We start from the raw sequence: 50,418 nt of genomic DNA, 5'->3' as shown, positions 1-50,418 counted from the left end.
AAGGAAAACGCCACCATCAGGCCGTCATCGCCCTCGCAAGACGCCGCGTGAACGTGCTCTGGGCCGTCGTGCAAAACCGCACGCCCTTCCAGACCAGATTCAAAATGGCCGCTTGACTGAGCCATTAGGCTGCCGCCGCCAGCATCGCTTCCAGCACGGCTTGAGGTGTGGCGCCCGGCGTCTGGCCCCCCGGCCGTTGCAATGGCGCGGCGACCCGCCCGCCCAGGCCCCAGGCCGCCGACCAGCTCGCGGCCTCCGCCGGCCAGGCCGGGACCAGCCCGGCCAGCCCGGCCAGCATCGCATGCCCCGGCGGCACCACGCCCTGCAATGCCGCCAACTGCCCCCAGCCATCCAGCACCCAATCCGCCCGCAAGGCAGTCTCGGTGACGCCCGCCACGCGGGCGGGCCAGGCGGCGAGCACAGCCACCGGCTGCTCCAGCACCGGCACCAGCGTGGCGCAGGCGGCGTGAGCCAGGGCCAGCGCCTCGGCCACCCGCTCGGCGATCGCGCCGGCCAGGGGATCGCCGGGCCTCTCCCGCAGCCGCGCCAGGAGGCCGCCGAGGGCCGCGATATCCCGCCCGACCGAGCCGCCTGGGCCATGCGCGGCGCCGAGCCCGGCCAGTTCGTTCAGGCGGCGGGCCATGGTCGCGGCCTCGATGCCCTGGGCGGTGCCGAGCGCCCAAAGCGCCCGCGCGGCCCGCCGCTCCCGCCCCGCCGGGGTATCGGCGGCCAAGGGCGGTTCGGTGCCGGCGGGTTCGGTGCTCAGGGTCAGACGCGCCAGCAGCAGCGACCGCGCGGCATCCTGGGCCGCGGCCTCGGCCGCGAGGGCGGCGGTGGCGGCGGCCTGGGCGAGCGGGCCGGCGGCGCCACCCCGCGCCAGGTGCCGCGCCACCGCCCGTATCAGCCGCGGGGTCGGCGGCCCGGCCGGGCGCAGCGCCCGCCACAGCAGCGTGTCATGCAGGCTCGGCTGGGCCAGCGGCGCCAGAGCCTCCCACGGCAGCACGTAGAGGCCGCGTGCGCCGGAAGGATTGGGCAGCAGGAAGTCCAACCCGCCCTGCCCCGCCATGCGGATGCGGACGCCGAGCAGCGCGGGCGCGGTGAAGGGAACCGCGACGCCGCGTTCGCAAAAACTCGCGGCGCGATCCGGCGCCGCGGCGAAGCCGGCCAGGGAAGAGAGGGACGCCTGTTGCATGGCCCCAGTCTGGACCAGCGACTCTGAACGGAGGGTTAGGCGCCCTTGAAGACGGGCCGGCGCTTCTCGGTGAAGGCCAGCGTCGCCTCGCGGTAATCGGCGGTCTGGGCAAACCCCTGGGAAGCCGCCTGCTCCTCCGCGCTGACCGGGATCGGCCCGCGCAGCGCCTGCAACGCGCGCTTGTGGTAGCGGTTGGACAGCGGCGCGCCCTCGCAGATGCGCCGCGCCAGGGCCTCGGCCTCGCCGAAGACCGCATCATCGGGGACGACGCGGGAGATCAGCCCCTTCTCATAGGCTTCGCGGCCGGAGAAGACGCGGCCCTCGATCATCAATTCGCAGGCGATGGCATAGCCCACGACCGAGAGGATCGGGTCCAGCTCCGCATGCGCGTACCAGATGCCGCGCTCGCGGGCCGGCACGCCGAGGCGCATCCCCTCACCGCCCACGCGGAAATCGCACATGCTGGCGATGCCGGCGCCGCCGCCCATGCACCAGCCCGAAATCGCGGCGACCACGGGATGGGTGCAGGCGCGGATGGCCTGCATCGCGTGGTGCAGATCCTCGTTGTAGCGGTTCTGCTGCTCGCCGGTGCCGCGATCGCGGGCGAAGGCGGCGATATCCGCGCCCGCGCTGAAGGCGAGCGTGCCGGCGCCGCGGATCACCAAGCAGCCGATCTCGTTCACCGCACCCAGCGCATCGAGGGCCGCGCCCAGCGCCCGCCACATCGGCAGGTCCAGCGCGTTGCGCTTTTCGGCGCGGTCGATCAGCACGGTTCCGACCGGGCCGTCCACCGAGACCTTGATGCGCGGGTCGGTGCTCATCGGGTCGGGCGCGGCGGCTCGACGCTGTAGTCGTAAAAGCCCTTGCCGGATTTGCGGCCGTACCAGCCGGCCTCGACATACTTCACCAGCAGCGGACAGGGGCGGTACTTGCTGTCGCCCATGCCCTCATACAGCACCTGCATGATCGAGGCGCAGGTATCCAGCCCGATGAAATCGGCCAGCTCCAGCGGCCCCATCGGATGGTTCGCGCCGAGCTTCAGCGCCGTGTCGATGGAGGTGATGCTGCCCACGCCCTCATACAGCGCGTAGCAGGCCTCGTTGATCATCGGCACCAGGATGCGGTTGACGATGAAGGCCGGGAAATCCTCGGCGGTCGCGGTGGTCTTGCCGAGGCGATGCGCCAGGGCCTCGACCGCGACATACGTCGCCTCGTCGGTCGCGATGCCGCGGATGATCTCGACCAGCTTCATGACCGGCACCGGGTTCATGAAATGCATGCCGATGAAGCGCTCGGGCCGGTCGGTGCAGGAGGCGAGGCGTGTGATGGAGATCGAGGAGGTGTTGGAGGCCAGCATCGCCGAGGGCTTCAGATGCGGGCAGAGGCTGCGGAAGATCGACTGCTTGATCGCTTCCTTCTCGGTCGCGGCCTCCACCACCAGATCGCAATCACCGAAGGCGGCGTAGTCGGTCCCGCCGGTCACCAGTGCCAGGGCCGCGTCGCGCTGCTCGGCCGTGATGGTCTTGCGGTTGACCTGGCGGTCCATGTTCTTGGCCATGACGCCGCGGGCGCGTTCGATCGCCGCGGGGTCCACATCGACCATGTGGACCTGAAGCCCGGCGAGCGCCGCGACATGGGCAATGCCATTGCCCATCTGTCCGGCGCCGATCACACCCAGGATCTGGATGGCAGGCGCAGGCGCGCTGATATCCGACAGCCCGAGGGCGGGCTTCACATCGACGGTCATGTCCGGGCCAACTCCGCTTCGAGTTCGGGAACCAGTTTGAACAGATCGCCGACAAGGCCGTAGTCGGCAACCTGGAAGATCGGCGCCTCCTCGTCCTTGTTGATGGCGACGATCACCTTGCTGTCCTTCATGCCGGCCAGATGCTGGATGGCACCGGAAATGCCGATGGCGATGTACAGCTCGGGCGCCACGATCTTGCCGGTCTGGCCGACCTGATGATCGTTGGGGGCATAGCCCGCATCGACCGCGGCGCGGCTGGCCCCGACCGCGGCACCGAGCATGTCGGCGACCTTGTCGAGCAGATGGAAGTTCTCGGCCGAGCCCATGGCGCGGCCGCCGGAGATGACGATGCGCGCGGCGGTGAGTTCCGGGCGCTCCGACTTGGCGATCTCGGCGCCGACGAAGGTGGAGAGGCCGGGATCGGCCACCACCGCCGCGGCCTCGATGGCGGCCGAACCGCCCTCGACCGCGACCGGGTCGAAGGAGGCGGCGCGGATGGTCATGACCTTGGTCGCATCGGCCGAGCGCACCGTCGCCAAAGCATTGCCGGCGTAGATCGGGCGCACGAAGGTATCGGCATCGACCACGGCCGAGACATCGGAGATCGGCTGCACATCCAGCAGGGCGGCCACGCGCGGCATCACATTCTTGCCGATCGCCGAGGAGGCGCCGAGCAGATGCGTGTAGCCGGGCGCCAGCGCGACCAGCAGCGCCGCGAGCGGCTCGGCCAGGGCATGGGCATAGGCGGGGGCGTCGGCGGTCAGCACCTTGGCGACCCCGGGCAGCCTGGCGACGGCGGCCGCGGCGGCCGCGACATCGCCGCCGGCGACCAGGACATGGACGTCACCAAGCCGCACCGCGGCGGCAATGGCGCTGCGGGTCGGCTGGCTGACGGCGCCATCGGCATGGTCGGCAAGAACGAGGACCGTCATCTCAGATCACCTTGGCTTCGTTGCGCAGCTTGTCGACGAGTTCGGCGACCGAGGCCACCTTGCGGCCAGCCTGCCGCTTCGGCGGCTCCTCCACCTTGAGCACGGTCAAACGCGGGGTCGGATCGACGCCCAGATCGGCGGGCTTCAGGGTCTCGATCGGCTTCTTGCGCGCCTTCATGATGTTGGGCAGCGAGGCGTAGCGCGGCTCGTTCAGCCGCAGATCGGCGGTGATGATGGCCGGCAGGGAAAGCGAGACCGTCTCCAGCCCGCCGTCGATCTCGCGGATCACGGTGGCGCGGTCGCCCTCGATCGTCAGCTTGCTGGCGAAGGTGCCCTGGGACCAGCCCATCAGCGCCGCCAGCATCTGGCCGGTCGCGTTCATGTCGTCGTCGATCGCCTGCTTGCCCATGATGACCAGGCCCGGGCTTTCCTTGGCGATGATCGCCTTCAGCAGCTTGGCGACGGTCAGCGGCTCCACCACCCCGTCCTGCTCGACCAGGATGCCGCGATCGGCGCCCATGGCCAGCGCGGTGCGGATCTGTTCGGCGCAGGCGGCCGGCCCGATGGAGACGGCGATGATCTCGGTCGCGATGCCCTTCTCCTTGAGGCGCACGGCTTCCTCGACCGCGATCTCGTCGAAGGGGTTCATCGACATCTTCACATTGGCGGTCTCAACGCCCGACCCGTCGGACTTCACCCGGACCTTGACGTTGTAGTCCACCACGCGCTTGACGGGGACGAGCAGCTTCATGAATGGCTTCCTGACCTGGCATCGGCGGGCGAACCCGCGGTTCTGCCTTGTTACACGTGCCCCGCCGACGGAAGACCCGCCATCTCGCAGCCGCACAATTGCTTGGGCTATACGTCGGCCCAGCGGCCCGCGGCAAGGGTGCGGCCGGGATTCAGCCGCGCATCAGCGTGATCAAAAGCATGAACAGCACCAGCGCCGCACCTTGCAGCACCACCCGCCACCGCATCAGCGCATTGGAGCGTGCTCCGGAATTGCCGCGGGCCATGCCGATCAGCCCGGCGGCGAGGACGCCCAGCGTGCCGAGCATGGCGGCGACGACGAGGAAGGTGAGGAAGGTCTTCATGCCGGACTATCTGCCCCTGCCCGCCGGATTCGCAACCCGCCCGATGAACAGGGCTCCCGTGCCCGCCAGGGCCAGCCCGGCGCAAAGCAGGAACCCCGGCGCATAGCTGCCCGTCACGATGACCAGCGCCGAGAAGGCCGAGGGCGAGAGGATCATCGCGGCCCCGAACACCACGCCCATCGCCGCCGTCGCGCCCCCCGCCCTGCCCGGCGGGGCGAGCCTGGCCAGTTCCCCGAGCAGCAGCCCGTTCCATCCCACCGCCGTCGCCCCCATCGCCATGCCGGCCAGCACGATCCCTGCCTGTGGCCAGGACGGCCCGGCCAGGGCCAGGAGCAGCGCCGAGGCGGCGGTGCCGAGCGCCAGGGCGATCAGCACCGGCCGGGCACCCAGCCGATCGCCCAGGATGCCCCAGGCGACGCGACCCAGCGCCCCGGAGGCCTGGCCCAGCGCCAGCGCCACCCCCGCCTGCGCCAGCGGCACGCCGAGCGACTCCACCTGCCAGACGACGAAGAAGGAGGCGAAGCAGAACTGGCTGGCCCCCAGCCCCGCCGCTGCCAGCGTCAGCCCCAGCAGGGCCGGGTCCTCCCGCAGCAGCCGCAGGCTGGCCGCGGCGTCGCGCAGGGCGCCGCCGTCGATGCGCGCCTGGGCGTCTCGATCGGAATCGAGCGCCGCGCGCAGCGGTTGCAGCGAGGCCGCGATGGCCACCGCCATGACCGCGACCACCACCACCCCCCAACGCCAGCCGAAGGCCACCCCCACCGCCGGGGCCAGGGCCGCGATCAGCATATTGCCGGCCGGCACGCCGGTCTGCTTGAGGCTGAAGATCAGCCCGCGCCGGTGCGGCGGCGCCCGGCTCGCCAGAAGGTGACTGCCCGCCGGCGTCACCGGCCCATGGCCGAACCCGCCCAGCAAGGCCGAGGCGGCCAGCGCCCAGGCCTCCCCCACCAGCGCCAGCAGGATCGCCGCGGCGATGACGCAAAGTGCCACCTGCAACAGCCGCACGCCGCCCCAGGCGCGCAGCAAGGCGGCGGTGAAGGGCCCTGAAATCAAGGCCCCGCCATAGACCATCGCGGTGTGAAAGCCGGTGAGGCTCGGGGACAGGCCGGTTTCCGCGGCGATGGCGGGGGCCAGGACCGGCACGGTCAGGAAGGCTCCCATCCCCGCCAGATGCACACCAAGCAGCGCGACCATCACCAGCCAGACCGAAGGAGCAGCACCCATCCGCGCATGGTGCGGGGGCGAGGCTGCCAGCGTAAAGGGCACCCGGCCACCAAATCCCGGGTTGACCGCCCCCCCACCAAGCGGGCAGGGCTGCCCCCATGCATTGGCTCCGCGTTCTCCTTCCTCTCCTGCTTGTTCTCGCGCCGATGGCGCAGGCCCAGGATTCGCCGCCCAGCCCGCCCCCCGTCGCCATCCCCGCTCCAGCGCCGGCCCCGGCGCGCGCCGGGGCACCGCCCCGCGCCGCGGCCAGCCAGGCCCCGATCGGCGCGTCCGAGGCCGCGCGGCTGCGCGACCTGCTGCGCGACGATGCCCGGCGGGGCGATCTGCTGCGGACGCTCGATGCCCTGGCCGCCACGGCGGGCAGCGCGCCCCCCGCCGCGACCACTCCGGCCACGGCGGGGGCCACCGCGCCGGCGGCCGCCCCGGCGGCAACGCCCGCGACCGCCCCTGCGGCCCCCACCGCCGCCACACCCGCGCCGGCCGCCGGGCTGACCGACCTGCTGGCCCCGAACACCCTCGGCGCGCAGTTGCTGCTGGGGGCGAGCCAACGCCTGCAGGCGCTGTCGGACCAACTCGTCAGCGGCGCCCAGGCGATCACCGATCTGCCCGCCATGGGCGCCTGGTTGTCGGATATCGCACGCGATCCGGTCACCCAGGCCCGGGTGTTCGATGCGTCCTGGAAGCTCGCGCTGCTGTTCGGCCTTGGGCTGCTGGCGGAAAACCTGGCCAAGCGCTCCACCCAGCGCTGGCGCGACCAGCTCGATGCCGCGGCACCGGAGGTGGGCACCGCCTGGCGCTGGCTGATCCGCATCCGCCTGCTGCTGGGGCGGCTGCTGCTGGATCTGGTGGCGCTCGCGGCCTTTGCCGTCGTGTCCTACGGGCTGATCGGGGCGGTGAACCCGCTGCCGACGACGCAGCTGATCCTGCTCGGCGCCAACAATGCCTATATCCTGGCGCGCGCCATCCTGATCGTCGCGCGGATGCTGTTCTCCCCCGCCTCGGCGCATCTGCGCCTGGTGCGCTGCGCCGATGAGACGGCGGCCTATGTCACCGTCTGGCTGCGCCGCATCATCACGGTCGGCGTGGTCGGCATCAGCATCGCCGAGACCGGGCTGCTCTTCGGCCTGCCCTGGTCGGCCTATGACGCCATCGTCCGGCTCGACCTGCTGATCGTCTCGCTCTTCCTGATCATCGTGGTGCTGCAGAACCGGCTCGCCGTCGCCGATGCGCTGCGCGCCGCCGACCTGCAGGAGGGTGAGACCCCGGACCGCAGCCGCCGCATGCTGCGCGCGCTGCGCAACCGGCTCGCCGAGATCTGGCACATCATCGCGATCCTGTACCTCATGGCGCTCTGGGGGGTCTGGGCGATGGAGGTGCGCGACGGGTTCGAGCGGCTGCTGCAGGTCTCGCTCGCCACCGTCGCCGTGCTCGGCGTGGCGCGGCTGGCGGATGAGGGGATGCGGCGGGCGATCGGCCGCGGCTTCCGCGTCAGCAAAGACCTCGCCAGCCGCTACCCGGGGCTGGAGGCCCGCGCCAACCGCTACGTGCCGGTGCTCAAGGGCATGGTGTCGGGTGCCATCACCTTCATCGCCTTCCTGGTGCTGCTGGAGGCCTGGGGCATCGGCGCCTTCCAATGGTTCCGCGCGGGGGCGCTGGGCAGCCGGCTGCTCGGCTCGCTGATCCAGATGAGCTTCGTGCTGGTGCTCGCCATCGCCGTGTGGGAATCCGCGAATGCGGGCATGGCGCGCTACCTCCAGCGCCTGTCGCGCGATGCCCAGGCGGCGCGCTCGGCACGGGTGCGGACGCTGCTGCCGATGCTGCGGACGACGCTGCTGATCGTGATCCTGGTCTTCGTCGTCCTGAACGTGCTGACCGAGATCGGGGTGAATGTGGCGCCCCTGCTGGCCGGCGCCGGCGTCGTCGGCCTGGCCATCGGCTTTGGCAGCCAGAAGCTGGTGCAGGATGTCATCACCGGCGTGTTCCTGCTGTTCGAGGACACGGTCGCGGTGGGCGATGTGGTGAAACTCAGCGACCTCAGCGGCGTCGTGGAGCAATTGTCGATCCGCTCCATCCGCCTGCGCGCGCTGGATGGCAGCCTGCATATCGTCCCCTTCAGCGCGGTGACGACGGTGACCAACATGTCGCGCGATTTCGCCTTCGCGGTCATGGACGTCGGCGTTGCCTACCGCGAGGACACCGATCACGTCATCGAGGTGATGCGCGCGGTCGCCGAGGAGATGAAGGACGATCCCAAGGTCGGCCCCACCCTGCGTGGCGGGCTGGATGTGCTGGGGGTCGAGAGCCTGACGAACAGCGCGGTGATCATCCGGGTGCGGCTCAAGACCGGCCCGATGGGGCGCTGGGACGCCTCGCGCGAGTTCAACCGGCGGATCAAGAAGCGCTTCGACGAGCTGGGGATCGAGATCCCCTTCCCCCACCAGAAGCTGGTGTTCGAGAAGGGCGCGGTGCTGCCGTTCCAGGCCATGACCCCCGAGGCGATGCCACCCGAGGCAGGCGCGCCCGCCCCCGGCGGCCCGGCGCCCGCATAGGGGCAGCCATGCGCGGACCGCGCGTGCGTTTCGGCGCGCGCGGTCCCTATCATTCCGCCATGCTCGCCAAACGGATCACGATTAGCGGCCCGGCCGCCTGAGCGCCCTCTGCGGGGGGCAGCGGCCGGGACCTCCCCGCACCCTCCCTTCCACCCCATGATCCGGGGCCTGCATTCCATGACCAATGATTCGACCGACGAACCGCTGACCGCGGCGGGGTTTTTCGTCACCTCCGAGTGTTCCCCGGGGCTGCTGTCGCGGCTGCTGGAACCCTTCGCCAAGCGCGACCTGATCCCCGACCGGGTGCGGGCACAGCGGCGCGGGACGGTGATGACGGTTGAGATGGCGCTGAACGCCATGCCGGTCGCCATGGTGCATCTGGTCGCGGGGAATCTCGGCCAGGTTGTCGGCGTGCATCGGGTGGAGGCGATGGAGGGGCGCAGGGTCGCCGCGGCCTGACGGCTGGCCGGCATTCGCCGCCAGCCTTTCCGCCTCTGTTCAGGCCAGATTCTGTTCAGGCCAGGCTCTGTTCCGGGCCAGATTCTGTTCCGGGCCAGAGTGCCGCCCCCGAAACAAAAACCGCGGGGCGCAACATTCCGTCAACAGCCTGATGCGCAACTGGCGCCTATGTAAATTCGGAGTTATTTTTAAGACTGAGGCTTTGACGCCCGGTTTCCGGATTTGCGCCATGTTCAAGATTACGATCGCCCGGGCCTTCTCCCTGATCTTTGGTGGGCTGATCGCCATACTGATCCTGATCGGCGGCCTCGCGTCGGAGCGGCTGCGGACAGAGCGCATGGCCCGGCATTGGCTCCAGCACAGCAATCGCGTGCTGGCCCTTATCCAGGACCTCAATGTCGGCATGCATGCGATCGAGGCCGGGCAGCGCGGCTACCTGCTGACCGGCGAGGATGCCTACCTCCAGCCCTACGATGCCGCCGTCGCGCGCATCTCCGACCTGCGGAGGCAGTTGATCGAGGAAACCTCCGACAATGCCGGGCATCGGGAGCGCCTGCTCGCATTCGGCCCGACGTTGCAAAGCAAGCTTGAGGAATTGGCCGCGGCAGTTCGGGTGCGCCGCGACGGGAACATCGAAGCCGCCCTGCAGATCCTGCGCGCCGATGTCGGGCGCGGCCAGGCGGCGCAGATCGCGGGCTTCGTCGCCGCGATGGCGCAGGCGGAGGAGGTTCTGCTCCAGCAGCGGCTCGATGCCACCGACAACCGTGGCTTCCTGACCCTGGCATGGGTGGCCACCGGCACCGGAATCGCGATCCTGACGCTGCTTTGGGCCGCCCGGATGCTCTACCTCGCGGCCGCCACCGATGCGCTGACCGGCCTGCAAAGCCGCAACCGGATGTGGGAGATCTTCACCGCCTGGCAGAACGAGGCGCCGCCGCGGATGGCGGCGATGCTCTACGTGGACATCGACCGTTTCCGCTCGGTGAACCAGGTGTTCGGCCCCGCCGCGGGCGACAAGCTGATCAAGGAAATGGGGCGCCGGCTGCTGACTATCGCGGGCCGGCACCATGTCGGAAGGCTCGGCGGCGATGATTTCGCGATCTGCTGCCTGGGCACCACGCCGGACGAGGCAGCGGAGCTTGGCATCGCCGCCGCCGCGATCCTGGCGATGCCGTTCACCGTGCGGCACGAACGCCTGCATCTGACGGCCAGCGTCGGCGTCGCGCACAGCGACACCGCGGGCGCCGTGGACCTCCGCCAGGGTGCGGATGACGCGCGCTACGTCGCCAAGCTGCGTGGCGGCAATCAGGCCGTCGCCTTCGTGCCCGCCATGCATGCCTCCCGCAAGGCCCAGGCCGAGCTGGAACAGGAGATGCATCTGGCGCTGGAGCAGGACGGCCAGCTCAGCATGGCCTACCAGCCCGTCGTGCGGATGTCGGATTGCAGCCTGGTCGCGGTCGAGGCGCTGGCCCGCTGGACCCATCCCCGCCTGGGGGCGATCCCGCCCGACCGCTTCATCGAACTCGCCGAATCCCGCGGCATGATGATCCCGCTCGGGCAGAAGCTGATGCGCATCGCGCTCGCCCAGGCCGCGGCCTGGCATGCGCGCTACCCCGGCGTCTGCCCGGTGATGAACATCAATATCTCCCCGGTTCAGCTTGCGGGCGGCCAGGTCATCGACGAGCTGGTCGAGCTGGTGCGCGACCATGACCTGTCGCCGGGCGCCTTCTGCATCGAGGTCACCGAAAGCGCCTTCACCGAAGCCCAGGCGGTCTGCGCCTTGGAGAAGGCCAGGCGCCTGGGGTTCCGGGTGTCGCTGGATGATTTCGGGATCGGCTTCTCGGCGCTGTCGCAACTGCCGCGGCTGCCGCTGGCCGCGATCAAGCTCGACCGCAGCTTCACCTCCCATGCGGCGGAGAGCCTGGGCGATGCGGCGATCCTGGCCGCGATCGTGCACCTCGCCCATGCGCTGAAGCTGACCGTGGTGGCCGAGGGCGTGGAGACCGCCGCCCAGCTCGCGCTGGTGGCGGACTGCGGCTGCGATGCGGTGCAGGGCTATTACTTCTCCCGCCCGCTCAGCCCCGAGGGGCTCGAAGCCTGGCTCGCGGCCGAGGCGACGCGCCGGACGCAGCACCCGCTGCTGCCGGCGGCGTGACGCGGCTACGCCGGCTCCAGCTTGCCCTGCACCTCAAGCCATTCTTCCTCCAGCCCCGCCGTTTCCTTGGCGATGCTGGCCTGCTTGCGCTTGGCCCAGGCGATGTCCTGCGCTGAGTGCTTGGCATAGGTCGTGGGGTCGGACAGCCGCTTCTCGATCAGCTTGCCTTCCAGTTCCAGCCGCTGGAGCCGGGCCTCGATCTCCTTGGCCCGGGCGCGCAGCGGGGCGGCGGCGGCACGCGCCACCGCCTTGCCGCGGCGTTCCTCGCCCGCCTTGCCCGGGGCTTCCTTGGCCGCCGGACGGGTGCGGTCACCAAGCTGCGCCCGGTAATCCTCCAGATCGCCCTCGAACTTCGAGACCGTCCCATTCCCGACCAGCCAGAGCTGGTCCGCGACCAGCCCGACCAGATGCGGATCATGGCTGATGAGGATCACCGCGCCGCCGTAATCGGCCAGCGCCTTCACCAGCGCGTCGCGCGCATCGATGTCCAGATGGTTGGTCGGCTCGTCCAGGATCAGCAGATGCGGCGCCTCGCGCGTCGTCAGCGCCAGCAGCAGCCGCGCCTTCTCCCCGCCCGAGCACTCCTTGATCTTCGTGTTCACCCGCTCGGCATCCAGGCCGAAGCGCGCGAGCTGGGACCGGCATTGCTGCACGGTCGCGGCCGGCAGCGCCTCCTGCATATGCGTCAGCGGCGTGCCCTCGGGGTAGAGTTCCTCGGCCTGATGCTGCGCGAAATAGCCGATGCGCAGCCGCGGCGCGCGGATCACCTCGCCCGAAAGCGGCTCCATGCGACCCGCTATCAGCTTCGCGAACGTCGATTTGCCGTTGCCGTTGGCACCCAGCAGCGCGATCCGGTCATCCTGGTCGAGCCGGAAATCCAGCCCGCTGAGGATGACATTGTTGCCATAGCCCGCGACCGCGCGGCGCAGGCTCAGGATCGGCGGCGGTGCCTTGTCCGGCTCGGGGAAGGAGAAGCGGGTGACATGATCCTCGATCAGGCTCTCGACCTGCGGCATCTTCTCCAACTGCTTCAACCGGCTCTGCGCCTGGCGCGCCTTGCTGGCCTTGGCCCGGAAGCGATCGACGAAATCCTGCATATGCGCGCGTTCGGCGAGGATGCGGGTATTCGCCGCCGCCAACTGCACCGCGCGTTCCGCCCGCAGCCGCACGAATTCCGAGAAATTGCCGGAATAGGTGGTGATCTTGCCGCGATCCAGATGCGCGATCTGGTCCACGCAGCGCTCCAGCAACCCGCGGTCATGGCTGACCACGACGCAGGCGCCGGAGAATTTCGCGAGCCAGGCCTCCAGCCAGATCGTGGCTTCGAGGTCGAGATGGTTGGTCGGCTCGTCCAGCAGCAGCAGGTCGGGTTCCTGGAACAAGGCGCCGGCCAGCGACAGCCGCATCCGCCAGCCACCGGAGAACTCGCGCACCGAACGCATCTGCGCCGCAGAGTCGAAGCCGAGGCCCGCGAGCACCATCGCCGCGCGCGAGGGCGCGGCATCCGCGCCGATCGCGATCAGCCGGTCGTGGATCTCGCCGATGCGGGTCGGCTCATGGCAGGTCTCGGCCTCCTTGAGCAGCGAGGCGCGCTCGGTGTCGGCGGCCAGCACCGTCTCCAGCAGATTGTCGTCCGAAGCGGGCGCCTCCTGCTTCACCCGGCCCATGCGGGCGCGGGCGGCGATGAAGATCTCACCGCCATCGACCTGCAATTCGCCGGCGATTGCCTTGAGCAGCGTGGATTTGCCGGCACCATTACGGCCAACAAGGCCGATCTTGCGACCGGGATCGAGCGTCATGGACGCGTTTTCGAGCAGCGGACGTCCGGCAATGCGGATCGTCACGTCACGTAGGGCTAGGACCGTCATGGGCGGGCTTCTAGCCCAGCCCCGCGGTTTCGTCATGGGCCATGAAGACTTGCGGCCAAGACTTGCCTAAGCCACCGCCGCCGCCTAACGGGCGCCCACACCCCACACACCGGAGACCGCCCCATGGCCATCGAACGCACCTTCAGCATCCTCAAGCCCGACGCGACCCGCCGCAACCTGACCGGCAAGATCAATGCGAAGTTCGAGGAAGCCGGCCTGCGCATCGTCGCGAGCCGTCGCCTCCAGCTCAGCCGCGCCCAGGCCGAAACCTTCTATGGCGCCCATTCGGCGCGCGGCTTCTTCCAGGATCTGGTGGCCTTCATGATTTCCGGCCCCGTGGTCGTCCAGGTGCTGGAAGGCGAGAACGCCATCGCCCGCAACCGCGAGATCATGGGCGCGACCAACCCGGCGAACGCCGATGCCGGCACGATCCGCAAGGAATTCGCCGAGAGCATCGAGGCGAACAGCGTCCACGGCAGCGACAGCCCGGAAGCCGCCGCCGCCGAGATCGCCTATTTCTTCGCCGGCACCGACATCGTCGGCTGATGCCGCGTGGCGCCCCGGGCGATCAGCCCGGGGTGCCGCGTCTCAGCCCCACCCGGCGCGCGTCGCGCGCCTTAGCCCCAGAGGACGTAGAGCAGCACCAGGGTGAGCGCGATCGCGCCGATGCCCCAGGTGGCCGAGCGGGTGAAGGTTTCCCAGCCGGCGCGGCGGTTTTCCAGGATGTCATCCGAGGTGACTTCGGAGAATTCGACGTGCTGCGACAGTTCGGCCATGAAACATCTCCGGAAAACAGGGTCGGCGCGGGTTAGACGGGCCGGACGCGCCCTGCAAGAGGCAGCGCCACGGCTGGATTGGCGAGGCTAGCTTCGGCCCAGTCGAGGCCGGTCGCAACCACCCGCCCCGCTTCCAGCCGCACCCGCCCCGATGCCAGCCAGGCGAGTGCGGCCGGGTAGAGCCTGTGCTCCTCGGCCAGCACCCGGGCGGCGAGCGCCGCCTCGTCATCCCCCGGCAGGATCGGCACCGCGCATTGCGCGATGATCGGGCCCTCATCCACCCCGGCGGTCACGAAATGCACCGTGCAGCCATGCAGCCGCAGCCCGCCGGCCAGCGCGCGGGCATGGGTGTCGAGCCCCGGGAAGGCGGGGAGCAGCGAGGGGTGGATGTTGATCATCCGGCCCTCCCATTGCCGGGTATAGGCCTCGGTCAACACCCGCATGAAGCCGGCGAGCGCGATGAGGCCGATGCCATGGGCCTCAAGCCGCGCATGCATCGCCGCCTCGAACTCCGCGCGGCCGCGCCCCCGGCTTTCGACCACCGCGACCGGCACCCCCGCCGCCGCGGCCAGGGCCAGCCCGGCCGCATCCGCGCGGTTGGACAGCACGAGGCCGATTTCGGTGGGGTAGGACGGGTCGGCGGCGGCGGCGAGCAGGGCCGCCATGTTGCTGCCCCGCCCCGAGATCAGGACGGCCGTGCGCGGACGGCTCAAGCGGGCCAGCCGGCGGGGGGTGCCACGCGGACCACGGCCTCGCCCTCGGTCGCCTCGATATGGCCGATGACATGCACGGCCTCGCCGGATTCGGCGAGCAGGGCGCAGGCGGCATCGGCATCCCCGGCCGCGACCACGACGACCATGCCGATCCCGCAGTTGAACACGCGCAGCAGCTCCGGCGCGGCGATCCCGCCCGCGCGCGCCAGCCAGCCGAAGACCGGCGGCACCGGCCAGGCGGTGGCGTCCAGCACCGCCGCGGTGCCGGCCGGCAGCACGCGCGGCAGGTTCCCCGGCAGCCCGCCGCCGGTGATATGGGCCAGCGCCTTCACCAGCCCCGCGCGATGCAGCGTCAGCAGAGATTTCACATAGATCCGCGTGGGCGCCAGCAGCGCGGCGCCGAGCGACATTTCGGGCGCGAAGGGCGCGGGCGCCTCAAGCGCCACGCCGGCGAGCGCCAGCACCCGCCGCACCAGCGAGAAGCCGTTGGAATGCACGCCCGAACTGCCCAGGCCGAGGATCACATCCCCCGCCCCCACGGTGTCGCGCGGCAGCAGCGCGCCGCGTTCGGCCGCACCGACCGAAAAGCCCGCGAGATCGTAATCGCCCTTGGCATACATGCCCGGCATCTCGGCGGTCTCGCCGCCGACCAAAGCGCAGCCGGCCTGGCGGCAGCCCTCGGCGATGCCGGAGACGACCTGGGCGGCGGCGGCCACATCCAGCGCCCCGGTGGCGAAATAATCCAGGAAGAACAGCGGCTCGGCGCCCTGCACCACCAGATCGTTCACGCACATCGCGACAAGGTCGATGCCGACGGTGTCATGGATGCCGGCCTCGATCGCCAGCCGCAGCTTGGTGCCGACGCCATCCGTGGCGCTGACCAGCACCGGATCGGTGAAGCCGGCGGCCTTGAGGTCGAACAGCGCGCCGAAGCCACCGAGCCCGCCCATGGTCCCAGGCCGGTTGGTCGAGCGGGCGAGTGGCTTGATCGCCTCCACCAGAGCATCGCCAGCCGCGATATCCACCCCCGCGTCGCGATAGGTCAGGCTGTTCATGGAAGGGTCCGATCGGCTAGGAGTCTGGGGCAGCAAGGGGTGGCAGATGGATCACATTGGGCGCGGGCTCGCAACCGCAGTCGTGCTGGCAGGGCTTGCGGCCCCGGTGGTGACGCTTGCCCAGGCGCTGCCTCCGCCGGTGGCGACGGCAGCGCCGGCACCGAGCGGCTATTCCCAGACCGGCATCGCCGCCGAGGCCACGGCCGAAAACGCGGTGCTGGCCCGGGAAAACGGCCGCGCGGCGGCCAGCCGGTCCGCCTGGGCCAGGCTTGCGGCCGAAATGGGCCTGCCCCCGGCCACGGATTCGCAGATCGAGCAGATGATCGACAGCGTCATCGTGGAGCAGGAGCGCACCACCCGCACCAGCTACACCGGGCGGCTGACGGTGAACTTCAACCCGAGGCGGGTGCAGGCCTTCGCCGGCCGAGGCCCGTCCTCCCCCCCCGATCCCACCCTGGCGGGCACGCCTGCCTATGTGCCGGCGGCAAGCTACCTTGAGGTCACGACACAGTATTCCGGGATGCAGGAATGGCTGGAGCTGCGCCGCCGCCTGCTCGCCTCGGCCTCGGTGTCGCAGGTGGATGTGCTGACGATCTCGGTCGACCGGGCGCGGCTGCGCCTCGGGCTGCGGGTGCCGGCCGCGCAGGTCGCGCAGGATCTCGTGCCCGCCGGCCTCAGCCTCGCCCCTGGCGGGCGTCCTGGCGACGGATGGCGCGTCGGTCTTGCCGGGCGCCGCTGATCCGGGCCGTCCGCGGGAGGCATCGGCGGAGGCTGGTCCCTTCACCCTGCCGAATCTTATCACGCTCGCGCGGCTCTGCGCCGTGCCGGCGACCATCTGGCTTGTGCTGAACGGAAGTGGCGGGGCCGCTTTCCTGCTGTTCGTCGCCGCCGGGATTTCCGATGGCATCGACGGCTGGCTGGCACGCCGGCACAATTCACGCTCGGCGCTGGGGGCGATCATGGACCCGCTGGCCGACAAGGCGCTGCTGGTCTCGATCTATGTGACCCTGGCCATCACCAATGCGTTACCGGACTGGATCGCGATCCTGGTGGTGTTCCGCGACATCCTGATCGTGGGCGGGGTGCTGGCGCTGACCTGGGCGGGATCGCGCCCCCCGATCGAACCCATCCTGCTCTCCAAGGCCAATACGGTGGCCCAGATCGCATTGGCCGCCATGGCCTTGCTGGCGATGTGGAAGGGCTGGCCCGGGCCACAGGTGATCATGGCCATGGTCTGGCTCGTGGCGGCCACCACCGCGGCCTCCGGCGTCGCCTATGTCGCGGGGCAGTTGCGGCGATGAGTGGGCGCGTGACGATCCCGCCCCCCCCCGCGCGCCTGCCGCCGCCCGAGGCCGCGCCGCCGCCGCCGAACAACGGCGCGCGCACCGCCACCCGTTCGCAGCGCACCGCCTTGGTGCTGGGGGGGGCCGCGGCGCTGCTGGCGGCGCTCTGGCTGTTTTCGGCGATCCTGACGCCCTTCGTGCTGGCGGGGGTCATCGCCTATTTCCTGGACCCGCCGACGACGCGGCTGACCCGGCTCGGCATGCCCCGCAGCATCGCCGCCTTCCTGCTGCTGCTGTTGCTGCTGACCTTCGTCGCGGTGGCGGGGCTGCTGCTCTATCCGCTGCTGCTGTCGCAGATCGGCGTGCTGCTCGCGCGGCTTCCCGCCTATATCTCCACCATCGGCACCAAGCTGCGGGATGCGATGACGGCGCTGGAGGAGCAGCTCGGCCCCGATCTCGTCGATTCGCAGCTGCGGGAGCTGGCGGTCGGCCAGGTCGGCGCGGTGCTGTCCTATCTGGGCACCTCGGCGGCGCGCTTCGTCGGCGGCTCGATCCAGATCCTCAGCGTGTTCACGCTGCTGGTGGTGACGCCGGTCTGCGCCTTCTATTTGCTGCGGGACTGGCCGTTCATGATCGCGCGGCTGGAATCCTGGCTGCCGCGCCGCTCGGCCTCGGTGCTGCGGCGGCTGTCGCTGGATACCGATCGCGTGCTTTCGGCCTGGCTGCGGGGGCAGCTGATCTGCTGCGCGATCCTGGCGGCCTTCTATGCCGTGGCGCTGTCGGCGATCGGGCTGGAACTCGGGCTGCTGGTGGGGCTGCTGGCGGGGGTACTGTCCTTCATCCCCTATCTCGGCAGCATCACGGGCTTCGCCACCGCGATCCTGCTGGCGATGGGCCAATGGGGCACGGCCAATGGCGTCGGCCTCGTGGTGATGGTCTTCGTCTTCGGTCAGGTGGTCGAGGGCTACATCATCTACCCGCGCCTGCTCGGCGACCGGGTCGAACTGCATGCCGTCTGGGTGATTTTCGCGCTCTTTGCCGGGGGCGTGGCCTTTGGCTCGCTCGGCGTGCTGCTCGCGGTGCCGATGGCGGCGGCGATCGGGGTGGTCGCACGCTACTGGCTGCGGCGCTACCTCGCCAGCCCGCTGTATCTGGACCCGCCCCGGACCGGCACGTGACCCCGAGGCAGAGGAAGCCCACCGGGACCTTGCGGCCCCGGCAGGCGTTCACATCAGCGGGTGTTGCCGATGGCGCGGCCGGCGGCGGTGCCGGGCGGGTTGCCGGGCATGCCATCGGACTGCATCGGATAGGCGCCCGAGGTATTGGTACCGGCGGCGCGGTCGAGCGCGCGCTCGCTGGCGGTCCCGGGCGGGTTCGCGGCGGTGCCGTCCGACTGCGCCGGATAGGCGCCCGAGGCATTGGTGCCGACGACGCGGTCGGCGGCGCGGGTGCTCGCGGTCCCCGGCGGATCGACGTTGCGTGGGGCGCAGGCGGCGACGCCCAGCAGAGCCACGGCGGCGAGCATCGAAGTGCGGATCATCATGGGCGATCTCCTGAGTTGGCCGCCAAGGACGGCGGGCGTGGGGAGAGAACGCCGCGTTCGCCGTATCGTTGCGTGAGGCCGGTTGCATGATGCGACAATTGGCGCTGCCGCTGCCGGTGACCGAAGTGTTCCGCGCCGGCGACTTCCTGCCCGATGACAGCAATGCCGCCGCCCGGGCCTGGCTGGCGGACCCGGGCCGCTGGCCCATGGGTCGGCTCGCGCTCTATGGGCCGGCCGGCACCGGCAAGACGCATCTGCTGACCACCCATGCCGCGGCCCGTGGCTGGCGCCTGCTGGAGGGCAGCACGCTGCGCGGCATCCCCTCGCCCGCCGCCACCGCGCTCGACAATGCCGATCTGGTGCCGGAGGAGGCGGCGTTGTTCCACCTCATCAATGCCTGCGCCGAGGCCAGGCTGCCGCTGCTGCTGGCGGGGCGCGAGCCGCCCGCGCGCTGGGCGGTCACCCTGCCCGACCTCGCCAGCCGGCTGCGCGCGACCACGGCGGTGGCGTTGCAGGAGCCGTCGGACGAGCTGCTGGCCGCCCTGCTGGCACGGCATTTCGCCACGCGCGGCCTGCTCGTCGATGCCGGCGTGCAGGACTGGCTGCTGGCCCGCCTGCCGCGCGAGGCCCAGGCGGTGGCCGAGGCCGCGGCCCGGCTGGACCGCGCCGCTTTGGCCGCCGGGCGGCGGGTGACGCGGGGGCTGGCGCGCGAGACCTTGGACGGCTGGGCGGGCTTTGGCGAGGATTGCGCCGCTGATGACGGTTTTCTGGCAATCGAACCAACGCCCTCCCCGGCCAGGGCCATGCTGCTGTAACCTCCCCGGCATGAACGTGATCCCCACGGCCCCCGCGGCCTGCCCCTCCGATGTCGCCATCGCGCCCGCGCCGATCACGCTGCCCGGCCGGTTCATCAACCGCGAACTGTCCTGGCTCGCCTTCAACGAGCGGGTGCTGGAGGAAGCGGCCAATTCGCGCCACCCGCTGCTGGAGCGGCTGCGCTTCGTCGCGATCTCCGCCTCCAACCTCGACGAGTTCTATTCCGTCCGGGTCGCCGGGCTGATCGGGCAGGAGCGGGCGGGGCTGACCACCGTCTCCGCCGATGGCTTCACCCCGACCCAGACCCTGGCCGCCGTGAATGCCCGCGCCGCCCTGCTGATCGAGGCACAGCAATCGGCCTGGCAGGATGTGCGGCGGTTGCTGCGCGAGGCCGGGGTCACGCTCTGCGAGCCGGATGAGCTGACCAGCGATGATGCCGACTGGCTGGACCGCTGGTTCATGGACCGGGTCTTCCCGGTGCTGACGCCGCTCGCGGTCGATCCCGCGCATCCCTTCCCCTTCATCCCGAACCTCGCGCTCTGCATGGTGCTGAAGCTGGTGCGGGAGGAGGATGGCGGGGTGATGCGGGCCCTCTGCCCGCTGCCGCCGCAGGTGGACCGCTTCATCCGCCTGCCCTCCGAGCCCGGCGGCGCCATCCGCTTCCTGCTGCTGGACGATCTGGTGGCGATGAACCTGCCCCGGCTCTTCCCCGGCTTCATCACCGCCGAGCGGGGGCTGTTCCGCCTGATCCGCGACACCGATGTGGAGTTCGAGGAAGAGGCCGAGGATCTGGTCCGCTCCTATGAGGACGCGCTGAAACGCCGCCGCCGCGGCCGCGCCATCCGGCTGTTCGTGACCAGCGGCACGCCCGCCGACATGCGTGCCTTCATCACGCATGAGGTGGATGTCGCCCCCTCCGGCATGTTCATGGTGGATGGGCTGCTCGGCCTGTCCGACCTGTCGCAGATGATCGTGGACGACCGGCCGGACCTGCTGTTCACCCCCTATACCCCGCGCTTCCCCGAGCGGATCCTGGACTTCGGCGGCGATTGCTTCGCCGCGATCGCGGCCAAGGACATCGTGGTCCACCACCCCTTCGAATCCTTCGACGTGGTGGTGCAGTTCCTGCGCCAGGCGGCGCGCGACCCGAATGTGGTCGCGATCAAGCAGACGCTCTACCGCACCTCACGCGACAGCCCGATCGCCCGCGCGCTGATCGAGGCGGCCGAGGCCGGCAAATCCGTGACCGCCATGGTCGAGCTGAAGGCGCGCTTCGACGAGGAGCGCAACATCGCCCTCTCGCGCGAGCTGGAGGCGGCAGGGGTGCAGGTGGTCTATGGCTTCGTCGAGCTGAAGACCCATGCCAAGGTCTCGCTGGTGGTGCGGCGGGAGCGCGACGGCCTGCGCTCCTATGCCCATTTCGGCACCGGCAACTACCACCCGATCACCGCCAGGATCTACACCGACCTGTCCTTCTTCACCGCCGACCGGGCGCTGACGCAGGATGCGGCGCGGCTGTTCAACTACATGACCGGCTATGCGCGGCCGGAGAAGATGCGCTCCCTCGCCTTCGCGCCGCTGACCATCCGCCCGGCGCTGATGGGGCTGATCGAGCAGGAGACCCGCTTCGCCGAGGAGGGCAAGCCGGCCGGCATCTGGCTGAAGGTGAACTCCCTGGTCGATGAATCGCTGATCGACGCGCTTTACCGGGCCAGCATCGCCGGCGTTCAGATCGAATGCGTGGTCCGCGGCATCTGCTGCCTGCGCCCCGGCGTACCCGGCCTGTCCGAGAACATCCACGTCAAATCCATCATCGGGCGCTTCCTGGAACATGCCCGCATCTGCGTCTTCGGCAATGGCCACAAGCTGCCGAGCCGCCGCGCCCGCGTCTTCATCGGCAGCGCGGACTGGATGGCGCGCAATATGGACTGGCGGGTCGAGACCATGGTCCCGGTCGAGAACCCGACCGTGCATGCCCAGATCCTCGATCAGATCATGGTGCTGAACCTGCAGGACACCGCGCAATCCTGGACGCTCGACTCGGAGGGGGTTTACACCCGCCTCGACCCGGGGGAGCACCCGGTTTCGGCGCATGAGTATTTCATGACAAATCCCTCCCTTTCCGGCCGTGGCAGCGCGTTGAAGCGCCCCGCCCGCACCGCGATCCGCCGCAAGCAGGACCGGGTCCAGCAGGATTGACCCATTCGCTGTCCGTCCTGGCCGGGGAGTCCTGCCGGGAGCATGAGTCGCAGCAGCGCTGCGGTGTCGTCGATCTGGGGTCGAACTCCGTCCGCCTCGTGGTCTTCGAGGGACGCAGCCGCAACCCGGTGGCCGTCTTCAACGAAAAAGCGGTGCTCGGCCTCGGCCGCGGCCTCACCACCACCGGGATGTTGAACGAGGACGCGGTGGAGCAGGCGGTGACCGTGCTCTCCCGCTACCGCACCATCGCGCGCGCGATGGGCGCCGACCCGATGGAGGTGCTGGCGACCGCCGCGGTGCGCGACGCCCAGAATGGCCCCGCCTTCGTCTCCCGGCTCGAACGCATGCTGCCGGGCATGCCGATCCATATCCTGGCGGGGCAGGAGGAGGGGCGGCTGTCCGCCGATGGCGTGCTGCTCGGCTTTCCGGGCGCCGATGGCATACTGGGCGACCTCGGCGGCGGTTCGCTGGAGCTGGTGGAGCTGTCCGGCGGCCATTCGGGGGAGGTGGCGAGCCTGCCGCTGGGCGCCATCCGCCTGGCCGACCGCGCCGACAATGACACCGCCCGCGCCCGCGCTTTGGCCGAGGCCGATCTGGCGACCGTCCCCTTCCTCGCCCATGGCGCCGGGCGGGACCTGTATCTGGTGGGCGGCGCCTGGCGCGCGCTTGCGCGCATGCATATGGCGCAGACCGCCTATCCGCTCTCGATCGTGCATCATTATGTGCTGCGGCGGGAGGAGGCGCGCGACCTTGCCTCCGTCGTCACCGCAGCGACGCGACGCACCCTGGAACGCATGCCGGGCGCGCCCGCCAAGCGCGTGCAGGACCTGCCCTTCGCGGCCGTGGTGCTGCGCCGGCTGCTGCGGGCGACCGGGGCGCGGCGGGTGGTGTTCAGCGCCAATGGGCTGCGCGAGGGCTGGTATGCGCGGCTGCTGCCCGCCGCCCAGCGCGCGCTGGACCCGCTGCCCGAGGCCGCGCGGGAACTCGCCGACCGCTTCGGCCGCGACCGGCACATGCCCCAGGCGCTGGCCGCCTGGACCGCGCCGATTTTTGGCGATGAGGAGCCGGCCAGCGCGGCGATGCGCGAAGCCGCCTGCGCACTGTCCGACACCGGCAGCCACGACCATCCGGACTACCGTGCCGAGCAGGCCTTCTGGCGCGTGCTGCGCCAGCCCGGGGTGGGGCTGGACCACCACACCCGCGCCTTCCTCGCGCTGGCGACGGCGCTCCGCTACGAGGCCGAGGCGGATGCCCCCTTCCTGACCACGGCCCGGGTGCTGCTGGATACCGCGGCGGTGCGGCGGGCGGAGGCCTTGGGCTCGGCGCTGCGGCTTGCCTATACGCTGTCGGGCGGGACCACGGCGCTGCTGGCCGGTACCTCGCTGACGCGCAGCGATGGGCGGCTGACCCTGCGGCTCACCGAGGGGACCGGCGTCTTCGCGGGCGAGAGCGTGCTGCGGCGGCTGGAGACGCTGGCGGCGGCGCTGGGGGCGCAGGCGTCGGTGGTGGTGGGCTAGGCGCGCCCGGCTTCAGCCGGTCGGCCCACCCATGTCCTCGGTCACGCTCAGCAGCCCCAGGTCATCCGCCGAATAGGGCCGCGGCAGCCGGGCATTGTCGAAGGCGGCGCGGAGCCGTTCGGCCCAGGCGCGGGTCATTTTCCCGCCCGCGCCGAATTTCGGCGTGTTCAGCGCGCGCGAGGTGCAGACGAGGCGGAAGACCATCGGCCCCGTCGGGCGCAGCGACGTGGGTGTCTGCGTGTCCTGCACCGGGCCGATCCAGACCGTAAAGCCCACGAAGCGGCTGTAGGTGTCGCCATGGGGCCCGGCTGGGGCCGGGATGCCGCCCACGCGCCGGGCGATCTGCTCGTGGGAGACCTCGCCCTGCCAATCCGGGTCCATATGGGTGATGGGTTCCACATGCCGCGGCGGTCCCGGGACTGACATCGAGCGTCCACGGTGGCCGCCCGGCGGGAGCGGCCGGGCCGGCGTATCCTCGATCAGGGGCGAGCCGGCCGGCAGGCCGCCGGGGAAGCGTGACGTCGGATAGCCGTCGCCGTGACGGCTGAAGGTCCGGTCGCCGCCGTCATAGGCCTCATCGGCCAAAGGATGGATGGTGATCTCGCCCGTCCGCACGTTCACGACCCCGCTGAACGCATTGTTCACGGTGCCGCGCTGCAGCAGCACGAGGGATCGCTCATTCAGGTGGAAATGCGCCGGCAGCGCGGGGCCGGCATGGCCGCCGACCGGCGCGCAGGCCGGGCGCTCATCGATGACCGCACCGCAGGCCTGGCCCGTCCTGGTGCGGAGGGGGGCGATATGGCCGTCGCCCCGCTGCCGCTTGCTGGGCGGGTCATCGCCGCGGCCAGTGGTCGAGCTGGAACTGGAGGATGCTGACATGCCGGGCCCCGCCCCGCCCCGTATGGGCGATACGCAAGCTTCGCGGCACGGCCTCAAAGCGCAAGTGAATTCCGACGTGAATTACCCGTCTTGGTTGTGCCGGACGATCGGCCTCACGCCGCCGGGATCAGCCGCACCTTTCGCCCATCCACGCCCAGCGCCAGCTTGCCGGACTTCAGCGCCATCGCATCCTCGCCGAACACCACCCGGCGCCAGCCATGCAGGGCGGCGACATCGGGGTTGGGCTCGGCCGCCAGCCGTTCCAGATCCTCCGAATTGGCGATCAGACGCGGGGCCACGTCATGCTGCTCGGCCTTGGAGGCCAGCAGCACCTTCAGAAGTGCGACCAGCGCCGGTGAGGCGGGCGGGCCGCTGTGGCGCTCGCGCGGGGCCTCGGGCAGCGCGTCTTCCGGCAAGGCGGCGGCTTCCGCGATCGCGGCCAGCAAAGCCAGGCCGGATTTGCCGCGGGCGAAGCCCTCGCTGATCCCCCGCGCGCGGGCCAGTTCGGCGGCATCCGCGGGCGCGCTGGCGGCGATCTCCAGCAGGGTCTCGTCGCGCACCAGGCGCTGGCGGGGGATGTTCACCCGCTGCGCCTCGCGTTCCCGCCAGGCGGCGGCGGCGCGCAGCATGCCGAGGTAGCGGCGGTTGCCGGTGCGCGGCTTCAACCGCGCCCAGGCCTCATCGGGTTCGGTGCGATAGGTCGCGGGATCGTCCAGCGCGGCCATCTCGGCCTTCACCCAGTCGACCCGGCCTTCGCTCTCCAGCCGTTCCACCAGCGCGCCATAGACCCGGCGCAGATGGGTGACGTCGGCGGCGGCATAGGCGACCTGGGCGGCCGAAAGCGGCCGCGCCGACCAGTCGGAAAAACGGTGCGCCTTGTCGATCGAGGCCCCGGCCAGGGCGCGGACCAGGCTGTCATAGCTTGCCTGGTCACCGAACCCCGCGACCATGGCCGCGACCTGGGTGTCGAACATCGGCTTGGGCACCGCGCCGTAGCGCAGCAGGAAGATTTCGACATCCTGCCGGGCGGCGTGGAACACCTTCACCACGCTCTCATCGGCCAGCAGCGCGCCGAGCGGCAGCAGGTCCAGCCCCTCCGCCTGGGCATCGACGACGGCGGTATCATGCGCCCCGCCGAGCTGGACGACGCACAACTCGGGCCAATAGGTCCGTTCGCGCATGAATTCGGTGTCCACGGTCACGAACGGCTCCTGGCGCAGCCGCTCGCAGAGCGCGGCCAGGGCGTCGGTCGTGGTGATCAGGACGGGGGTGGGGTCGGTTTGGGGGGGGCGACGGGACATGTGGGCACGCTTGTATCCGCCCCAAGCCCGCGCGGGAAGGCTTCGGGGTTGACAGACCGGCCCCGGGATCGCTTGAGACGGCGGTCTTTCGATCCGGGATTGTCGCCGATGCACGCCTATCGCACCCATACCTGCGGCGCCCTGCGCGCTTCCGATGCCGGCGCGCCCGCCCGGCTGTCGGGCTGGGTGCATCGCAAGCGGGACCATGGCGGGCTCGTCTTCGTCGATCTGCGCGACCATTACGGGCTGACCCAATGCGTCATCCCGACCGGCAGCCCGGTCTTCGACATCATCGACAAGCTGCGCCCGGAAAGCGTCATCACCGTCACCGGCGATGTGGTCGCGCGGGAGGGCAACACGGTGAACCCGAACCTGCCGACCGGGGCGATCGAGCTGCGGGTGCATGAGGTGCATGTGCAATCGGCCGCCGAGGTGCTGCCGATCCAGGTCGCGGGCGAACAGCAGTTCCCCGAGGACCTGCGCCTGCGCTACCGCTTCCTGGACCTGCGGCGGGAGCGGCAGCACCGCAACCTGATGCTGCGCTCCAAGGTCATCGCCTCGATCCGCAGCCGCATGGTCGCCCAGGGCTTCACCGAGTTCCAGACCCCGCTGCTGACCGCCAGCAGCCCGGAGGGTGCGCGCGACTTCCTGGTGCCCGCCCGGCTGCATCCCGGGAAATTCTACGCGCTGCCGCAGGCGCCGCAGATGTTCAAGCAGTTGGCCATGGTCGCGGGCTTCGACCGCTATTTCCAGATCGCGCCCTGTTTCCGCGACGAGGCCTCCCGCGCCGACCGCAGTCCGGGCGAGTTCTACCAACTCGATTTCGAGATGAGCTTCGTCACCCAGGAAGACGTGTTCGCCGCCATCGAGCCGGTGCTGGCCGGGGTCTTCGAGGAATTCTCGGACGCCACGGGCACCAAGCGCGACGTGACGCCCGACCCCTTCCCCCGCATCCCCTATGCGGATTCGATGCTGCGCTTCGGCAGCGACAAGCCCGATCTGCGCAACCCGATCCGCCTGTCGGATGTGACCGAAGCCTTCCGGGACAGCTCCTTCGGCCTCTTCGCCCGCGCGGTCGCGGCCGGCGGCGTGGTGCGGGCGATCCCGGCGCCGGGGGCGGCGGGCAAGCCGCGCTCCTTCTTCGATGGCATGAACGAATGGGCGCGGGAGCAGGGGGCGGGTGGCCTCGGCTACATCGCCTTCGACGGGGCGGAAGCGAAGGGCCCCATCGCCAAGAACCTTCAGCCGGAGCGCATCGCCGCCCTGCGCGCCGAATGCGGGCTGAAGGACGGCGATGCCGTCTTCTTCGCCGCCGGGCCGGAGGTCGCCGCGGTGCGGCTGGCCGGTCAGGCGCGGACCAAGCTCGGCACTGATCTGGGGCTGATCGAGGCCGATTGCTTCCGCTTCTGCTGGGTCACCGACTTCCCGATGTATGAGAAGGATGAGGAAACCGGCCGCATCGACTTCAGCCACAACCCCTTCTCGATGCCGCAGGGCGGCATGGCGGCGCTGATGGAGCAGGACCCGCTGACCATCAACGCCTACCAATACGACATTGTGTGCAACGGTATCGAATTGTCCTCGGGCGCGATCCGGAACCACCGCCCGGAGATCATGATCAAGGCCTTCGAGATCGCCGGCTACACCGCCGAGCAGGTCGAGGCGCGCTTCGGCGGCATGCTCAACGCCTTCCGCTACGGCGCGCCGCCGCATGGCGGTTCGGCCCCGGGGATCGACCGGATCGTCATGTTGCTGGCCGATGAGCCGAACATCCGCGAGGTCGTGCTGTTCCCGATGAACCAGCAGGCCGAGGATCTGATGATGGGCGCCCCCGCGCCGGTCGAGGACATCCGGATGAAGGAGCTTTCGCTGCGCTGGGTGCTGCCGCCCGCGAAGGGCTGATGCAAACGGGGCCGTGAGCGGGGGTGCAGCGGGAGGGCCAAGACACTAGGTTGGGCCGATGACCATGTCTGGAGCCCTGCCCATGTTGCGCCGTCCCTTGCTCGCCCTTGCCGTCGCGGCCCTGTCGGCGGTGCCGGCCTGGTCCCAGACGTCACCCGTGGCGGCCACGGCGCCCGCCCCCCGGGTGGCCGGCGTGGCCATTGCGGGCAGCGAGGCCCTCGCCCCGCACCGGGCCGCCTATAATCTGGTGCTGGAGCATGTGCGGGAGCGCAGCCAGGTGCGCAGCGCCAAGGGCGCGATGCTGTTCGAGGTGGCGGATGCCTGCGAGGGCTGGGCGACGCGGCAGCGGCTGACCATGACGCTGACGGATTCGCAGGGCAACGACGTCGAGACCAGCTCGGACTACTCCACCTATGAATCCAAGGATGGGCGGCAGTTGCGCTTCTCGATGGTGCAGTCCTCGCAGGGGGCGGTGAGCAACCGCATCGCCGGCACCGCCGAGCTTCAGGCCGATGGCAGCGGCACCGTCACCTATACCGAGCCCACCGAGAAGACCGAGCCTCTGACCCCCGGCACCCTGCTGCCGATGCTGCACACGCTGCGCGCCATCCAGCTTGCGCGTGGGGACGGACGGCTGCTGAGCGTGCCGCTGTTCGACGGCACCACCGAGGATGGCGCCCAGGACAGCACCACCATCGTCGCCGGCTGGTCGGGGCCGCAGGCGAATGAGCGTTTCCCGCCGCTGGCGCCGCTGGCCTCAGGCCGGATGCGGATCGCCTTCTTCAGCCACACCAATACGAATGGCGGCGGGGCGAGCGCGCCGGATTACGAGGTCGGGCTGCGTTACTACGAGAATGGTGTAGCCGATGAGCTGTCGATGGACTTCGGCGATTTCACCATGGGGGGCCAATTGGCCGAGCTTGTGATCCTGCCCAGCGGCTGCTGAACGCGCCTGGGTTCCGAAAGAAGACCGAGGGGATTTTTCTCTCGGTCTTTACTTTAGAGTAAGTTGGGCCGCAGCCGCGATGCCAATGGCGGCATGTCTTGGCAGGTCAGGCTGTGCCGCGACCAGCCTCCTGGCAAGATGCCGTCGCCCTGCACCGGAGGAATTGACCGGCCGTGACGATCGAAATGCTTGTCGATGGGCTTGGAAGAGGATTACCGTCAGTCAATGAACAAAATCGGCGTCTGTTCAGGTAAATTTGATCAATGCCTTGTACGCACGTCGGAGGAATGACGATGGACCCCAGGCTCGCACGAGAGATCGTGGACTGCGCGCGAGATATATTCGACAAAAAAACAACAAACAAGTTGTATGGCAACGTCCGCAAGGTTCGTCCGGAAATGATCACTAACGACCGGATAGATCTCGACAACGACCGCATGACAGTTGAAGCATTCAGCGCCGAGAATGATGTCAATGTGACCATTGACCGGAAGCGGGAATTGAAAAAGGCGGTCAATCGGTACGAGACACGGGCGGCGTCCAAAGCAGACAATTTACGTGACAAAAATATCTATTTTTCTACCGCATATGAGAGAGGAAAGTCCATCGAAGAGAGGTGGATCAGGGGCGAGAGCCTGGCTGGAAATTGCGCTGAACAATCGGATATGGCGGCGTTCCTGGCGATAAAATGGGACAATACCGTCCGAGACCTTACCTATATTGCGGAATTAGATGACCCCGCGGACCATGTGTTCTGCGTCATCCTTAGAAGAAGGGACCCGCCGAGTTGGCGAAACGTGGCGGAGATGATCCAGGGCTGTGTGGATTCCCAAGCGTTTGTCCTGGATCCCTGGATGAATTTCTCTTGTTACGCAGCCAGTTATAACAGCATGGCCTCTGCCAAGATGGGCAAATGGTTGAGCGAGGGAAAACGAATAAACTGGGGAGGTAAAACACAGAATGCGCCTGGCTGGTACCAGCCAGGCGGAGACTATCTTGAGTGTTTCCTTCATGCACGCCTTGATTTCAAGAAGGCGGTATAACCGTCACCGCCCCTTCCAATTCAACATGCTAAACGGCGAGCGAGCCCAGCACGAACAGCACAATCGCGATGATGAGAAAGATGCCGAACAATACCTTCGCCGCCGTCCCGGCGACAGCCGCAACGCCGGAGAAGCCCAGCGCCCCGGCGACAATAGCGACGATAAGTGCGATGATGGCCCAGGTGAGCATGGTGGTTTCTCCGTTGCGTGATGTGACCTGAACACCACGGCAGCGGGTTGGTTTCGCTCTTTGCCGGCTTTGTGCCCCGCCCTAACGCCGCCAGAGCCACCAACCAGCCACCGGCGCGGCCACCGCAACCGCCCCGGCCGCCAGCGGCAAGACCCCCGGCCCCCGCTCGCTCACGACCAATCCGGCGCCCAGCACGCCGAAGGCGGCAATGCCGATGCAGACGCTGGGGAAGACCCGGATCGCCCAGGGCTTGAAGCCGGTGATGCCACCGCCCCAGACCACCAGCGGCAGCATCGCGAGGAACAGCGTCCCCGAGCCCAGCCCCAGCGGTTCCAGCACCGTGAACCAGGGCAGCAAGGCCGCGACCATGCCCAGCACGCTGACCGCGGCCGCCGTCTGGCGCCGCATCACCGATGGATCATCATCGGCAGGCACAGCACCATGATGACGCCGAAATGCACGGGATCGACGCCGACCGCGAGCATCAGCACCGGCACCATCACCGGCCCGGGGATCAGCCCCGCCGCAAAAAGCTGCCCGATCGAGGTATTGGCCATGACGCCAAAAATCACCATCGGCAGGCTCGGCGGGATGATCGGCCCGATCGTCGAGGACGCGCCTGTGAGGCCCACGGCAAAGGGCAGCGGGTAGCCATTCATGGCCTTGATCTCGATGTTGCCGAGCCCGCCGGCATCCGTGATGGCCGTGCCGCCATGGCGCTGCCGGTGAAGCAGAGCATCATCAGCACATAGCGGGTGAGGAACTGCAGGAAGATGACCCCCGCCAGGATCCAGAACAGGATGACGCAGATCCAGTCCTCCGGCGCCAGATCGGCGCTGGCCTCGGGGATGGCCGCCTCGGCTTCCGCCAGCTCATGAAATGTCGCCTCGGCATCCTTGCCCTGCACGCGGCTTCCCCCCGATTGTTCGCTTGCCGGCAAGGGTGCAACGGCCAAGGGAAGAAACGCAAATGGCGAAAATCCTGCGGGCCAGCCTCGCCCAGGTGGATGTGGCGCGGATCGGCGGCATCACGCCCTGGCTGAAGGTCGCGCACATGGCCGGGGCCTTCAACATCCCCGTCGCGCCGCATTTCCTGATGGAGCTTCACCTGCCCCTGGTCGCGGCGGTGCCCAACGGCGCCTGGCTGGAACACATCCCCCAACTCGACGACATCGCCACCAGCCGCGTGGTGGTGGCCGAGGGCGTTGCCACCCCCTCCGACGCGCCGGGCAATGGCATCGCCTGGGATTGGGCGGCGATCGAGGTCGCGTCATTCAGACCGTCTCGAACCAGGCGACATTGCCTTCGTTGAGGTCGTAGCGCGCGGCCATGATCTTCAGCCGCCCACCGCGCATGGCCTCCTCCAGCAGCGGGCTTTGCCGGTGCAGCCGGCCGGCGGTCCGCCGAGCGTTGCCGATGACCGCGGCATCGAGCAACGCGCCCGGGGCATCGCGCGCGGCCAGGACGGCGGGGATGATCGGCAGGATCATGTCGCCGATCACGCCTTCGTAGGAGGCGTTGTGCTCCACCACCTCCACCGCCGCCGCCACCGCGCCGCAGCCCTCATGGCCGAGCACCACGACCAGCGGGCAGCCCAGCACCCCCACGCCATATTCGATGCTGCCGAGGGCGGCGGTGTCCACGGTATTGCCCGCGTTGCGGATGATGAAGAGATCGCCGAGCCCGGCGCCGAACAGCAGTTCCGGCGGCACGCGGCTGTCGGAGCAGCCCAGGATCACGCAATAGGGCGCCTGCCCGCCGGCGAGGACCTCGCGGCGGTCGCGCCCCATGCTCGCCGGCATCGGGGTGTCGCGGCGCCAGGCGGCATTGCCCGCCTGCATCCGGGCCAGCGCCCGGTCGGGGGTGAGGGTGGTCGCCGGCACCCGGCCTACCGCCGGCGCCAAGGGCAGCGCCACGGCGGCACAGGCCAGGGCGCCGATGGTCAGGGCGCCGATGGCCAGGCCACGGCGGCCGGGCCTGGGCCCAGCATGCGGCGCACCGTCACAGCACGCGCATCCGCCCTGCCGCATCACATCATCCATCTGCCGCTCGCCCATCCCGCACGTCGGGCACAGCGTCACAGAGTTTGTGAAAGAAACCGGAAAGACGCCGTGCCAAACCTCAGGCCCGCGCCACCCGCCGGTCCAGCACGGCACAGGTCAGGCGCGAGATGCAGGCGAGCTTGCCATCGGCGCGGAAGATCTCCGTCTGCCAGATCTGGGTGCTGCGCCCGATGTGCAGGGCGCGGCAGATCGCGGTGACGGTCTCGCCCTCGGGCACCGAGGCGATGTGGTTGGCGTTGATCTCGAGCCCGACGCAGATCCTGCCCTCGCCCAGCGTCTGGTAGCAGGCCATGCTGCCGATGGTCTCCGACAGCACCACCGAACAGCCGCCGTGCAGGATGCGGTGCGGCTGCACATGCCGCGCATCCACCGGCATCTCGGCCTTCACCCAATCGGGGCCGAATTCGGTGATGCGAATGCCAAGGAGCGCGGAGAGGGTATTCTCCATGCGGGCGTTGACGGCGTCCGGATCGGCCGGCTTTTTCCAAATGCTCATGCGCGCGAAGGTCGCAAACCCCGGGCCGGCGTCAAGCCACCGTGTCGTGCGAGGCGCTGCCAGCGCAGCGCCATCAGCACCGCCACCGTCCCCAGCCCCAGCGCCAGCCCGATCCAGATGCCCGGCGGGCCGAGGCCGAGCGGATGCGCCAGCACCCAGGCCCCCGGCAGGCCGATGCCCCAATAACCGAGGCCCGCCAGCAGCATCGGCACCCGCGTATCGCCCAGCCCGCGCAGCGCCCCGGCCGCCGCGACCTGCACGCCATCGGCCAGCTGGAACGCCCCCGCGGCCATCAGCATCGGCACCGCCAGGGCCAGGACGGAGGGCGCGACCGGATCATCCGGCGACAGGAACAGCCCGGCGAGGCGCGCGGGTTGGCTCAGCAGCACCACCGCCATCATGGCCATGAAGCCGGCGCACAACGCCATCGCGACCCAGCCCGCCCGCCGCGCGGCCGCGACGCGGAAGCCGCCGATGGCGATGCCGACGCGGGCGGTCGCCGCCTGGCCGATGCCCATGGGGACCATGAAGGTCATGCTGGCGACCTGCACCGTGACGGCATGGGCCGCGATCGCGGCCGGGCCGAAGCCGCCGATGACGAAGGCGGCACCGGAGAAGACCCCGATCTCCAACACCATGGCGCCCGAGATCGGCAGCCCCAGCCGCAGCACCCGCCGCAGCCCGGCGAAGGGCGGGTCATCGTGGCGCAGCGGGCGGAACAGCCGCAGCCGCCGCAGCCGCCGGTCCCGCGCGACCGCCGCCCAAAGGCCCAGCAGCATCAACCCATTCGCGAGGCTGGAGGCGATCCCCGCCCCCTCCACGCCCAGCGCCGGCATCCCGAGGCGCCCGAACACCAGCCCCCAGCAGAACACCGCATTCGCGAGGATGCCGCCGACCGCGACGAACAGCGCCGCGCGCGGCCGCTCCTCCGCCGCCAGCAGGCCGCGCAGCACGATGAACAGGCAGAAGGGCAGCAGCCCCCACATCATGGGCCGGATATAGACCTGGGCGAGATCGGCCAGCGCCGGCGTCTGCCCCAGCAGCCGCAGCACCGGGGCCGTGTGCCACAGCACCGCCCAGGCGGGCAGCACCGCCAGCAGCACGGCAAGCGTCGTCGCATGCACCGCCCCGCGCCGGCCGCGCAGTGGCCGCAGCCCCCGGCCCCGCAACTGCGCGAGCAAGGGCGCCGCCGCCAGGGCAAGCCCGAATCCCGGCGCCAGCAGCGCCCAATAGAGGTTGGCGCCGAGCGTCGCCGCCGCCAGCGCCTCGGCGGAATGATGCCCCAGCACCAGCGCGTCGGTCACCGTCATCGCCATCTGCGACAGGTTGGTCAGCACCAGCGGCCAGGCGAGGGAGAGGGTGGCCAGCACCTCCGCCCCCGGGGTCGGATTGGGCAAGGAGGCGCGCGGGTTCATGCCGCGCCGTGTAGCGCATCCGGGCCTCCGGGGCAGGGGGGCGGGTGGCGGTTTGGCCGCTCCCGGGTCTAGGCTGCCGCCAAACACTCCCCGGGAGACACCAGATGCAACGCCGGAGCCTGCTTGCCGCCCCCATGGTCGCCCCTGCCCTATTGGCCCTCCCCGCCCAGGCGCAGCCCGCGGGCGTGGTGATGGAGGAATTCCTGGTCCCCGGCGGCGCGCCCGGGATCGAGCTGTATCTGCGGAACAAGCGGCCGGAGGCGGCGACGGCCGCCCGGCCGGACCGGACCATCCTGATCTGCCACGGCGCGACCTACCCGGCGCATACCGCCTTCGACCTCCGGCTCGGGGGGTTGTCCTGGATGGATTACATGGCCGGTCGCGGCTTCGACGTCTGGTGCGTCGATCTGCGCGGCTATGGCCGCAGCACCCGCCCGCCCGAGATGAACCAGCCGCCCGAGGCCAATCCGCCGCTCGTGCGTGGGGATGACGCGGTGGCCGATATCGCCGCGGCCGCCGCCTATATCCGCGAGAAGCGCGGGGTGCCGAAGATCGTGCATATCGGCTGGTCCTGGGGCACCAGCCTGCAGGCGCGCTTCGCGACCGAGCATCCGGAGCTGGTCGAGCGGCTGGTGCTCTACGCGCCGCAATGGCTGCGGACCCAGCCTTCGCTGGTCGCGGCCCCGGAGGGGCCGATTGCGGCCTATCGCAGCGTCACCCGGGCCCAGGCGCGCGCGCGCTGGATGACCGGCGTGCCCGAGGCCAAGCGGGCGAGCCTGATCCCCGCCGGCTGGTTCGAGCATTGGGCCGATTCCACCTTCGCGACCGACCCCGAGGGCAATCGCAAGGTGCCGCAGGAATTGCGCGCCCCCAATGGCGTGCTGCAGGACAGCCGCGAGTTCTGGCTGGCCGGAAAGCCCTATTACGACCCCGCCAAGCTCACCATGCCGGTGCTGCTGACGGTCGCGGAATGGGACCGCGACACGCCGCCGGAACTGGCGGTGACGCTGTTCCCGCTGCTGACGGCCAGCCCCGGCAAGCGCCTCGTGATGCTGGCCGAGGGCACCCACAGCATCGTCATGGAACGCAACCGCGGGGCCTTGTTCCAGACGGTGCAGGTCTTCCTGGAGGAAGCGATCGCGGCCTGAGCCGCTACTCGATGCGGATATCCGCATCGCGGATCAGGGCGGCGTAACGCGCCGCATCCCGCCGCAGCAGTGCGGCGGCATCCGCCTGGGTGCCGCCGCCGGGCAGGAAGCCGGAATCCCGGATGCGCTGGCGCAGCACCGGCTCCTGCAAGGCGGTGTTGACCGCCGCGACCCAGCGCGCCGCGATCGGCTCGGGCAGGCCCGGCGGGCCCATGATCATGTACCAGACGCTGGCATCGAAGCCGGGGAAGCCGGATTCGGCGATGGTCGGCACATCCGGCAGCCACTCCACCCGTTCCGGCAGGGTGGTGGCGATCGCGCGCACCCGGCCCGCGCGCAGATGCGGCAGATAGGTCGGCAGCGTGTCGATGGCGAGGTCGATGCGCCCGGCCAGCACCTCGTTCACCGCCTGGCCGGTGCCGCGGAACGGCACATGCGTCATATCCAGCCCGGCCGAGACGCCGAGCAGCGCGGCCGCCAGATGCTGCTGCGTCGCGACACCGGAGGATGAGTAGTTGAGCTTGCCCGGGTTGGCCTTGGCATGGGCGATGAAGCCCGCAAGGTCCCGCACCGGGCTGTCCAGCGGCACCACCGCCACCAGCGGCACGGTGCCGGCCAGCACCACGGCGGTCTGGTCGGTCAGAATGTCGAAGGGCACCGGCTTCATCTGCGGCGGCACCACGGCCGAGGCGCTGACCGTCGTCATCAGCATCGTGTAGCCATCCGGCCGGGCCCGCGCATTCGCCGCGGCGGCCAGCGTGCCCGAGGCGCCGGCCCGGTTGTCGATGAGGACCGCCTGGCCGAACATCGTCTGGAGCGACGGCTGCAGGAAGCGCGCGATGATGTCGGTGCCGCCACCCGGCGCGAAGCCGACGAGGAGGGAGACAGCGCGGGAGGGATAGGGCTGGCCCTGGGCCAATGCGGGCAGCGAGACAAAAGGCGCGCCAAGAGAAGCAGCCAACAGGCCGCGGCGGGACGACATAGAGTTCCTCCGGATTTCGTTGCGCGAACGCTGCCGCAACCCAAACCAGCCGTCTAGGCGGCCCCGCTCATTAAATGCGCGAGGCAGGCCTCAAAGCCGATCAGGTCAGTGAAGCGCTGCTCGGGGGAGACGTCGCGCACGATCAGCGCACCGCCCGACAGCGCGATGCCGCCATCGATCATCAGATTGTCGTGGAGGTCGAAATCCTCCAGCGACATGTGGTCGGCGTCTTCCCATACTCCATCCGGCCGCTGCCGCGCCGAATCGCCCAGGCTGCGCAGGGTACGGTCGGTGAAGCGGCGGGCGACATTGGAATAGCCCAGCACCGGCCGCTGCAACGCCCGCATGAAGCCCAGCTCATAGACCGTGCCGGCATCGGCGCTGGGGCCGCGGAACGGGGTCAGATTGGCGATCAGCGCATCGCAATCGCGCAGATGCGCCTCGTTCCGCGCATAGATGGACATGGCCCGCGACCGTGGCTGCGCCAGCGCCAGCGGGTCGGAGGGCGGCCAGGGATCGGTCGGGAAGATGCCGATCGCGCCATAGGCGACGCACAGCGCCTTCTTCGCGGCCGCGGCCGCCCCGGGATCGGGCAGGAAGACGTCAGGGCCGGCCAAATAGATTCGCATCGGCGACAGAGTGCCCCAAGGGGGTGAGAAGTTGCCATGTATGACTTTGCCGCAGCCCCTCGCGAAGGGCCTTTGACGCGGCGTCCGCCGCAGGGGTCTTTGACGCGGCGCCCGCCGCAGGGCCGAATGCGGCCATGGACCTCGAAGCCGAATACAACAACCGCGCCCGCGTGCCGGAGCACCCCGCCCATATCGCCGCCTGGGCGCGCGATGCCGCCGCCTGGCGTGCCGAATGCCCAAGGGCGGAGCTGAACCTCGCCTATGGCACCGAGCCACGACAGGCGCTGGACCTGTTCTGGCCCGATGCGGGCGAGGACGCCCCGATCGCCGTCTGGATCCATGGCGGCTACTGGCAGGCGCTGGATCGCTCCACCTCCAGCCATTGCGCGCGGGGGCTGAATTTGCGGGGCGTGGCGGTGGCGGTGCCCTCCTACACGCTCTGCCCGCAGACCACGCTCGTCGGCATCCTGGCGGAGATGCGCGCGGCCATGGGCTACCTCCACGCCCGCCACGGGCGGCCGCTGCTGGTCATGGGGCATTCGGCGGGCGGGCATCTGGCGGCGATGCTGGCGGCGACGGATTGGAGCCAGTTCGGCCTGCCCGGCCTGCTGGTCCCCGCCATCCTGCCGGTCTCCGGCGTGTTCGAACTGGAGCCGCTGCTCACCACCAGCATCGCGACCGCGCTGCATCTGGATGCGGCGACCGCCCATGATCTGTCGCCGCGCTTCCTGCCCTCGCCGCATGTCGCCTGCCATGCGGTGGTGGGGGGTGCCGAAAGCAGCGAATTCCTGCGCCAGACGCGGGAGTTCGCGGCCGCCTGGCATGGCAGTTGGGAGGCGATCCCGGGCGCCGATCATTTCACCGTCACCGCCCCCTTCAGCGACCCCGCGCATCCGCTGGTCGCCCGCGCGGCGAGCATGGCGGAAGCGCTTGCGGCGTCGTGATGTTTTAGGCTTAAAATAGTTTCAAATGGGAGACTGGGATATGGATCAGATGTTCTTTGGACGTCGTGCCGTGCTCGCGGGCGCGACCGGCCTTGCCGCGACCGGCCTCGCCATGCCGGCGGTGCATGCCCAAGCCACGGCCGGGCTGAAGATCGGCGTCATCGCCGTGCTGACCGGGCCGGCCGCCGCCCTCGGCACGCATCTGCGCGATGGCTGGATGCTGGGCATGAAGCATCTGGACAACAAGCTTGGCGGCGTCGTCACCGAAAGCCTCGTGATCGACGACGAGTTGCGCCCCGATGTCGCGGTGACCAAGGTCCGCGCGGCGCTGGAACGCGACAAGGTCGATGTCATGGTCGGCGTGGTGTTCAGCAACGTGCTGGCGGCGGTGATGCGCCCCATCACCGAGAACGGCACCTTCCTCATCGGCACCAACGCCGGGCCCTCGACCTTCGCGGGGCGTGGCTGCAACCCGAACTTCTTCACCACCTCCTACAACAACGACCAGGTCCATTCGGTGATGGGCCAGGCGGCGCAGGATGCGGGCTATCGCCGCGTCTTCGTGATGACGCCGAACTACCAGGCCGGGCGCGATGCCGTCGCGGGCTTCAAGTCCCGCTTCAAGGGCGAGGTCGTGGACGAGGTCTACGTGCCGCTGACCCAGCTCGACTTCTCGCCGGAGCTGGCGAAGATCGCCGCGAGCCGGCCGGATGCGATCTTCACCTTCATGCCGGGTGGTCTGGGCGTGAATCTGGTGCGGCAGTACCGGCAGGCGGGGCTGGCGAATATCCCGTTCCTGTCCACCTTCACCGTCGATGAAAGCACGCTGCCGGCGCAGGGCGAGGCCGCCGAGGGCTTCCTCGCCGCCTCCGTCTGGGCGCCGAACATGGACAATGAGCAGAACCGCCGCTTCGTTCACGACTTCGAAGGCCAGTTCAACTACATCCCCGCCTCCTATGCCGCGCAATCCTATGATGCGGCGATGCTGCTGAACTCCGCCGTGGGCAAGGTGCGCGGCAGCCTCACCGACAAGGACGCCTTCCGCGCCGCCATCCAGGCGGCTGATTTCAACAGCCTGCGCGGCAACTTCAAGTTCGGCACCAACCACTACCCGGTGCAGGATTTCTGGCTCTGCAAGGTGGAGAAGCGCGCCGACGGCAAGTTCCAGACCGCGACGGTCAAGAAGGTGCTGGAGAATGACGTCGATCCCTATGCCGCCGAGTGCCGCATGCGCTGAGCATGAGCACCATGCTGCTGCTGCTGCTGCAGGGGCTGAACGGCCTGCAACTGGGGATATTGCTGTTCCTGGTCGCGGCCGGCCTGACCCTGGTGTTCGGGGTGATGGATTTCATCAACCTCGCCCATGGCGTCCAGTACATGCTGGGCGCCTATCTGGCAGCCTTCTTCGCCAGCCTGACGGGATCGTTCTGGCTGGCGCTGCTGTTCGCCTTGCCGAGCGCGCTCGCCTTCGGACTCCTGTTGGAATGGCTGGTGTTTCGGCATTTGTATGATCGCGACCATCTGTCGCAGGTGCTGGCGACCTTCGGCGTGATCCTGTTCCTGAACGAAGGGGTGAAGGCACTCTGGGGCTCCGCCCCCTTGCAGGTGCCGATGCCGGCGCTGCTGTCGGGCGGGTTCGAGATCATGCCCGGGCTGCAATACCCGATCTATCGCATCGCCATCCTCGGCGCTGGCCTCGCGACAGCCGGGCTGCTCTGGCTGGTGGTGGAGCGCACCAAGGTCGGCATGCTGGTGCGCGCGGGGGCGACGAATGCGCCGATGGTCGCGGCCCTCGGCGTCGATATCCGCCGGCTGTTCATGGGCGTCTTCGGCTTCGGTGCGATGCTCGCGGGTTTTGCCGGGGTGATGGCCGCGCCGATCCTGTCGGTGGAGCCGGGGATGGGCGACAATCTGCTGATCCTCGCCTTCGTCGTCATCGTCATCGGCGGCATCGGCAGCATTCGCGGCGCCTTCCTCGCGGCGCTGATGGTCGGGCTGATCGAGACGCTCGGCAAATCCTTGATGCCGGATCTGATGCGGCTGTTCATGGACCCCTCCTCGGCGCGGCAGACCGGGGCGGCGCTGGCCTCCATGCTGATCTACATCGCCATGGCGGCGATCCTGGCGGTGCGCCCAGCGGGGCTGTTCCCGGTACGCGCGGCGTGAGGCGCGACCTGCCGGCGATAGCCTTCCTGCTGTTGCTGGCCATGGCCCCCTTCATCGGCTTCGGCGAGGGCCACCAGCTGACCTTGCTCGCGCGCAGCATGATCTTCGGCATCGGCGCGGTGTCGCTGGCGCTGCTGGTGGGCGGTGCGGGACTGGCCTCGCTCGGGCATGCGGCGATGCTCGGCTTCGGCGCCTATGCGGTGGTGGTGCTCGATGACGCGGGCATCACCTCGATGGCCATCGTGCTGCCGGTGGCGATGCTGGCGGCGGCGGGGTTCGCCCTGCTGACAGGCGTGATCGCGATCCGGACCAGCGGCGTGCATTTTATCATGATCACTTTGGCCTTCGGGCAGATGGCCTATTTCACCGCGGCCTCGCTCTCGGCCTATGGCGGCGATGACGGCTACACCCTCTACGGCCGCACCGAGGTCTTCGGCACCAGGCTGCTGGAGAACCGGCTGGCGTTCCACTACGTCTGCCTCGGCGCGCTGACCTTCACCTGGGGGCTGTGCCGGCTGCTGCTCGCCTCGCGCTTCGGCCGCGTGCTGCGCGCGGCGCGGGAGAATGAGCTGCGGGTGCAGGCGGTGGGCTTCTCGCCCTATCCCTATCGGCTGGTCGCCTATGTCATCGCGGGCGCGCTCGGCGGGCTGGCCGGGGTGCTGCTGGCCAATTCGGCCGAGTTCATCGCGCCCAGCTACCTCTCCTGGCAGCGCTCCGGCGAATTGCTGTTCATGGTCATCCTCGGCGGGCTTGGCGGGCTGCATGGCGCGATGATCGGCGCGCTGGTCTTCATGGGGCTGGAGGAATGGCTGCCGCATCTGCTCGGCGAGCATTGGCGCCTGGTGTTCGGCCCGCTGCTGATCCTGTCGGTGCTGTTCCTGCGCGGCGGGCTGGTGGGGCTGCCCGCGAGCCTGCGAGGGATTGGCCGTGGCTGAGCCATTGCTCGAACTGCGGGACTTGCAGAAATCCTTCGGCGGGCTGCGCGTCACCGATGGCGTCTCGCTGGATGTGGTGCCGGGCGAGATCCACGCCGTCATCGGCCCGAATGGCGCGGGCAAGACCACGCTGATCAACGAGATCACCGGGCGGCTTTTGCTGGACGCGGGCCGCGTCATCTTCGGTGGCGAGGATGTGACGCATCTGTCGATGGCGGCGCGCGCGCGGCGGGGCCTCGCGCGCTCCTTCCAGATCACCAGCATCCTGCCCGGGTTTTCGGTGCTGGAGAATGCCGCGCTGGCGGTGCAGGCGCGGCATGGCTCCTCCTTCCGCTTCTGCCGCCCGGTGGCGGGCGAGGCCGCGTTGAACGGCCCCGCGCTGGCGGCCTTGGAGGCCGTGGGCCTCGGCACCCGTGCGGCACTCCCCGCCGGCAGCCTGAGCCATGGCGAGAAGCGGCAGTTGGAACTGGCCATCGCGCTCGCCACCGAACCGCGTCTGCTGCTGCTGGACGAGCCGCTGGCCGGCGCGGGGCCGGAGGAAACCACGCGGCTGATCGAGATCCTGCTGCGCCTGAAACAGCAGTATGCGATCCTGCTGATCGAGCACGACATGCAGGCGGTCTTTGCCCTGGCCGACCGCGTCTCCGTGCTGGTCTACGGCCGGCTGATCGCGACCGGCACCGTCGCCGAGATCCGCGCCGATGCCGCCGTGCGCGCCGCCTATCTTGGCGAGGATGAGCTCGCGTGATGCTGGTGCTGGAAGCCCTGACCGCCGGCTATGGCCAGTCCCAGGCGCTGGCCGGGATCGATCTTGCGATCGGCGCCGGTGAGGTCGTGACCCTGCTCGGCCGCAACGGCATGGGCAAGACGACGACGGTCCGCGCCATCATGGGGCTGCTGCCCAGCGTCGGCGGCCGCATCTGGGGCGGGGCCGCGAGCTTCGCGGGCGACAGCCTGCTGGGCCAGCCGCCGCATCGCGTGGCGCAACGCGGCCTGGGCCTGGTGCCGGAGGGTCGCCAGATCTTCCCGACCTTGAATGTCGAGGAAAACCTGATCGCCACTGCCGCCGACCGCGATGGCCGCGGGCGATGGACGCTTGATGGCATCTACGACCTTTTCCCCCGCCTGCGCGAACGCCGCCGCAACTCGGGAGGAAAACTCTCGGGCGGCGAGCAGCAGATGCTGGCGATCGGCCGCGCGCTGATGACCAATCCGCGGCTGTTGATCCTCGATGAGGCGACCGAGGGGCTGGCCCCCATCATCCGCGCCGAGATATGGGCGGTGCTCGCGCAACTGAAGGCCGAGGGCCAGGCGATATTGCTGATCGACAAGAACCTCGGCGCCGTGCTGCGTCTGGCCGACCGGCATGTCGTGGTCGAGAAAGGCCGCAGCGTCTGGACCGGCACCAGCGCCGAGCTGGAATCCGACCCGGCATTGCGCGAGACCTATCTGCATCTGTAACGTAAAGGGAGAGCAAGACATGGCCGAAACCGCAGGCATCACCCGCGCCGGCACCGGGCTGGACGGCACCGTCTGGAACATCCTGGGCCAGACCTACTACCCCAAGCAGGCGACGGACGACGCCTTCGCCTTCGAGGCGCTGAGCCCGCCCGGCACCTTCGTGCCGCCGCATATCCACCCCACCCAGGATGAATACATCCTGATGCTGGAAGGCACCTGGAAGCTGGTGCTCGACGGGCAGGAACACATCGCCAGGCCCGGCGACCTGGTGCGGATGCCACGCGGCATCATGCATGGCTACTTCAACGAAAGCGGCGCCCCGGCGCGGGCCTTCTTCTGGGTCAGCCCGGCACGGCGGCTGATGGATTTGTTCCGTGCCATCCATGACGTGCCGGACCCGGCCGAGGTCATGCGCCTCTCGGCGCTGCATGAGGTCAACTTCCTGCCGCCGCCCGGCTGACGGCAAACCCCGCCATCGCCGCATAACCGCCCGCGATGGCGGCGAGTTCCTCGCGCGTCGCGACGTCTTCGAGGCGTGCAAAACCATCCGGGGCGCGTTCGCTGACGAGATCGACGACGCGCTCCGGCCCGCCCTTGCGATTGGCGGCGACGATGGCGGCCGTGGCCGGGCGGCGCGCGGCGTCATAGGCGGCAAGCGCCACGGGCGCCGGCTGTTCCGCCAGCAGCGCCGCCAGCGCCCGTGCATCCAGGATCGCCTGCGAGGCGCCATTGGAGCCGACCGGATACATCGGATGCGCGGCATCGCCGAGCAGGGTCACGCGGCCCTGCGTCCACCACGGCAGCGGATCGCGGTCGCACATCGGGTATTCGAAAAATTCCGGCGTGGCCCGCACCAGCGCCTCCACATCGAGGAAGGGCAGGCGAAAGCGCCGGACGTGGGGGAGCAATTCCTCCAGCACGCCAGGGCGCGACCAGTCCTCGCGGCGCGGCGGCGGCGCGCTGCCATCACCCTGCCGCACGCAGACAACCCAGTTGGTCAAACGATGTTCGGGGCTGGAGCCCGCGGCGATCGGGTAGAGCACCAGCTTCTCGGCCATGTCGCCGGCGATCGCCATGGTGTCGCCACCCTCATAGGCCGGCCAGTCCAACGCCCCCCGCCACATCTGGATGCCGTTCCAGCGCAGGCCGCCATCATCGGGGTGCAGCGCGCGGCGGATGGTCGAGTGGATGCCATCGGCGCCGACCAGGAGATCGCCGCGCAGCGCCCGCCCGTCGGCGAGATGCGCGGTGACGCCCCCCTCATCCTGGGTGAAGCCGGCGAGGCGCGCGGCGGGCATCAGCGCATCGCCCAGCCGCACGCGCGCCGCCTGCCAGAGCAGTGCCTGCAAATGCCCGCGATGGATGCTGAACTGCGGCATGTCGTGGCCGGCGTGCAGTCCGCGCGGCTCGGTCCAGATGCTCTGGCCGAAGCGGTTGAGGTAGCGCAATTCGCGCGTGCGGATCGCGCAGGCATCCAGCGCCGGCAGCAGCCCGAGTGCTGCAAGTTCCCTGATGGCATGTGGCAAAGTATTGATGCCGACGCCGAGCGGACGAACCTCGGCCGCCGCCTCCAGCACCAGGCAGGGGATGCCGCGGTCCTGCAGCGAGAGCGCGAGCGTCAGCCCGCCGATGCCGCCGCCGGCGATGAGCACGGTCACTCGGCGGCCCTCGGCCGCGCGAAGGTCGGCAGTGACGGCTTGGGCCGCGCCTTGCGTTTGAGGGCCATCAGATCCTCCTGCTCGCGCGCCACGGTGCGGAACAGCGCCTGCCGCCCGTATTCATAGGGCGGGGGCACCGTCACCGCCTTCTCGCCATATTGCGCCGCCGCATGCAAGGTGAAGGCAGGATCAGCCAAGTGTGGCCGCGCCAGCGCCACCAGATCGGCCCGCCCTGCCGCCAGGATGGTGTTCACCTGATCCGCCGAGGTGATGGAGCCCACGCACATGGTGGCGATGCCGGCCTCGTTGCGGATCATATCGGCCCAGGGCACCTGGAACATCCGCCCGTAGAGCGGTGCCGCATCCGCGACGGTCTGCCCCGTGGAGACATCCATCAGATCGACGCCTGCGGCGGCGAAGGCGCGGGCGATGGCCAGTGTCTCCGCATCGGTGATGCCGCCATCGGCCCAATCCGTCGCGCTGATGCGGACCGACATCGGCCGCTCCCGCGGCCATTCCGCGCGCATGGCGGCGAAGACCTCCAGCGGGTAGCGCAGGCGGTTCTCGATGCTGCCGCCATAGTCGTCATCACGATGATTGGTCAGCGGCGAGAGGAGCGACGCCAGCAGATAGCCATGGGCACAATGCAGTTCCAGCATGTCGAAGCCACAGGCGATGCCGCGCCGCGTCGCCGCGACGAAGTCTCCGGTGATGCGATCCATATCCTCCCGCGTCATCGCGCGCGGTATCTGGCTGTCGGGGTAATAGGGGATCGCCGAGGCTGCGAGGATCGGCCATGCGCCCTGCTCCAGCGGCCGGTCCATGCCGTCCCACATCAGCTTCGTCGCACCCTTCCGGCCGGCATGGCCAAGTTGCAGCGCGATGCGCGCCTGGGAATGGGTATGACAAAAATCGACGATGCGGGTCCATTGCGCCTGCTGCGCGTCATTCCACAGCCCGGCGCAGCCATGGGTGATCCGTGCATCGGCCGAGGGACAGGTCATCTCGGTAAAGAGCAGCCCGGCGCCACCGACCGCGCGGGCGCCATAATGCATCAGGTGCCAATCGCCGGGCAGGCCATCCTGCGCGCTGTACTGGCACATCGACGAGACCACGACGCGGTTCGGCACCGTCATCCCGCGCAGAGAGAACGGCTGGAACATCGGCGCATGGCCGCCCGGGCCGAAGGCGTCCTGCACCTCGCGCACGAAGTCCGGCGCACGCAGCGCAAGATTCTCCCAGGTGATCGACTTGCTGCGCGTCATCACGCCAAAGGCGAAGCGCGTGGCGTCCATATGCCAGAAGCGCTTCACCTGCTCGAACCAGACCAGCGAGACATCCGCCGCGTGCTGGGTCTTCTCCACATCCTCGCGCCGCGCCGTCTCGAAGCGGTGCAGGCAGGTCGCGACATCGCCGCCCGCCAGCATGGCGCCATGCAGGGCGATGGCATCCTCCATGGCGAGTTTCGTGCCGCTGCCTATGGAGAAATGCGCCGTCGCCTTGGCATCGCCGAGCAGGACGATGTTCCCCTTCACCCAATGCTCGCAGCGGATCATCGGGAACTGGCGCCACAGGCTGCGATTGGTCGTCAGGCGATGGCCCTGCAATTCCTCGGCGAAGATGCCTTCCAGGAAATACGCGCTTTGCTCCTCGCTCATCACATCGAGGCCGGCGCGGTCGAAGGTCTCGGGATCGGTCTCCAGGACCCATGTGCTGGCCTCGGGCGCATATTGGTAGCAATGCGCGATGAAGATGCCGAAAGGCGTTTCCTTGAAGAAGAAGGTGAAGGCATCGAAGGGCCGGGTGCTGCCCATCCAGGCGAAGCGGTTGGGACGCAGGTCGGTATGGGGGCGGAAATGCGCCGCATCGCGTGTGCGTATGGCGCTGTTGATGCCATCCGCCCCCACGATCAGGTCGAAGCCCGGGAAATCCTCAGGGATAGCCGTATCGCGGAAACGCAGATCGACACCGAGACCGCGCGCCCGGTCCTGCAACAGCATCAGCAGTTCCCGCCGCGAACAGCCGCAGAAGCCATTGCCGGGAATGCGGGTCACGGCGCCCTTGGCGTGGATCTCGATGTCGTCCCAATAGGCGAAGGCATCGGTGATGGCGCGGTAGGAGGGCGGGTCGGCCGTCTCGAAGGCCGCCAAGGTCTGGTCGGAAAACACCACGCCGAAGCCGAAGGTGTCATCGGCCCGGTTGCGCTCGACCACCACGACCTCGGCATCGGGCCGGTCGCGCTTCATCAGAATGGCGAAATACAGCCCGGCCGGGCCGCCGCCGATGATGGCGATGCGCATGAACTCGGGCTCCTCCGGACAGCGGCAGTTTGGCGCAGACGCTTGCGGCGCGTCCAGATAATGTTTTAGGCTTCAAGCATTCGGCAAGGGGGTCGGCGTGCTCAGCGCGAAACGGGCTTTGGTCACCGGCGGAGGAACGGGCATTGGCCTCGCCTGCGCCGAAGCGCTGACCGGCGCCGGCGCCCATGTCACCGTGCTGGGCCGGCGCGCGGCACCGTTGCAGGCCGCCATCGCCGCGGGTGCGGCGGCCGAAGCCATTGTCGCCGATGTGCGCGCGCTGCCGCTGCTCGCGGAGTTCGACATACTTGTGCATGCGGCCGGCGCCGCCGAGAGTGCCAGCTTCCTCAACAGTGACGACGCGCTGTGGGAGCGGATGCTGGATGCCAATCTGCGTGGCGCCATCAGCATCATCCGCGCCGTGCTGCCGCCCATGCTGGCCGCGAAATCCGGGCGCATCGTGACCGTGGCGAGCACGGCGGCGCTGAAGGGCTATGCCTATGTCTCCGCCTATACCGCCGCCAAGCATGCGTTGCTGGGCCTCACGCGGGCGCTCGCGCTGGAATGCGCGGGGCGCGGGGTGACGGCGAATGCGGTCTGCCCGGGCTTCACCGATACCGCCATCGTCGCCAACAGCATCGCGACCATCATGGCCCGCACCGGCCGGTCGGAAGCCGGGGCACGGGACAGCCTGACCCGCCACAATCCGCAGGCGCGGCTGGTCACCCCGGCCGAGGTCGCGGCGGCGGTGCTGTTCCTGTGCAGCCCGGCGGCCGGCGCCGTGAATGGCCAGGCGATTGCCGTGGATGGGGGAGAGACCGCGTGAGCGACGCCGAAACCCTGCTCGCCGACGCTCCCGCCGGGCACAAGGATGAATTGCGCCTCTGGCTGCGGTTGCTGACCTGCACGACGATGATCGAGAGCGAGATCCGTCGCCGGTTGCGCGCCGCCTTCGACACGACCCTGCCGCGCTTCGACCTGCTGGCGCAGTTGGACCGGCATCCGGATGGGCTGACCTTAGGGGAATTGTCGCGGCGGATGATGGTCAGCAATGGCAATCTGACCGGGCTTTCGGCTCGGCTGGAAGCGGAAGGGCTGGTGGAGCGCAACCCCTCCCCCACCGATCGCCGCGCGACGACGCTGCGGCTGACATCCGTTGGCCGAACCGTCTTTGCCGAACAATCGGCGGCACATGAAGGCTGGATCGCCGATCTTCTCGGTGGCTTGTCGCCCGGCGAGCGCAGCGCGCTGTTCCGCCTGCTGGCGCGCACAAAAACATCGGCGCGCAACGCCACGGAGACCGCCGCATGATCGAGACCCGCCATATCCGCCTTGCCATCGCCGAGGGCGTCGCGACGATCACCCTCGACCGGCCGGAGCGCAAGAACCCGCTGACCTTCGACTCCTACGCCGAACTCGCCGCGGTGTTCCGCGCGGCGGTCACGGATGACAGCTTCCGCTGTGTCGTCATCACCGGCGCCGGCGGCAATTTCTGCTCGGGCGGGGATGTGCACGACATCATCTCGCCTTTGCTGGAGCGCGACACCAAGGGGCTGATGGCCTTCACCGCCTTGACCGGCGAGCTGGTCAAATCCATGCGCGCCTGCCCGCAGCCGATCATCGCCGCCATCGACGGCGTCTGCGCCGGGGCCGGGGCGATCATCGCCATGGCCTCCGACCTGCGGATCGCGACACCGGCGGCGCGCACCTCCTTCCTGTTCAACCGCGTCGGGCTGGCGGGCTGCGACATGGGCGCCTGTGCGATCCTGCCGCGCATCATCGGCCAGGGGCGGGCTTCGGAGCTGCTGTATCTCGGCCGGGCGATGACGGCGGATGAAGGTCTGGCCTGGGGTTTCTTCAATGCGCTGCATCCGGCCGGCGATCTGGCAACCGCCGCCGCCGCCATGGCCGCGCGCATCGCCGCCGGCCCCGGCTTCGCCAATGGCATGACCAAACGCATGCTTGGCCTGGAATGGGCCATGGGTGTCGAGCAGGCGATCGAGGCCGAGGCGGTCGCCCAGGCGCTGTGCATGACCACCGCGGATTTTCGCCGCGCCCGCGATGCCTTCGTCGCCAAGCGCGCACCCATCTTCGAGCACAACTGATGCCGGATCACGATTTCCTCGATTGGCCCTTCTTCGAACCTCGCCACCGTGACTGGGCAGCTGAGGTCGAGACCTTTGCCGCGCAACACGCCGCCCCACATGGCGATGACGTCGATGCCGCGACCATCGCGCTGACCCGCGCGATGGGCGAGGCCGGGCTGCTGCGCATGGCGGTGCCCGCCGACGGTCGTCTGGATGTGCGCGCGCTGTGCATCGCGCGCGACATTCTGGCCCGCCACGCCGGGCTCGCGGATTTCGCCTTCGCCATGGCGGGGCTCGGCACCGGCAGCATCACCTTGTTCGGCTCCGACGCGCTGAAGGCCGAATATCTGCCGCGGGTCCGCGCGGGCACCTCGCTCGCCGCCTTCGCGCTCAGCGAGCCCGAGGCCGGCAGCGACGTCGCGGCCCTGGCCACCACCGCCACCCGTGACGGCAACGCGCATTGGCGCCTGTCGGGCCAGAAGACCTGGATCAGCAATGGCGGGATCGCCGGGCATTACATCGTCTTCGCCCGCAGCGGCGAGGCGCCCGGCGCGCGTGGCCTCTCCGCCTTCGTCGTCCCCGCCGACAGCCCCGGCCTGACCATCGATGCCCGCATCGAGGTCGCCGCCCCGCATCCGCTGGCGACCCTCGGCTTTGATGACGTGCGCGTGCCGGACAGCAACCGCCTCGGTGCGCCGGGCGATGGCTTCAAGGTCGCGATGGCGACGCTCGACGTGTTCCGCGCCACCGTCGGCGCCGCGGCCCTGGGTTTTTCCCGGCGCGCGCTGGACCTGACCCTCGAACGCGCGACCACCCGGAAAATTTTCGGCGGCCCCCTGTTCGACCAGCAGATGAGCCAGGCCGCCATCGCCGATTCCGCGACCGAGGTGGAGGCCTCGGCCCTGCTCGTCTATCGCGCCGCCTGGCTGAAGGACCAGGGCACGCCACGCGTCAGCCGCGAGGCCTCGATGGCCAAGCTTTACGCGACCGAAACCGCCCAGCGTGCCGCCGATCGCGCGGTGCAGATCCATGGCGGGCTCGGCGTCACCAAGGGCCACAAGGCCGAAGAACTGACCAGGGAGGTACGCGCGCTCCGCGTCTATGAAGGGGCCAGCGAAATCCAGCGGGTGATCATCGCCCGCGCCGAACGGGACAGGCATCGGCCATGATGGAACGCAGCGCACATCTCGATACTTTTGCTCGCGACAATCTGCCGCCACCCGAGCAATGGCCGGAGCTGCGCTTCGACCTGCCGGCGCTGCACTACCCCACCCGGTTGAATTGCGCGACGGAATTGCTGGATCGCAACCTCATCCGCGGCAACCATCCGGCGCTGATCACGCCCAGTGAAACCCTCACCTATACGCAGTTGGCCGAGCGGGTGAACCGCATCGCCAATGTGCTGGTGCAGGATATGGCACTGGTGCCCGGCAATCGCGTGCTGCTGCGCTCGGCCAATACTGCCTGGATGGTCGCGGCCTATTTCGCGGTGCTGAAGGCGGGCGGGATCGTGGTCGCGACCATGCCGCTGCTGCGCGCGAAGGAACTCGGCCAGATGCTGGCCAAGGCGGAGATCTCCCATGCGCTCTGCGACATCCGGCTGCGGGATGAACTCGACCGCGCGCGCCCCGCGCCCGCCCATGTCGCCTTCTGGGGCAATGGCGATCTGGAATCCCGCTGCGCCGCCGCGAGCCCTGAGTTCGCCGCCTGCGACACCGCCGCCGATGACGTCTGCCTGATCGGCTTCACCTCCGGCACCACCGGCGAGCCCAAGGGCACCATGCATTTCCATCGCGACATGCTCGCGATCTGCGATGCCTATTCGGCCGAGGTGCTGCGCCCCACGCCGGATGACCGCTTCATCGGCTCGCCGCCGCTGGCCTTCACCTTCGGGCTTGGCGGGCTGGTGCTGTTCCCCTTCCGCGTCGGCGCCACCACGATCCTGCTGGAACGCGCGGGGCCGGAGGAGTTGCCCGCCGCCATCGCGGTGCATCGTGCGACCATCTGCTTCACCGCCCCCACCGCCTGGCGCGCCATGGCGTTGCAGGCCGGGGCGCATGATTTCTCCTCGCTGCGCAAATGCGTCAGCGCCGGCGAGACCCTGCCCAAGCCCACCTATGACGCCTGGATGGCGGCGACCGGCCTGGCCCTGATGGATGGCATCGGCGCCACCGAGATGCTGCACATCTTCATCTCCGCCCCCGCCGAGGCCATCCGCCCCGGCGCCACCGGCCTGCCCGTGCCGGGCTATCAGGCGATGGTGGTCGATGATGCGATGCGCGAGGTGCCGCGCGGCACGCCCGGCCATCTCGCGGTGCGTGGGCCGACCGGGTGCCGCTACCTCGCCGATCCGCGCCAGGCGGTTTACGTGCGCGACGGCTGGAACCTCACCGGCGACACCTACATCCAGGATGAGGATGGCTACTTCCAGTTCCAGGCGCGCAGCGACGATATGATCGTCTCGGCCGGCTACAATATCGCGGGGCCGGAGGTGGAGGTCGCCCTGCTCACCCACCCCGCCGTGCGCGAATGCGCCGTGGTCGGCGCCCCCGATCCGGAACGCGGCATGGTCGCCAAGGCCTTCATCGTGCTCAGGCCCGGCTTCATCGGCGATGTGGTGCTCGCCAAGGCGTTGCAGGACCATGTGAAGGCGGAAATCGCGCCCTACAAATACCCCCGCGCCATCGCCTTCGTCGAAGCCCTGCCGCGGACCGAGACCGGCAAGCTGCAACGCTTCGCGCTGCGGGGGGCCTCGTGA

At 69.6% G+C, this 50,418-nt stretch carries 53 protein-coding genes (1 of these 53 only partly in view); 28 read left to right on the top strand and 25 right to left on the bottom strand.

Translation table 11 applies throughout. From position 1 onward, the window contains the following. Positions 1 to 124 precede the first annotated feature (124 nt). The 7 genes from C8P66_RS16550 to C8P66_RS16520 all read right to left on the bottom strand — a co-directional run bounded on the left by C8P66_RS16550 (position 125) and on the right by C8P66_RS16520 (position 6,186). Positions 125 to 1,192, bottom strand: coding sequence for a hypothetical protein (locus C8P66_RS16550; RefSeq protein WP_111399383.1), 1,068 nt, complete (start codon positions 1,190 to 1,192; stop codon positions 125 to 127). Positions 1,193 to 1,227: 35 nt separating this feature from the next. Further along, positions 1,228 to 2,013 carry an enoyl-CoA hydratase/isomerase family protein gene (locus tag C8P66_RS16545; protein WP_111399382.1) on the bottom strand — a complete coding sequence of 262 codons (786 nt, stop codon included), beginning with the start codon at positions 2,011 to 2,013 and terminating at the stop codon, positions 1,228 to 1,230. Then, complete coding sequence (locus C8P66_RS16540) at positions 2,010 to 2,939, bottom strand: 3-hydroxybutyryl-CoA dehydrogenase (RefSeq protein WP_111399381.1); 930 nt, start codon at positions 2,937 to 2,939, stop codon at positions 2,010 to 2,012. Before C8P66_RS16540 ends, C8P66_RS16545 begins: the two co-directional genes overlap by 4 nt. Beyond that, positions 2,936 to 3,871 carry an electron transfer flavoprotein subunit alpha/FixB family protein gene (locus C8P66_RS16535; RefSeq protein ID WP_111399380.1) on the bottom strand — a complete coding sequence of 312 codons (936 nt, stop codon included), beginning with the start codon at positions 3,869 to 3,871 and terminating at the stop codon, positions 2,936 to 2,938. Before C8P66_RS16535 ends, C8P66_RS16540 begins: the two co-directional genes overlap by 4 nt. A 1-nt stretch (position 3,872) precedes the next feature. Next, positions 3,873 to 4,622: an electron transfer flavoprotein subunit beta/FixA family protein gene (locus tag C8P66_RS16530; protein WP_111399379.1), complete on the bottom strand. Its 750-nt coding sequence runs from the start codon at positions 4,620 to 4,622 to the stop codon at positions 3,873 to 3,875. 151 nt (positions 4,623 to 4,773) lie between these two features. Continuing rightward, positions 4,774 to 4,965 (bottom strand): twin transmembrane helix small protein, encoded by a 192-nt coding sequence (locus C8P66_RS16525; RefSeq protein WP_111399378.1) that lies wholly within the window; start codon positions 4,963 to 4,965, stop codon positions 4,774 to 4,776. 6 nt (positions 4,966 to 4,971) lie between these two features. Beyond that, complete coding sequence (locus tag C8P66_RS16520) at positions 4,972 to 6,186, bottom strand: MFS transporter (protein ID WP_111399377.1); 1,215 nt, start codon at positions 6,184 to 6,186, stop codon at positions 4,972 to 4,974. A 146-nt stretch (positions 6,187 to 6,332) separates the two neighbouring features. Between C8P66_RS16520 and C8P66_RS16515 the strand changes: the two genes are divergently transcribed. From C8P66_RS16515 to C8P66_RS16505, 3 genes are all read left to right on the top strand, one after another. After that, on the top strand, positions 6,333 to 8,735 hold the full coding sequence (locus C8P66_RS16515) for a mechanosensitive ion channel domain-containing protein (RefSeq protein ID WP_111399376.1): 2,403 nt from the start codon (positions 6,333 to 6,335) through the stop codon (positions 8,733 to 8,735). Positions 8,736 to 8,912: 177 nt separating this feature from the next. Further along, positions 8,913 to 9,194 (top strand): hypothetical protein, encoded by a 282-nt coding sequence (locus C8P66_RS16510; protein ID WP_111399396.1) that lies wholly within the window; start codon positions 8,913 to 8,915, stop codon positions 9,192 to 9,194. A gap of 229 nt (positions 9,195 to 9,423) precedes the next feature. After that, a complete protein-coding gene (locus tag C8P66_RS16505; protein WP_158537279.1) occupies positions 9,424 to 11,349 on the top strand; it encodes a putative bifunctional diguanylate cyclase/phosphodiesterase in 1,926 nt (641 codons plus the stop codon). 5 nt (positions 11,350 to 11,354) lie between these two features. On the opposite strand, the gene C8P66_RS16500 is transcribed toward C8P66_RS16505, so the two are convergent. Further along, a complete protein-coding gene (locus tag C8P66_RS16500) occupies positions 11,355 to 13,217 on the bottom strand; it encodes an ABC-F family ATP-binding cassette domain-containing protein (RefSeq protein WP_111399374.1) in 1,863 nt (620 codons plus the stop codon). A gap of 123 nt (positions 13,218 to 13,340) precedes the next feature. Here C8P66_RS16500 and ndk point away from each other — a divergent pair, with 123 nt between their 5' ends. Then, positions 13,341 to 13,763: a nucleoside-diphosphate kinase gene (gene ndk / locus C8P66_RS16495; RefSeq protein ID WP_111399373.1), complete on the top strand. Its 423-nt coding sequence runs from the start codon at positions 13,341 to 13,343 to the stop codon at positions 13,761 to 13,763. Positions 13,764 to 13,834: 71 nt separating this feature from the next. On the opposite strand, the gene C8P66_RS16490 is transcribed toward ndk, so the two are convergent. From C8P66_RS16490 to purM, 3 genes are read right to left on the bottom strand one after another with little or no spacing between them, the layout of a single operon-like run. Continuing rightward, positions 13,835 to 13,993 carry a preprotein translocase subunit SecE gene (locus C8P66_RS16490; RefSeq protein ID WP_111399372.1) on the bottom strand — a complete coding sequence of 53 codons (159 nt, stop codon included), beginning with the start codon at positions 13,991 to 13,993 and terminating at the stop codon, positions 13,835 to 13,837. 32 nt (positions 13,994 to 14,025) lie between these two features. Next, positions 14,026 to 14,706, bottom strand: a complete 681-nt coding sequence (purN, locus tag C8P66_RS16485) for a phosphoribosylglycinamide formyltransferase (protein ID WP_211314175.1) — start codon at positions 14,704 to 14,706, stop codon at positions 14,026 to 14,028. Continuing rightward, a complete protein-coding gene (purM, locus tag C8P66_RS16480) occupies positions 14,703 to 15,761 on the bottom strand; it encodes a phosphoribosylformylglycinamidine cyclo-ligase (protein ID WP_111399370.1) in 1,059 nt (352 codons plus the stop codon). The genes purN and purM overlap by 4 nt, the downstream gene beginning before the upstream one ends. 82 nt (positions 15,762 to 15,843) lie before the next feature. Between purM and C8P66_RS16475 the strand changes: the two genes are divergently transcribed. Genes C8P66_RS16475 through C8P66_RS16465 form a run of 3 tightly spaced genes read left to right on the top strand, consistent with a single transcriptional unit; the run spans position 15,844 to position 18,222 of the window. Beyond that, a complete protein-coding gene (locus C8P66_RS16475) occupies positions 15,844 to 16,500 on the top strand; it encodes a hypothetical protein (RefSeq protein WP_158537278.1) in 657 nt (218 codons plus the stop codon). Continuing rightward, on the top strand, positions 16,484 to 17,062 hold the full coding sequence (locus C8P66_RS16470; RefSeq protein WP_111399368.1) for a CDP-alcohol phosphatidyltransferase family protein: 579 nt from the start codon (positions 16,484 to 16,486) through the stop codon (positions 17,060 to 17,062). Before C8P66_RS16475 ends, C8P66_RS16470 begins: the two co-directional genes overlap by 17 nt. Positions 17,063 to 17,070: 8 nt before the next feature. After that, complete coding sequence (locus tag C8P66_RS16465; RefSeq protein ID WP_245903614.1) at positions 17,071 to 18,222, top strand: AI-2E family transporter; 1,152 nt, start codon at positions 17,071 to 17,073, stop codon at positions 18,220 to 18,222. 53 nt (positions 18,223 to 18,275) lie between these two features. Here the strand turns inward: C8P66_RS16465 and C8P66_RS16460 are convergent, their stop codons facing one another. Then, positions 18,276 to 18,587, bottom strand: a complete 312-nt coding sequence (locus C8P66_RS16460; protein WP_111399366.1) for a hypothetical protein — start codon at positions 18,585 to 18,587, stop codon at positions 18,276 to 18,278. Positions 18,588 to 18,673: 86 nt separating this feature from the next. On the opposite strand from C8P66_RS16460, the gene C8P66_RS16455 reads away from it, so the two are divergent. From C8P66_RS16455 to C8P66_RS16445, 3 genes are read left to right on the top strand one after another with little or no spacing between them, the layout of a single operon-like run. Then, a complete protein-coding gene (locus C8P66_RS16455) occupies positions 18,674 to 19,402 on the top strand; it encodes an HdaA/DnaA family protein (RefSeq protein WP_146422910.1) in 729 nt (242 codons plus the stop codon). 10 nt (positions 19,403 to 19,412) lie between these two features. Further along, positions 19,413 to 21,602: an RNA degradosome polyphosphate kinase gene (locus C8P66_RS16450; RefSeq protein ID WP_111399364.1), complete on the top strand. Its 2,190-nt coding sequence runs from the start codon at positions 19,413 to 19,415 to the stop codon at positions 21,600 to 21,602. Further along, a complete protein-coding gene (locus C8P66_RS16445; protein ID WP_245903613.1) occupies positions 21,599 to 23,119 on the top strand; it encodes a Ppx/GppA family phosphatase in 1,521 nt (506 codons plus the stop codon). Before C8P66_RS16450 ends, C8P66_RS16445 begins: the two co-directional genes overlap by 4 nt. A gap of 12 nt (positions 23,120 to 23,131) precedes the next feature. On the opposite strand, the gene C8P66_RS16440 is transcribed toward C8P66_RS16445, so the two are convergent. Then, positions 23,132 to 23,998, bottom strand: coding sequence for a hypothetical protein (locus C8P66_RS16440; protein ID WP_111399363.1), 867 nt, complete (start codon positions 23,996 to 23,998; stop codon positions 23,132 to 23,134). A gap of 113 nt (positions 23,999 to 24,111) precedes the next feature. After that, a complete protein-coding gene (gene rnd, locus C8P66_RS16435; RefSeq protein WP_111399362.1) occupies positions 24,112 to 25,299 on the bottom strand; it encodes a ribonuclease D in 1,188 nt (395 codons plus the stop codon). A gap of 108 nt (positions 25,300 to 25,407) precedes the next feature. Between rnd and aspS the strand changes: the two genes are divergently transcribed. The 3 genes from aspS to C8P66_RS23595 all read left to right on the top strand — a co-directional run bounded on the left by aspS (position 25,408) and on the right by C8P66_RS23595 (position 29,190). After that, the gene (gene aspS, locus C8P66_RS16430; protein ID WP_111399361.1) at positions 25,408 to 27,201 is read left to right on the top strand and encodes an aspartate--tRNA ligase; all 1,794 of its coding nucleotides are present in this window, start codon (positions 25,408 to 25,410) and stop codon (positions 27,199 to 27,201) included. Between the two features lie 82 nt (positions 27,202 to 27,283). Then, entirely contained in the window at positions 27,284 to 28,147 is an 864-nt protein-coding gene (locus tag C8P66_RS16425; protein WP_111399360.1) for an EipB family protein, read from the top strand. A gap of 293 nt (positions 28,148 to 28,440) precedes the next feature. Further along, positions 28,441 to 29,190 (top strand): hypothetical protein, encoded by a 750-nt coding sequence (locus C8P66_RS23595; RefSeq protein ID WP_146422908.1) that lies wholly within the window; start codon positions 28,441 to 28,443, stop codon positions 29,188 to 29,190. A gap of 28 nt (positions 29,191 to 29,218) precedes the next feature. Here the strand turns inward: C8P66_RS23595 and C8P66_RS16420 are convergent, their stop codons facing one another. The 4 genes from C8P66_RS16420 to C8P66_RS24425 form a co-directional block, all read right to left on the bottom strand. Next, complete coding sequence (locus C8P66_RS16420) at positions 29,219 to 29,380, bottom strand: DUF1328 domain-containing protein (protein ID WP_111399359.1); 162 nt, start codon at positions 29,378 to 29,380, stop codon at positions 29,219 to 29,221. An 81-nt stretch (positions 29,381 to 29,461) separates the two neighbouring features. Continuing rightward, positions 29,462 to 29,788 (bottom strand): hypothetical protein, encoded by a 327-nt coding sequence (locus tag C8P66_RS16415; RefSeq protein ID WP_111399358.1) that lies wholly within the window; start codon positions 29,786 to 29,788, stop codon positions 29,462 to 29,464. Beyond that, a complete protein-coding gene (locus C8P66_RS24740) occupies positions 29,788 to 30,039 on the bottom strand; it encodes a TRAP transporter large permease subunit (protein ID WP_281271355.1) in 252 nt (83 codons plus the stop codon). Before C8P66_RS24740 ends, C8P66_RS16415 begins: the two co-directional genes overlap by 1 nt. After that, complete coding sequence (locus tag C8P66_RS24425) at positions 30,036 to 30,320, bottom strand: hypothetical protein (RefSeq protein ID WP_245903611.1); 285 nt, start codon at positions 30,318 to 30,320, stop codon at positions 30,036 to 30,038. The genes C8P66_RS24740 and C8P66_RS24425 overlap by 4 nt, the downstream gene beginning before the upstream one ends. 29 nt (positions 30,321 to 30,349) lie before the next feature. Between C8P66_RS24425 and C8P66_RS16405 the strand changes: the two genes are divergently transcribed. Then, the gene (locus C8P66_RS16405) at positions 30,350 to 30,691 is read left to right on the top strand and encodes an enolase C-terminal domain-like protein (RefSeq protein WP_245903609.1); all 342 of its coding nucleotides are present in this window, start codon (positions 30,350 to 30,352) and stop codon (positions 30,689 to 30,691) included. Here C8P66_RS16405 and C8P66_RS16400 read toward each other — a convergent pair. The 3 genes from C8P66_RS16400 to C8P66_RS16390 all read right to left on the bottom strand — a co-directional run bounded on the left by C8P66_RS16400 (position 30,654) and on the right by C8P66_RS16390 (position 33,335). Further along, positions 30,654 to 31,436: a carbonic anhydrase gene (locus tag C8P66_RS16400; protein WP_245903607.1), complete on the bottom strand. Its 783-nt coding sequence runs from the start codon at positions 31,434 to 31,436 to the stop codon at positions 30,654 to 30,656. The two genes, C8P66_RS16405 and C8P66_RS16400, sit on opposite strands and share 38 nt — an antisense overlap. A gap of 64 nt (positions 31,437 to 31,500) precedes the next feature. After that, the gene (locus C8P66_RS16395) at positions 31,501 to 31,938 is read right to left on the bottom strand and encodes a PaaI family thioesterase (protein WP_111399355.1); all 438 of its coding nucleotides are present in this window, start codon (positions 31,936 to 31,938) and stop codon (positions 31,501 to 31,503) included. After that, a complete protein-coding gene (locus C8P66_RS16390; protein ID WP_245903605.1) occupies positions 31,935 to 33,335 on the bottom strand; it encodes an MATE family efflux transporter in 1,401 nt (466 codons plus the stop codon). The genes C8P66_RS16395 and C8P66_RS16390 overlap by 4 nt, the downstream gene beginning before the upstream one ends. A gap of 122 nt (positions 33,336 to 33,457) precedes the next feature. Here C8P66_RS16390 and C8P66_RS16385 point away from each other — a divergent pair, with 122 nt between their 5' ends. Next, positions 33,458 to 34,501, top strand: coding sequence for an alpha/beta hydrolase (locus tag C8P66_RS16385; protein ID WP_111399353.1), 1,044 nt, complete (start codon positions 33,458 to 33,460; stop codon positions 34,499 to 34,501). Positions 34,502 to 34,505: 4 nt separating this feature from the next. On the opposite strand, the gene C8P66_RS16380 is transcribed toward C8P66_RS16385, so the two are convergent. Together C8P66_RS16380 and C8P66_RS16375 are read right to left on the bottom strand one after the other, a co-directional pair. Beyond that, entirely contained in the window at positions 34,506 to 35,483 is a 978-nt protein-coding gene (locus C8P66_RS16380) for a Bug family tripartite tricarboxylate transporter substrate binding protein (RefSeq protein ID WP_111399352.1), read from the bottom strand. Positions 35,484 to 35,536: 53 nt separating this feature from the next. Then, complete coding sequence (locus tag C8P66_RS16375) at positions 35,537 to 36,112, bottom strand: nucleoside 2-deoxyribosyltransferase (protein WP_111399351.1); 576 nt, start codon at positions 36,110 to 36,112, stop codon at positions 35,537 to 35,539. Positions 36,113 to 36,246: 134 nt separating this feature from the next. Between C8P66_RS16375 and C8P66_RS16370 the strand changes: the two genes are divergently transcribed. Genes C8P66_RS16370 through C8P66_RS16340 form a run of 7 tightly spaced genes read left to right on the top strand, consistent with a single transcriptional unit; the run spans position 36,247 to position 42,078 of the window. Further along, entirely contained in the window at positions 36,247 to 37,056 is an 810-nt protein-coding gene (locus tag C8P66_RS16370) for an alpha/beta hydrolase (RefSeq protein WP_111399350.1), read from the top strand. A gap of 40 nt (positions 37,057 to 37,096) precedes the next feature. Then, on the top strand, positions 37,097 to 38,293 hold the full coding sequence (locus tag C8P66_RS16365; RefSeq protein WP_211314174.1) for an ABC transporter substrate-binding protein: 1,197 nt from the start codon (positions 37,097 to 37,099) through the stop codon (positions 38,291 to 38,293). 2 nt (positions 38,294 to 38,295) lie between these two features. Then, entirely contained in the window at positions 38,296 to 39,222 is a 927-nt protein-coding gene (locus tag C8P66_RS16360; RefSeq protein ID WP_342768019.1) for a branched-chain amino acid ABC transporter permease, read from the top strand. Beyond that, positions 39,219 to 40,157 carry a branched-chain amino acid ABC transporter permease gene (locus tag C8P66_RS16355; RefSeq protein WP_245903603.1) on the top strand — a complete coding sequence of 313 codons (939 nt, stop codon included), beginning with the start codon at positions 39,219 to 39,221 and terminating at the stop codon, positions 40,155 to 40,157. The genes C8P66_RS16360 and C8P66_RS16355 overlap by 4 nt, the downstream gene beginning before the upstream one ends. Next, positions 40,150 to 40,905 (top strand): ABC transporter ATP-binding protein, encoded by a 756-nt coding sequence (locus C8P66_RS16350; RefSeq protein ID WP_111399392.1) that lies wholly within the window; start codon positions 40,150 to 40,152, stop codon positions 40,903 to 40,905. The genes C8P66_RS16355 and C8P66_RS16350 overlap by 8 nt, the downstream gene beginning before the upstream one ends. Further along, the gene (locus C8P66_RS16345) at positions 40,905 to 41,618 is read left to right on the top strand and encodes an ABC transporter ATP-binding protein (protein ID WP_111399349.1); all 714 of its coding nucleotides are present in this window, start codon (positions 40,905 to 40,907) and stop codon (positions 41,616 to 41,618) included. The genes C8P66_RS16350 and C8P66_RS16345 overlap by 1 nt, the downstream gene beginning before the upstream one ends. Before the next feature lie 19 nt (positions 41,619 to 41,637). Then, a complete protein-coding gene (locus C8P66_RS16340; RefSeq protein ID WP_111399348.1) occupies positions 41,638 to 42,078 on the top strand; it encodes a cupin domain-containing protein in 441 nt (146 codons plus the stop codon). Here the strand turns inward: C8P66_RS16340 and C8P66_RS16335 are convergent. After that, the gene (locus C8P66_RS16335; RefSeq protein ID WP_111399347.1) at positions 42,053 to 43,276 is read right to left on the bottom strand and encodes an FAD-dependent monooxygenase; all 1,224 of its coding nucleotides are present in this window, start codon (positions 43,274 to 43,276) and stop codon (positions 42,053 to 42,055) included. The two genes, C8P66_RS16340 and C8P66_RS16335, sit on opposite strands and share 26 nt — an antisense overlap. Then, complete coding sequence (locus C8P66_RS16330) at positions 43,273 to 45,576, bottom strand: bifunctional salicylyl-CoA 5-hydroxylase/oxidoreductase (protein WP_111399346.1); 2,304 nt, start codon at positions 45,574 to 45,576, stop codon at positions 43,273 to 43,275. Before C8P66_RS16330 ends, C8P66_RS16335 begins: the two co-directional genes overlap by 4 nt. Positions 45,577 to 45,673: 97 nt before the next feature. On the opposite strand from C8P66_RS16330, the gene C8P66_RS16325 reads away from it, so the two are divergent. After that, complete coding sequence (locus C8P66_RS16325; RefSeq protein ID WP_111399345.1) at positions 45,674 to 46,399, top strand: SDR family NAD(P)-dependent oxidoreductase; 726 nt, start codon at positions 45,674 to 45,676, stop codon at positions 46,397 to 46,399. After that, positions 46,396 to 46,884, top strand: a complete 489-nt coding sequence (locus C8P66_RS16320) for a MarR family winged helix-turn-helix transcriptional regulator (RefSeq protein ID WP_211314173.1) — start codon at positions 46,396 to 46,398, stop codon at positions 46,882 to 46,884. The genes C8P66_RS16325 and C8P66_RS16320 overlap by 4 nt, the downstream gene beginning before the upstream one ends. Further along, complete coding sequence (locus tag C8P66_RS16315; RefSeq protein WP_111399344.1) at positions 46,881 to 47,678, top strand: enoyl-CoA hydratase family protein; 798 nt, start codon at positions 46,881 to 46,883, stop codon at positions 47,676 to 47,678. Before C8P66_RS16320 ends, C8P66_RS16315 begins: the two co-directional genes overlap by 4 nt. After that, positions 47,678 to 48,829: an acyl-CoA dehydrogenase family protein gene (locus tag C8P66_RS16310; protein WP_111399343.1), complete on the top strand. Its 1,152-nt coding sequence runs from the start codon at positions 47,678 to 47,680 to the stop codon at positions 48,827 to 48,829. Before C8P66_RS16315 ends, C8P66_RS16310 begins: the two co-directional genes overlap by 1 nt. Next, on the top strand, positions 48,826 to 50,418 hold the full coding sequence (locus tag C8P66_RS24140; RefSeq protein ID WP_211314172.1) for an AMP-binding protein: 1,593 nt from the start codon (positions 48,826 to 48,828) through the stop codon (positions 50,416 to 50,418). Before C8P66_RS16310 ends, C8P66_RS24140 begins: the two co-directional genes overlap by 4 nt. After that, a protein-coding gene (locus tag C8P66_RS24135) for a RidA family protein (protein ID WP_111399342.1) crosses the window boundary here: on the top strand, positions 50,415 to 50,418 show its 5' end (the start). 392 nt of this gene lie beyond the right edge of the window; only the first 4 of its 396 coding nucleotides appear in the window; it begins with the start codon at positions 50,415 to 50,417; its stop codon lies off the right edge, out of view. The genes C8P66_RS24140 and C8P66_RS24135 overlap by 4 nt, the downstream gene beginning before the upstream one ends.

Origin of the sequence: Humitalea rosea (assembly GCF_003253705.1) — a bacterium.
GTDB classification, from domain to species: domain Bacteria; phylum Pseudomonadota; class Alphaproteobacteria; order Acetobacterales; family Acetobacteraceae; genus Humitalea; species Humitalea rosea.
The sequence above is the reverse complement of the archived record's forward strand: the minus strand, read 5'-3'. Positions and strand labels throughout refer to the sequence as shown.

Bases quoted from the DNA above. Each gene is read 5' to 3' on its own strand.
- C8P66_RS16550 (WP_111399383.1), bottom strand. From the start codon at position 1,192: ATGCAACAGGCGTCCCTCTCTTCCCTGGCCGGCTTCGCCGCGGCGCCG.
- C8P66_RS16545 (WP_111399382.1), bottom strand. From the start codon at position 2,013: ATGAGCACCGACCCGCGCATCAAGGTCTCGGTGGACGGCCCGGTCGGA.
- C8P66_RS16540 (WP_111399381.1), bottom strand. From the start codon at position 2,939: ATGACCGTCGATGTGAAGCCCGCCCTCGGGCTGTCGGATATCAGCGCG.
- C8P66_RS16535 (WP_111399380.1), bottom strand. From the start codon at position 3,871: ATGACGGTCCTCGTTCTTGCCGACCATGCCGATGGCGCCGTCAGCCAG.
- C8P66_RS16530 (WP_111399379.1), bottom strand. From the start codon at position 4,622: ATGAAGCTGCTCGTCCCCGTCAAGCGCGTGGTGGACTACAACGTCAAG.
- C8P66_RS16525 (WP_111399378.1), bottom strand. From the start codon at position 4,965: ATGAAGACCTTCCTCACCTTCCTCGTCGTCGCCGCCATGCTCGGCACG.
- C8P66_RS16520 (WP_111399377.1), bottom strand. From the start codon at position 6,186: ATGGGTGCTGCTCCTTCGGTCTGGCTGGTGATGGTCGCGCTGCTTGGT.
- C8P66_RS16515 (WP_111399376.1), top strand. From the start codon at position 6,333: ATGGCGCAGGCCCAGGATTCGCCGCCCAGCCCGCCCCCCGTCGCCATC.
- C8P66_RS16510 (WP_111399396.1), top strand. From the start codon at position 8,913: ATGACCAATGATTCGACCGACGAACCGCTGACCGCGGCGGGGTTTTTC.
- C8P66_RS16505 (WP_158537279.1), top strand. From the start codon at position 9,424: ATGTTCAAGATTACGATCGCCCGGGCCTTCTCCCTGATCTTTGGTGGG.
- C8P66_RS16500 (WP_111399374.1), bottom strand. From the start codon at position 13,217: ATGACGGTCCTAGCCCTACGTGACGTGACGATCCGCATTGCCGGACGT.
- ndk (WP_111399373.1), top strand. From the start codon at position 13,341: ATGGCCATCGAACGCACCTTCAGCATCCTCAAGCCCGACGCGACCCGC.
- C8P66_RS16490 (WP_111399372.1), bottom strand. From the start codon at position 13,993: ATGGCCGAACTGTCGCAGCACGTCGAATTCTCCGAAGTCACCTCGGAT.
- purM (WP_111399370.1), bottom strand. From the start codon at position 15,761: ATGAACAGCCTGACCTATCGCGACGCGGGGGTGGATATCGCGGCTGGC.
- C8P66_RS16460 (WP_111399366.1), bottom strand. From the start codon at position 18,587: ATGATGATCCGCACTTCGATGCTCGCCGCCGTGGCTCTGCTGGGCGTC.
- C8P66_RS16455 (WP_146422910.1), top strand. From the start codon at position 18,674: ATGATGCGACAATTGGCGCTGCCGCTGCCGGTGACCGAAGTGTTCCGC.
- C8P66_RS16450 (WP_111399364.1), top strand. From the start codon at position 19,413: ATGAACGTGATCCCCACGGCCCCCGCGGCCTGCCCCTCCGATGTCGCC.
- C8P66_RS16440 (WP_111399363.1), bottom strand. From the start codon at position 23,998: ATGTCAGCATCCTCCAGTTCCAGCTCGACCACTGGCCGCGGCGATGAC.
- rnd (WP_111399362.1), bottom strand. From the start codon at position 25,299: ATGTCCCGTCGCCCCCCCCAAACCGACCCCACCCCCGTCCTGATCACC.
- aspS (WP_111399361.1), top strand. From the start codon at position 25,408: ATGCACGCCTATCGCACCCATACCTGCGGCGCCCTGCGCGCTTCCGAT.
- C8P66_RS16425 (WP_111399360.1), top strand. From the start codon at position 27,284: ATGTTGCGCCGTCCCTTGCTCGCCCTTGCCGTCGCGGCCCTGTCGGCG.
- C8P66_RS23595 (WP_146422908.1), top strand. From the start codon at position 28,441: ATGGACCCCAGGCTCGCACGAGAGATCGTGGACTGCGCGCGAGATATA.
- C8P66_RS16420 (WP_111399359.1), bottom strand. From the start codon at position 29,380: ATGCTCACCTGGGCCATCATCGCACTTATCGTCGCTATTGTCGCCGGG.
- C8P66_RS16415 (WP_111399358.1), bottom strand. From the start codon at position 29,788: ATGCGGCGCCAGACGGCGGCCGCGGTCAGCGTGCTGGGCATGGTCGCG.
- C8P66_RS24740 (WP_281271355.1), bottom strand. From the start codon at position 30,039: ATGAATGGCTACCCGCTGCCCTTTGCCGTGGGCCTCACAGGCGCGTCC.
- C8P66_RS16405 (WP_245903609.1), top strand. From the start codon at position 30,350: ATGGCGAAAATCCTGCGGGCCAGCCTCGCCCAGGTGGATGTGGCGCGG.
- C8P66_RS16400 (WP_245903607.1), bottom strand. From the start codon at position 31,436: ATGGGCGAGCGGCAGATGGATGATGTGATGCGGCAGGGCGGATGCGCG.
- C8P66_RS16395 (WP_111399355.1), bottom strand. From the start codon at position 31,938: ATGAGCATTTGGAAAAAGCCGGCCGATCCGGACGCCGTCAACGCCCGC.
- C8P66_RS16385 (WP_111399353.1), top strand. From the start codon at position 33,458: ATGCAACGCCGGAGCCTGCTTGCCGCCCCCATGGTCGCCCCTGCCCTA.
- C8P66_RS16380 (WP_111399352.1), bottom strand. From the start codon at position 35,483: ATGTCGTCCCGCCGCGGCCTGTTGGCTGCTTCTCTTGGCGCGCCTTTT.
- C8P66_RS16375 (WP_111399351.1), bottom strand. From the start codon at position 36,112: ATGCGAATCTATTTGGCCGGCCCTGACGTCTTCCTGCCCGATCCCGGG.
- C8P66_RS16370 (WP_111399350.1), top strand. From the start codon at position 36,247: ATGGACCTCGAAGCCGAATACAACAACCGCGCCCGCGTGCCGGAGCAC.
- C8P66_RS16365 (WP_211314174.1), top strand. From the start codon at position 37,097: ATGGATCAGATGTTCTTTGGACGTCGTGCCGTGCTCGCGGGCGCGACC.
- C8P66_RS16360 (WP_342768019.1), top strand. From the start codon at position 38,296: ATGAGCACCATGCTGCTGCTGCTGCTGCAGGGGCTGAACGGCCTGCAA.
- C8P66_RS16345 (WP_111399349.1), top strand. From the start codon at position 40,905: ATGCTGGTGCTGGAAGCCCTGACCGCCGGCTATGGCCAGTCCCAGGCG.
- C8P66_RS16340 (WP_111399348.1), top strand. From the start codon at position 41,638: ATGGCCGAAACCGCAGGCATCACCCGCGCCGGCACCGGGCTGGACGGC.
- C8P66_RS16330 (WP_111399346.1), bottom strand. From the start codon at position 45,576: ATGCGCATCGCCATCATCGGCGGCGGCCCGGCCGGGCTGTATTTCGCC.
- C8P66_RS16315 (WP_111399344.1), top strand. From the start codon at position 46,881: ATGATCGAGACCCGCCATATCCGCCTTGCCATCGCCGAGGGCGTCGCG.
- C8P66_RS16310 (WP_111399343.1), top strand. From the start codon at position 47,678: ATGCCGGATCACGATTTCCTCGATTGGCCCTTCTTCGAACCTCGCCAC.
- C8P66_RS24140 (WP_211314172.1), top strand. From the start codon at position 48,826: ATGATGGAACGCAGCGCACATCTCGATACTTTTGCTCGCGACAATCTG.